Annotated in this window: 58 protein-coding genes (2 of these 58 cut by a window edge); 33 read left to right on the top strand and 25 right to left on the bottom strand. The window is 63.8% G+C overall.

Annotation, left to right across the window (positions count from 1 at the left end; genetic code table 11):
• The 4 genes from IPN92_01330 to IPN92_01315 form a co-directional block, all read left to right on the top strand.
• Positions 1-2,052, top strand: partial view of a DEAD/DEAH box helicase family protein gene (locus IPN92_01330; GenBank protein MBK8636962.1) — the 3' portion only. 735 nt of this gene lie to the left of the window's left edge; only the last 2,052 of its 2,787 coding nucleotides appear in the window; the start codon falls outside the window, past its left edge; its stop codon occupies positions 2,050-2,052.
• A gap of 215 nt (positions 2,053-2,267) precedes the next feature.
• A complete protein-coding gene (locus IPN92_01325) occupies positions 2,268-2,726 on the top strand; it encodes a helix-turn-helix domain-containing protein (protein ID MBK8636961.1) in 459 nt (152 codons plus the stop codon).
• Complete coding sequence (locus IPN92_01320) at positions 2,727-3,296, top strand: PIN domain-containing protein (GenBank protein MBK8636960.1); 570 nt, start codon at positions 2,727-2,729, stop codon at positions 3,294-3,296.
• 98 nt (positions 3,297-3,394) lie between these two features.
• Entirely contained in the window at positions 3,395-3,955 is a 561-nt protein-coding gene (locus IPN92_01315) for a DEAD/DEAH box helicase family protein (protein MBK8636959.1), read from the top strand.
• Positions 3,956-3,957: 2 nt separating this feature from the next.
• Here IPN92_01315 and IPN92_01310 read toward each other — a convergent pair whose 3' ends face one another.
• Positions 3,958-4,338 carry a DUF433 domain-containing protein gene (locus IPN92_01310; GenBank protein MBK8636958.1) on the bottom strand — a complete coding sequence of 127 codons (381 nt, stop codon included), beginning with the start codon at positions 4,336-4,338 and terminating at the stop codon, positions 3,958-3,960.
• 312 nt (positions 4,339-4,650) lie between these two features.
• Here IPN92_01310 and IPN92_01305 point away from each other — a divergent pair, with 312 nt between their 5' ends.
• The 11 genes from IPN92_01305 to hybE all read left to right on the top strand — a co-directional run bounded on the left by IPN92_01305 (position 4,651) and on the right by hybE (position 16,918).
• The gene (locus IPN92_01305) at positions 4,651-4,899 is read left to right on the top strand and encodes a DUF4258 domain-containing protein (protein ID MBK8636957.1); all 249 of its coding nucleotides are present in this window, start codon (positions 4,651-4,653) and stop codon (positions 4,897-4,899) included.
• The gene (locus IPN92_01300; protein ID MBK8636956.1) at positions 4,896-5,084 is read left to right on the top strand and encodes a DUF2283 domain-containing protein; all 189 of its coding nucleotides are present in this window, start codon (positions 4,896-4,898) and stop codon (positions 5,082-5,084) included. Before IPN92_01305 ends, IPN92_01300 begins: the two co-directional genes overlap by 4 nt.
• A 217-nt stretch (positions 5,085-5,301) precedes the next feature.
• The gene (gene aceE / locus IPN92_01295) at positions 5,302-7,959 is read left to right on the top strand and encodes a pyruvate dehydrogenase (acetyl-transferring), homodimeric type (protein MBK8636955.1); all 2,658 of its coding nucleotides are present in this window, start codon (positions 5,302-5,304) and stop codon (positions 7,957-7,959) included.
• 54 nt (positions 7,960-8,013) lie between these two features.
• Positions 8,014-9,456 (top strand): dihydrolipoyllysine-residue acetyltransferase, encoded by a 1,443-nt coding sequence (locus tag IPN92_01290; GenBank protein ID MBK8636954.1) that lies wholly within the window; start codon positions 8,014-8,016, stop codon positions 9,454-9,456.
• A gap of 98 nt (positions 9,457-9,554) precedes the next feature.
• Positions 9,555-10,145, top strand: coding sequence for a DUF98 domain-containing protein (locus IPN92_01285; GenBank protein MBK8636953.1), 591 nt, complete (start codon positions 9,555-9,557; stop codon positions 10,143-10,145).
• Positions 10,146-10,278: 133 nt separating this feature from the next.
• The gene (locus IPN92_01280; protein ID MBK8636952.1) at positions 10,279-10,941 is read left to right on the top strand and encodes a protein-L-isoaspartate O-methyltransferase; all 663 of its coding nucleotides are present in this window, start codon (positions 10,279-10,281) and stop codon (positions 10,939-10,941) included.
• A 191-nt stretch (positions 10,942-11,132) separates the two neighbouring features.
• Positions 11,133-13,904: a molybdopterin-dependent oxidoreductase gene (locus tag IPN92_01275; GenBank protein MBK8636951.1), complete on the top strand. Its 2,772-nt coding sequence runs from the start codon at positions 11,133-11,135 to the stop codon at positions 13,902-13,904.
• 12 nt (positions 13,905-13,916) lie between these two features.
• The gene (locus tag IPN92_01270) at positions 13,917-14,534 is read left to right on the top strand and encodes a 4Fe-4S dicluster domain-containing protein (GenBank protein MBK8636950.1); all 618 of its coding nucleotides are present in this window, start codon (positions 13,917-13,919) and stop codon (positions 14,532-14,534) included.
• A 1-nt stretch (position 14,535) separates the two neighbouring features.
• A complete protein-coding gene (nrfD, locus tag IPN92_01265; GenBank protein MBK8636949.1) occupies positions 14,536-15,495 on the top strand; it encodes a polysulfide reductase NrfD in 960 nt (319 codons plus the stop codon).
• Positions 15,496-15,843: 348 nt separating this feature from the next.
• A complete protein-coding gene (locus IPN92_01260; GenBank protein ID MBK8636948.1) occupies positions 15,844-16,374 on the top strand; it encodes a molecular chaperone TorD family protein in 531 nt (176 codons plus the stop codon).
• Complete coding sequence (gene hybE / locus IPN92_01255; GenBank protein ID MBK8636947.1) at positions 16,301-16,918, top strand: [NiFe]-hydrogenase assembly chaperone HybE; 618 nt, start codon at positions 16,301-16,303, stop codon at positions 16,916-16,918. Before IPN92_01260 ends, hybE begins: the two co-directional genes overlap by 74 nt.
• Positions 16,919-16,969: 51 nt before the next feature.
• Here the strand turns inward: hybE and waaA are convergent, their stop codons facing one another.
• From waaA to hemC, 7 genes are all read right to left on the bottom strand, one after another.
• Positions 16,970-18,259 (bottom strand): lipid IV(A) 3-deoxy-D-manno-octulosonic acid transferase, encoded by a 1,290-nt coding sequence (gene waaA, locus IPN92_01250; GenBank protein ID MBK8636946.1) that lies wholly within the window; start codon positions 18,257-18,259, stop codon positions 16,970-16,972.
• A 122-nt stretch (positions 18,260-18,381) separates the two neighbouring features.
• Positions 18,382-19,155: a polysaccharide deacetylase family protein gene (locus IPN92_01245; protein MBK8636945.1), complete on the bottom strand. Its 774-nt coding sequence runs from the start codon at positions 19,153-19,155 to the stop codon at positions 18,382-18,384.
• 15 nt (positions 19,156-19,170) lie between these two features.
• Positions 19,171-20,265, bottom strand: a complete 1,095-nt coding sequence (locus IPN92_01240) for a glycosyltransferase (protein ID MBK8636944.1) — start codon at positions 20,263-20,265, stop codon at positions 19,171-19,173.
• Entirely contained in the window at positions 20,262-21,443 is a 1,182-nt protein-coding gene (locus IPN92_01235) for a glycosyltransferase family 4 protein (protein MBK8636943.1), read from the bottom strand. The genes IPN92_01240 and IPN92_01235 overlap by 4 nt, the downstream gene beginning before the upstream one ends.
• Positions 21,440-22,555 carry a glycosyltransferase family 9 protein gene (locus IPN92_01230; protein MBK8636942.1) on the bottom strand — a complete coding sequence of 372 codons (1,116 nt, stop codon included), beginning with the start codon at positions 22,553-22,555 and terminating at the stop codon, positions 21,440-21,442. Before IPN92_01230 ends, IPN92_01235 begins: the two co-directional genes overlap by 4 nt.
• 31 nt (positions 22,556-22,586) lie before the next feature.
• Positions 22,587-23,417 (bottom strand): uroporphyrinogen-III synthase, encoded by an 831-nt coding sequence (locus IPN92_01225; GenBank protein MBK8636941.1) that lies wholly within the window; start codon positions 23,415-23,417, stop codon positions 22,587-22,589.
• Entirely contained in the window at positions 23,371-24,297 is a 927-nt protein-coding gene (gene hemC, locus IPN92_01220; GenBank protein ID MBK8636940.1) for a hydroxymethylbilane synthase, read from the bottom strand. The genes IPN92_01225 and hemC overlap by 47 nt, the downstream gene beginning before the upstream one ends.
• A 374-nt stretch (positions 24,298-24,671) precedes the next feature.
• Between hemC and argH the strand changes: the two genes are divergently transcribed.
• The 6 genes from argH to IPN92_01190 all read left to right on the top strand — a co-directional run bounded on the left by argH (position 24,672) and on the right by IPN92_01190 (position 30,063).
• Complete coding sequence (gene argH, locus IPN92_01215; protein MBK8636939.1) at positions 24,672-26,090, top strand: argininosuccinate lyase; 1,419 nt, start codon at positions 24,672-24,674, stop codon at positions 26,088-26,090.
• Positions 26,091-26,234: 144 nt separating this feature from the next.
• Positions 26,235-26,591, top strand: coding sequence for a nucleotide pyrophosphohydrolase (locus IPN92_01210; GenBank protein MBK8636938.1), 357 nt, complete (start codon positions 26,235-26,237; stop codon positions 26,589-26,591).
• A 147-nt stretch (positions 26,592-26,738) separates the two neighbouring features.
• Entirely contained in the window at positions 26,739-27,773 is a 1,035-nt protein-coding gene (locus tag IPN92_01205) for an efflux RND transporter periplasmic adaptor subunit (GenBank protein MBK8636937.1), read from the top strand.
• Positions 27,774-27,822: 49 nt separating this feature from the next.
• Positions 27,823-28,950, top strand: coding sequence for an ABC transporter permease (locus IPN92_01200; GenBank protein MBK8636936.1), 1,128 nt, complete (start codon positions 27,823-27,825; stop codon positions 28,948-28,950).
• Positions 28,951-28,954: 4 nt separating this feature from the next.
• Positions 28,955-29,626, top strand: a complete 672-nt coding sequence (locus tag IPN92_01195) for an ABC transporter ATP-binding protein (GenBank protein MBK8636935.1) — start codon at positions 28,955-28,957, stop codon at positions 29,624-29,626.
• Between the two features lie 23 nt (positions 29,627-29,649).
• Complete coding sequence (locus IPN92_01190) at positions 29,650-30,063, top strand: hypothetical protein (protein MBK8636934.1); 414 nt, start codon at positions 29,650-29,652, stop codon at positions 30,061-30,063.
• Positions 30,064-30,415: 352 nt separating this feature from the next.
• On the opposite strand, the gene rpmG is transcribed toward IPN92_01190, so the two are convergent.
• Together rpmG and rpmB are read right to left on the bottom strand one after the other, a co-directional pair.
• Positions 30,416-30,583, bottom strand: a complete 168-nt coding sequence (rpmG, locus tag IPN92_01185) for a 50S ribosomal protein L33 (protein MBK8636933.1) — start codon at positions 30,581-30,583, stop codon at positions 30,416-30,418.
• A gap of 15 nt (positions 30,584-30,598) precedes the next feature.
• Positions 30,599-30,835, bottom strand: coding sequence for a 50S ribosomal protein L28 (gene rpmB / locus IPN92_01180; GenBank protein MBK8636932.1), 237 nt, complete (start codon positions 30,833-30,835; stop codon positions 30,599-30,601).
• 649 nt (positions 30,836-31,484) lie between these two features.
• On the opposite strand from rpmB, the gene IPN92_01175 reads away from it, so the two are divergent.
• The 4 genes from IPN92_01175 to IPN92_01160 all read left to right on the top strand — a co-directional run bounded on the left by IPN92_01175 (position 31,485) and on the right by IPN92_01160 (position 36,658).
• Positions 31,485-32,240 carry an endonuclease/exonuclease/phosphatase family protein gene (locus IPN92_01175; protein ID MBK8636931.1) on the top strand — a complete coding sequence of 252 codons (756 nt, stop codon included), beginning with the start codon at positions 31,485-31,487 and terminating at the stop codon, positions 32,238-32,240.
• Between the two features lie 67 nt (positions 32,241-32,307).
• The gene (locus IPN92_01170; GenBank protein MBK8636930.1) at positions 32,308-33,999 is read left to right on the top strand and encodes an ABC transporter ATP-binding protein/permease; all 1,692 of its coding nucleotides are present in this window, start codon (positions 32,308-32,310) and stop codon (positions 33,997-33,999) included.
• 10 nt (positions 34,000-34,009) lie between these two features.
• Complete coding sequence (locus IPN92_01165; GenBank protein MBK8636929.1) at positions 34,010-35,119, top strand: glycoside hydrolase family 5 protein; 1,110 nt, start codon at positions 34,010-34,012, stop codon at positions 35,117-35,119.
• A 243-nt stretch (positions 35,120-35,362) separates the two neighbouring features.
• Positions 35,363-36,658 carry a transposase gene (locus tag IPN92_01160; protein MBK8636928.1) on the top strand — a complete coding sequence of 432 codons (1,296 nt, stop codon included), beginning with the start codon at positions 35,363-35,365 and terminating at the stop codon, positions 36,656-36,658.
• A 210-nt stretch (positions 36,659-36,868) separates the two neighbouring features.
• On the opposite strand, the gene IPN92_01155 is transcribed toward IPN92_01160, so the two are convergent.
• The gene (locus IPN92_01155) at positions 36,869-37,168 is read right to left on the bottom strand and encodes a hypothetical protein (GenBank protein ID MBK8636927.1); all 300 of its coding nucleotides are present in this window, start codon (positions 37,166-37,168) and stop codon (positions 36,869-36,871) included.
• A 65-nt stretch (positions 37,169-37,233) separates the two neighbouring features.
• On the opposite strand from IPN92_01155, the gene IPN92_01150 reads away from it, so the two are divergent.
• Complete coding sequence (locus tag IPN92_01150; protein ID MBK8636926.1) at positions 37,234-38,199, top strand: IS5 family transposase; 966 nt, start codon at positions 37,234-37,236, stop codon at positions 38,197-38,199.
• A gap of 141 nt (positions 38,200-38,340) precedes the next feature.
• On the opposite strand, the gene IPN92_01145 is transcribed toward IPN92_01150, so the two are convergent.
• Complete coding sequence (locus IPN92_01145) at positions 38,341-39,267, bottom strand: DUF3883 domain-containing protein (protein MBK8636925.1); 927 nt, start codon at positions 39,265-39,267, stop codon at positions 38,341-38,343.
• 380 nt (positions 39,268-39,647) lie between these two features.
• Positions 39,648-40,322, bottom strand: coding sequence for a DNA repair protein RadC (gene radC / locus IPN92_01140; GenBank protein ID MBK8636924.1), 675 nt, complete (start codon positions 40,320-40,322; stop codon positions 39,648-39,650).
• 182 nt (positions 40,323-40,504) lie between these two features.
• Here radC and coaBC point away from each other — a divergent pair, with 182 nt between their 5' ends.
• From coaBC to argB, 4 genes are all read left to right on the top strand, one after another.
• Entirely contained in the window at positions 40,505-41,701 is a 1,197-nt protein-coding gene (gene coaBC / locus IPN92_01135) for a bifunctional phosphopantothenoylcysteine decarboxylase/phosphopantothenate--cysteine ligase CoaBC (GenBank protein MBK8636923.1), read from the top strand.
• Positions 41,670-42,128, top strand: a complete 459-nt coding sequence (dut, locus tag IPN92_01130) for a dUTP diphosphatase (protein MBK8636922.1) — start codon at positions 41,670-41,672, stop codon at positions 42,126-42,128. The genes coaBC and dut overlap by 32 nt, the downstream gene beginning before the upstream one ends.
• A 20-nt stretch (positions 42,129-42,148) precedes the next feature.
• Positions 42,149-42,571 carry a hypothetical protein gene (locus tag IPN92_01125; protein ID MBK8636921.1) on the top strand — a complete coding sequence of 141 codons (423 nt, stop codon included), beginning with the start codon at positions 42,149-42,151 and terminating at the stop codon, positions 42,569-42,571.
• A 76-nt stretch (positions 42,572-42,647) separates the two neighbouring features.
• Positions 42,648-43,544, top strand: coding sequence for an acetylglutamate kinase (gene argB, locus IPN92_01120; protein ID MBK8636920.1), 897 nt, complete (start codon positions 42,648-42,650; stop codon positions 43,542-43,544).
• An 11-nt stretch (positions 43,545-43,555) separates the two neighbouring features.
• On the opposite strand, the gene IPN92_01115 is transcribed toward argB, so the two are convergent.
• From IPN92_01115 to pyrE, 3 genes are read right to left on the bottom strand one after another with little or no spacing between them, the layout of a single operon-like run.
• Positions 43,556-43,705, bottom strand: a complete 150-nt coding sequence (locus tag IPN92_01115; protein MBK8636919.1) for a hypothetical protein — start codon at positions 43,703-43,705, stop codon at positions 43,556-43,558.
• Positions 43,699-44,577 (bottom strand): DUF4124 domain-containing protein, encoded by an 879-nt coding sequence (locus IPN92_01110; protein MBK8636918.1) that lies wholly within the window; start codon positions 44,575-44,577, stop codon positions 43,699-43,701. The genes IPN92_01115 and IPN92_01110 overlap by 7 nt, the downstream gene beginning before the upstream one ends.
• Positions 44,578-44,597: 20 nt before the next feature.
• Positions 44,598-45,251, bottom strand: a complete 654-nt coding sequence (gene pyrE, locus IPN92_01105; protein ID MBK8636917.1) for an orotate phosphoribosyltransferase — start codon at positions 45,249-45,251, stop codon at positions 44,598-44,600.
• Between the two features lie 92 nt (positions 45,252-45,343).
• On the opposite strand from pyrE, the gene IPN92_01100 reads away from it, so the two are divergent.
• Entirely contained in the window at positions 45,344-46,024 is a 681-nt protein-coding gene (locus IPN92_01100) for a sulfite exporter TauE/SafE family protein (GenBank protein MBK8636916.1), read from the top strand.
• A 42-nt stretch (positions 46,025-46,066) separates the two neighbouring features.
• On the opposite strand, the gene IPN92_01095 is transcribed toward IPN92_01100, so the two are convergent.
• From IPN92_01095 to rph, 8 genes are all read right to left on the bottom strand, one after another.
• Complete coding sequence (locus IPN92_01095) at positions 46,067-46,513, bottom strand: DUF4426 domain-containing protein (protein ID MBK8636915.1); 447 nt, start codon at positions 46,511-46,513, stop codon at positions 46,067-46,069.
• 86 nt (positions 46,514-46,599) lie between these two features.
• Positions 46,600-46,914 (bottom strand): YggU family protein, encoded by a 315-nt coding sequence (locus tag IPN92_01090; protein ID MBK8636914.1) that lies wholly within the window; start codon positions 46,912-46,914, stop codon positions 46,600-46,602.
• 12 nt (positions 46,915-46,926) lie between these two features.
• On the bottom strand, positions 46,927-47,502 hold the full coding sequence (locus tag IPN92_01085; GenBank protein ID MBK8636913.1) for a YggT family protein: 576 nt from the start codon (positions 47,500-47,502) through the stop codon (positions 46,927-46,929).
• Complete coding sequence (locus IPN92_01080) at positions 47,499-48,329, bottom strand: pyrroline-5-carboxylate reductase (protein ID MBK8636912.1); 831 nt, start codon at positions 48,327-48,329, stop codon at positions 47,499-47,501. Before IPN92_01080 ends, IPN92_01085 begins: the two co-directional genes overlap by 4 nt.
• Positions 48,330-48,389: 60 nt before the next feature.
• On the bottom strand, positions 48,390-49,088 hold the full coding sequence (locus IPN92_01075; GenBank protein ID MBK8636911.1) for a YggS family pyridoxal phosphate-dependent enzyme: 699 nt from the start codon (positions 49,086-49,088) through the stop codon (positions 48,390-48,392).
• Between the two features lie 25 nt (positions 49,089-49,113).
• Positions 49,114-49,728 (bottom strand): RdgB/HAM1 family non-canonical purine NTP pyrophosphatase, encoded by a 615-nt coding sequence (gene rdgB / locus IPN92_01070; GenBank protein ID MBK8636910.1) that lies wholly within the window; start codon positions 49,726-49,728, stop codon positions 49,114-49,116.
• Positions 49,729-49,760: 32 nt separating this feature from the next.
• Positions 49,761-50,966 (bottom strand): ammonium transporter, encoded by a 1,206-nt coding sequence (locus tag IPN92_01065; protein ID MBK8636909.1) that lies wholly within the window; start codon positions 50,964-50,966, stop codon positions 49,761-49,763.
• Positions 50,967-51,065: 99 nt separating this feature from the next.
• A complete protein-coding gene (gene rph, locus IPN92_01060) occupies positions 51,066-51,782 on the bottom strand; it encodes a ribonuclease PH (protein ID MBK8636908.1) in 717 nt (238 codons plus the stop codon).
• Between the two features lie 146 nt (positions 51,783-51,928).
• On the opposite strand from rph, the gene IPN92_01055 reads away from it, so the two are divergent.
• The gene (locus IPN92_01055; protein ID MBK8636907.1) at positions 51,929-52,795 is read left to right on the top strand and encodes a YicC family protein; all 867 of its coding nucleotides are present in this window, start codon (positions 51,929-51,931) and stop codon (positions 52,793-52,795) included.
• A 153-nt stretch (positions 52,796-52,948) separates the two neighbouring features.
• The gene (locus tag IPN92_01050; protein MBK8636906.1) at positions 52,949-53,113 is read left to right on the top strand and encodes a DUF3987 domain-containing protein; all 165 of its coding nucleotides are present in this window, start codon (positions 52,949-52,951) and stop codon (positions 53,111-53,113) included.
• A gap of 93 nt (positions 53,114-53,206) precedes the next feature.
• Here IPN92_01050 and IPN92_01045 read toward each other — a convergent pair whose 3' ends face one another.
• Positions 53,207-56,272 carry the 3' portion of a PAS domain S-box protein gene (locus IPN92_01045; protein MBK8636905.1) on the bottom strand. The gene runs 813 nt beyond the window's last position, so only the last 3,066 of its 3,879 coding nucleotides appear in the window; its start codon lies off the right edge, out of view — the gene reads right to left on this strand; the stop codon is at positions 53,207-53,209.

Raw genomic sequence — 56,272 nt, 5'->3', positions numbered from 1 at the left:
AAGGTCAAGAAGACTGAGAACTATAAGCTTGGCGAGGCCCTGCGGGACCACTCCCGGGATCTCCTCCTGCTCTCCGCAACCCCCCACCAGGGCGACCATTTCCGCTTCTTCAAGCTGATCCAACTCCTGGACCCGACCCTGTTTCAGGACCCCCACGAGATGATCGAGCAGCGCCACCGCCTCAACCCGGTGGTGTTCCGCCGTACTAAGGCGGACGCCTGCCGGGCCGACGGCTCGACCCTGTTTGCCCGGCGCTGGGTGCATACCGAAGCCTTTGTGATGTCGGACCTGGAGCGCAGCTTTTACCTGGCGCTCAACGAGTACCTCAGGGACGGTTTCGCCCTGGCGAAGCAGCAGGGCGGCAAGGGCAGGGCGCTGGGCTTCGTCATGACCATCTTCCAGAAGATCGCGGCGTCGAGCTTCGCGGCGGTCCACCGTACCCTGCGCCGGCGGCTCATCGCGCTCACGGTCCAGGAGGGGCTGGTGTGCGACGCCAACCTGGACATCGACGGGCGGGAGTCGGCCTTTCGCGAGGCCCAAGGGCTGATCCGCACCGAGTGGCGGCTGGGGCAGGAGCGCATGGACGATCTGGAGGTGGATCGAATCCTCACCGACCTGAAGCGGCGGCTGTTGAAGAAGATGGACGAGGACCAACTCGCCCTGGCCTCCGACACCTTCAGCGAGGAACTGGACACCGCCGCGGCCGAGGACGGGGCGATGAACGCGGTGGCCTTTGCCCTGCCCGAGGAGCGCAGCCGGATCAAGGCGCTGTTCAACGTCTTCCCCGATGTCACCGAGACCAAGGTCGAGAAGCTGCTGGGCGCACTGGGGGCGCTCTGGCACGAGAATCCGAAGGAGCGGGTCGTGGTCTTCGCGACCTACCTCGGGACCGTGGAGATGCTGGGCGCCGAGATCGAGCGGCGCTATCCGGGTCAGGGCGTGGTGGTGCTGAAGGGCGGTGACCACGGCAGCAAGCTCGCGGCCGAGCGGCGCTTCAAGCGCGCCGACGGTCCCCGGGTGCTAATTGCCACGGCGGCCGGGCGCGAGGGCATCAACCTGCAACACGCTCGGGTGCTTTTCAACTTCGATCTGCCCTGGAACCCGATGGACGTGGAGCAGCGGATCGGCCGCATCCACCGCTATGGCCAGCGGGACACCGCCCAGGTCTACAACCTGGTCCTGGGCGACACCATCGAGGGCCGGATCTACCTCTTGCTCGACGACAAGCTCGCCGACATCGCCAAGGCGCTGGGCAAGGTGGACGAGCGTGGCAATGTGGCGGAGGACCTGCGCGGCCAGATCCTCGGTCAGCTCTCCGAGCGCATCAACTACCAGAGCCTGTATGCCGCAGCCCTTCAAGACCCAGAACTGAAGCGCACCCGCATCGAGCTGGACGCGGCGATGACCAACGCGGCCGAGGCACGCGATGTCGTTTTCGAGCTGTTCCAGGATTTGGATCGGTTCAGTCTGGACGACTATGCGCCCTTGGCTGGAACGGCCGATGCGGTCAAACAGCTTGTCTTGTTCGTCAAGCGAGCCGCGACGGCTGAGGGCTGGGCCTTCGACGAGTTGGGGGATCACCGGTATCGTCTGAAGATTCCTGGTGAAGGCCATGCAACAGTATTTTCGACGGAGCGCGGCGATGCCAACGCGGACGATGGTCTGAGCTTAATGGGCTTGGATCATCGGATTATCTCCAAACTACTGGATAAGTATCGCTCTCTGGCCCCAGAAGATATTGGCTTGGTTGTCCGCTCCCCCACGGATCGTGCCGGCGCTCTCGCCCTATGGGCAATCGACTGGATCGGTGCCAAGAGACAAACTCACCGCGCAATCCTGCGGTTGGCCGTGGATACCGCCCAACAGCGCATCCCCTCTTGGGAACATCGACCGGAAGAGTTGCTGTTCGCCGATCCGATGAAGTCCGAATCGCAACAGGGGATGTTGGAAACAGTTGAGTCCGTAGTCGAGCGCGAGTTGCGCCACCGAGGGTTGACAAAAGACGATCAACCATACTATGGGCGTTTGATTGGCCGGGTAGAATTTACATAGTTTCCAAGGCTTATTACAGGTCCCCCGGTCCCGAATGATGATGCTGGCGTTGGGGCTGGCGGGCAGTGCGCGGGGGCTGGAGGTATGGCGTTTGGATCCCAGGCGATGGGCCTGACCCGTCGGGGAACCTTTCAAGCTCCGTCGATTCGAATATTGCGAATGTCTAGCATATTCCAGGTAGACTTAACCCATCTGTAAAGCAGGGGAGGGGTGCGATGAACGCAACGGCCAGTGTGACGCGGATGGTGCGGTTGCCGACCGAAGAGGAGGTCGGTCTGGCGGCGGGGAGCAGCCGCCTGCTCGCCGCGTGCCTAGGTGCTGGACAACAGGCCCGGCTGCGTTTGATTGATGGCGGTACCGATGTGACGGTGCCGGTCTCGGCGATCCACATGCTGGTGGACATCTTGAACCAGATGGCCCAGGGCAACGCGGTCTCCCTGGTACCAGTGCATGCGGAGCTCACCACCCAACAGGCGGCGGACCTCCTCAACGTCTCGCGACCCTATTTGGTCAAGCAGTTGGAGGCGGGTGAGGTGCCGTTCCACAAGCTCGGCCGCCATCGCCGGGTCCGCTTCACCGACCTCATGGCCTACAAGGAGCGGGTTGACCGCACCGGCCGGGAGGCCGCCGACACCCTGACCGCCGAGGCTCAGGAGCTTGGGCAGGGCTATTAGGTGGCGAACTTCTCGGTCGTATACGATGCCTGCGTGTTCTACCCGGCACCGTTGCGGGATCTCATGGTCCGGCTGGCGCAGACCCGGCGGTTCCGTGCTCGGTGGACCGATCAGATCCATCGGGAGTGGGTCAACGCGCTGATGGGCAGGCAACCAGCCCTTGATCCAAGGCGCATCGAGCGGACCGTCCAACTGATCAATCAGGCGGTTCCTGACTGCCTGGTCACTGGGTACGAGCACCTGATCGAGGAGTTGTGGCTACCCGACCCCGATGATCGGCATGTGCTGGCGGCGGCGATTCGTGCTGGCGCTCAGGCTGTCGTGACCCTCAACCTCAAGGACTTTCCACAGCAGACGCTCGATGGGTTTGAGATCTTCGCCCGGCACCCAGACGACTTCGTGCTCGACCTGGCGGACCTGGAGCCAGGGGTCGTTATCGCGGTGGCTAAGCAGCAGCGCGCCGCGCTGCAACGTCCGCCGTTCCCACCCGAGGCGTTCGTGGACTGCCTGCGCCGGCAGGGTCTGGTGGGCGTTGCCGCGTTTCTGGAAGACGCGATCGACCTGATCTGAAGACTGGAAGCCACTGGCGCAGGGTGTTCCAGTTCCCCTGGATGCCATGATCCTGGAGATTGCGGCGCAGGATCTGCACGAACTGGTAGGCTAGCACGGTGAGGTTCGACCGGGAGCAGATGGAGCCGGGCTCGATCCACTTCATCAACGTGCAGAAGTTGGGGCAGGACAAGCGCCTTACCCGTCAGGCGGACGGGCGCAGCCACGCGATCTGGGCGACTTTCTCGAACACCGCCCGGGCGATCCCGGACCGCTTCTATGTGGTCATCGACGAGGCGCACCGGGGTATGACCGGCGGCAAGCTCGCCAAAGAGGCGCGGACCCTGATCCAGCGCTTTCTGCTGGGCCATGCGGAAACAGGCCTGATTCGGGTCCCCCTGGTCATCGGCCTATCGGCGACGCCCAAGCGCTTCACGGACCTGCTGGAGCAGGCGCCCCACACCCTGCACAAGGTGCCTGTGCCGGTTGCCGATGTGCGGGCCTCGAGGCTGTTGAAGGACCGTATCCCGATCCACAGTCCAAAGGTGGCGGGAGACTCCGAGATGTCCCTGCTGGCGGCCGCGTCGGTCTGGGTGCGCATGGGCCAGGCCTGGGATGCCTATTGCGCGAGGCCAAGGGGCAGGTGGTCGATTGGATGGGCGCGGACGAGGTTGACCTAGAATTAATGCTGTTTGGCCCGCCGTGCGGGCTGGGCCGCTCGGGCGGTGTATCGACCGGTCGAGGATGTCATCACGGCGATGTTGGACGGCGTCCTGCCGCGACCGTGGCCAGGAGGTTTTCGCGGCCCACCGGGTGTGGGATGTCGCCCAAGCGTTGCGGTAGAGGGTCCGCCTTCATCCTTCCTACGGTCCCGAACGAAGGCGAAGACCGCCTCCAAGTCCTGTTGTTGGACGTGTGGATAGCTGTCCAGAATCCGCGCCTCGCTCCAACCGGAGGCTAGCAGATCGAGAACGAACGCCACACCCATGCGGGTGCCACTGATCCGCAGTTTTCCAAAGAGAGTATCGGGATCGGATACGATGCGGCCGTGCCAGTCGGTCATGGTAGCTGTCCGTTCAGCAGAGGATCTGTAATTCAATGCCGGGGTAATCGGCCAGCCCAGCGGGGGGCTGGGGGCCTGTTTCCGGGAGGGGAATCTCTGGGTCAATCATGGCGGCTCGAAGCGTAAGGCTCCTAGGTGGCGGACCTGCACATCAGGTCATTAGGGGGCGCAACGCCGCTGCCCGATGGGGTACCATTCGGTCTCACCGAGGATTTCGCTTAGGACCACCAGAAGCAAACTTGAGCACTACCACGTGGGCGCGGAGCAGATCCCGGCGGCAGAAAACAAGAACAGCCAGGTCGGGGACTGAGAATGGACTATGTGCTAACCGATCATGCGAGAAAGCGCTGCATCAGGCGCAAGATTCCGGTCGAATGGATTGGGCGGGCATTAGATCACCCCGCGCGGATTGAGGACGACGCGGAAGATGAGAGCCTAGTGCACATCCTTTACCCAGTGCCAGAGCGTGCCTTCCGGGTACTGCGCATCATATACAACGAGAAGGTCGATCCCGTTTCCATCGTAACCGCTTACTTCGACAACGAGGTGAAAGACTTATGAAGCTTGAATTCGACCCAGCAGCGGATGCCGCCTACTTCGAGATATCTCCGACCGAGGTGGAAACGACCAAGGAAATCGAGCCGGGGATCATCGCCGACTATGACGGCGATGGGCATCTGGTCGGGATCGAGATCCTGTCCGTGAGCAAACGTGCCCTGTCTCTGCCCTTGGACAAAGCGGCGTAGGTGGTGCCCCAATGCGTAGGACCAATTTTTTCTAACATGCTGTTAATAAAAGCATAAAGTTGCCGCTATCCTACCGATTTGGGCACTACCCCCCTCAATCCTGTTTATTGTTTACTTAAATTTTAAGTATTAAAGAAGGCTTCTGGCGCTATAATCCGCCGAAATTGTTCCCGGTGTCCGCCGCGTGACGGCGTCCGCCCCCGTTACAGGAAGGCCCATGAGCAACAAACCCGACATCGATCCTCAGGAGACCCAGGAGTGGCTGGATGCCCTGGAGGCGGTGCTGGAGAACGAGGGCGTGGAGCGGGCGCATTTCCTGCTCGAAAGCCTGATCGACAAGGCGCGCCGCTCCGGGGCCTATCTGCCCTTCAGCGCCAACACGGCCTATCTCAATACCATCCCCATCACCCGGCAGGAAAAGTTTCCCGGCGACCGGGCCATGGAGCGGCGCATCCGCTCCTTCGTGCGCTGGAACGCCATGGCCATGGTGGTGCAGGCCAACCGCCTCTCCACGGAACTGGGCGGGCACATCTCGACCTTTGCCTCCTCGGCGACCCTGGTGGACGTGGGTTATAACCACTTTTTCCAGGCCCGCTCCAAGGATCATGGTGGTGACCTGGTGTTCTTTCAGGGCCATGCCGCCCCGGGCGTCTATGCGCGCGCCTTTCTGGAGGGCCGCATCAGCGAGGAGCAGCTCTACCACTTCCGCCAGGAGGTGGACGGCAACGGCCTCTCCTCCTATCCCCACCCCTGGCTGATGCCGGACTTCTGGCAATTCCCGACCGTCTCCATGGGGCTCGGTCCCCTCATGGCCATTTACCAGGCGCGTTTCATGCGCTATCTGCATCACCGGGGCCTGGTGAACACCGAGGGCCGCCGGGTCTGGGCCTTCCTGGGCGATGGCGAGATGGACGAGCCCGAGTCCCTGGGCGCCATCTCCCTGGCGGCGCGGGAGCGGCTGGACAACCTGGTGTTCGTGGTCAACTGCAATCTCCAGCGCCTGGACGGTCCGGTGCGCGGCAATGGCAAGATCATCCAGGAGCTGGAGGCGGACTTCCGGGGCGCGGGCTGGAACGTCATCAAGGTGATCTGGGGCAGCTACTGGGACCCCCTCCTGGCCCGCGACAAACAGGGCCTGCTGCTCAAGCGCATGGAGGAGTGCCTGGATGGCGACTATCAGGCCTACAAGGCCAAGGGCGGGGCCTACACCCGCCAGCATTTCTTCGGCAAGTACCCGGAACTGGCGGACATGGTCGCCTCCCTGACGGACGAGGACATCTGGCGCCTGAATCGCGGTGGCCACGATCCCATCAAGGTCTATGCCGCCTACCAGGCCGCGGTCAAGCATAAGGGCCAGCCGACGGTGATCCTGGCCAAGACGGTCAAGGGTTATGGGATGGGGGTGGCCGGGGAGGGCATGAACATCACCCATTCCCAGAAGAAGATGGGCGAGGCGGCCCTCAAGGCCTTCCGTGACCGCTTCAACATCCCGATTCCGGACGACCGGATCGGCGAGGCGCCCTTCTACATGCCCGCCGTGGATAGCCCGGAACTCAAGTACCTGCAGGAGCGGCGCGAGGCCTTGGGCGGCTATCTGCCGGCCCGGATCGAGTCAGCCCCGCGCCTGGAAACGCCGGCCCTGGAGTTCTTCAAGCCCCTGCTGGACGGCTCCGGCGACAAGGAGATGTCCACCACCATGGCCCTGGTGCGCATCCTCTCCCTCATCCTGCGCGACAAGACCCTGGGCAAACGGGTGGTGCCCATCGTCCCGGACGAGGCCCGCACCTTTGGCATGGAGGGCATGTTCCGCCAGCTCGGCATCTACTCCTCCGTCGGTCAGCTCTACGAGCCGGTTGACGCCGATCAGATCATGTCCTATCGGGAAGACCAGCAGGGGCAGATCCTGGAGGAGGGCATCAACGAGGCCGGGGCCATGTCGTCCTGGATCGCCGCCGCCACCGCCTACGCCAACCACGGCGAGGCCATGGTCCCCTTCTATATCTTTTACTCCATGTTCGGCTTCCAGCGCATCGGCGACCTGGCCTGGGCGGCGGGGGACATGCGGGCCCGGGGCTTCCTCATCGGCGCCACCGCCGGGCGTACCACCCTGGCCGGCGAGGGCCTCCAGCATCAGGACGGCCACAGCCCCCTGGTGGCATCGACCATCCCCAACTGCGTGACCTATGACCCCGCCTACGGCTACGAGTTGGCGGTGATCATCCAGGATGGCCTGCGGCGCATGTTCCAGGAGCAGGAGAACCGCTTCTACTACCTGACCGCCATGAACGAGAACTATGTCCAGCCGCCCATGCCCGCGGGCGCCGAGGCGGGCATCCTGCGTGGCCTCTACCGGGTCAGGTCGGCGGCCGACGAGGGCGACTTGCGGGTCCAGTTGCTCGGCTCCGGCGCCATTCTGCGCGAGGTGCTGGCGGCGGCGGACCTGCTGGAGGCGGACTTCGGCGTCCTGGCGGATGTCTGGAGCGTGACCAGCTTCAACGAACTCAAGCGCGACGGGGTCGATGTGGAACGCTGGAACATGCTCCACCCGACCGCGAGCCCCCGGCAATGCTACGTTAGCGAGCAGTTGGCGGGGGCCCCGGGGCCCGTCATCGCCGCTACCGACTATGTCCGGGCTTACGCCGAACAGATCCGGCCTTACCTCGCCCAGCCGTATCAGGTGCTGGGCACCGATGGCTTCGGGCGGAGCGATATGCGCAGCCAACTGCGCCGCTTCTTCGAGGTAAATCGGGGCTATATCGCGGTCGCCGCCCTTAAGGCCCTGGCGGACGAGGGCGAGATCCCCGCCAGTCGGGTCCGGGAGGCCATCGACAAGTACCGCATCGATCCGGAAAAGCCCAATCCGGCGACGGTCTGACGCAAGGGGACCAGGTGAATAAGGCGGGACTGTGCGGCTTGGGGAGAATGCGACGTGCCAACAATTCATGAAGTAACACTGCCCGATATCGGCGACTTCGCCAATGTCGAGATCATCGAGATCCTGGTGGCCCCGGGCGACCGGGTGGAGAAGGAGCAATCCCTGCTCACCCTGGAGAGCGATAAGGCGACCATGGATATCCCCGCCCCCCGGGGTGGCGAGGTACGGGAGATCAAGGTCGCCCTCGGCCAGAAGCTGAACCCGGGCGACCTGATCCTGTTGCTCGAAGTGGGTGAGGAGGCGGGTGGGCCGACGGCGCCCGGTCCGGCTGCCGGAGAGCGACCCGCAGGGCCTGACGCTGAGGCTGCGCCACCCGTCCCGAAACAGGACGCGTCCGGGTTACCCTCTCCCCCCCTCTCCCCAGCCCTCCCCCGCGAGGGGGGAGGGGGGACCGACGGGGAAGCCGCGGACTACCTGGACCAGGACGCGCGTCCCGCGCCAGCGTCACGTGCCCCCGGGGAGGTCGAGCGTCGCCTGGCCCCGGTGCTACCCCGCCCCGAGGAGTTGGCGGCCATTGCCAAGGGCCGCAAGACCCACGCCAGCCCCGGGGTGCGCCGCTTCGCTCGGGAGCTGGGTGTCGATCTGACCTTCGTCAAGGGCTCGGGGCTCAAGGGCCGGGTCCTCAAGGAGGACGTTCAGGGCTACGTCAAGCAGACCCTGACCCAGGGGGCGGCGGCGCCCACCGCCAGCACCCTGCCCTTTGCCCTGCCGCCGGCCCCCGAGGTGGATTTCGCCAGGTTTGGCCCGGTGGAGATCCGGGAGCTTTCCCGGATTCAGAAGCTGAGCGGGCGGCACCTGCATCGGGCCTGGCTCTCGGTGCCCCATGTCACCCAATTCGACGAGGCGGACATCACCGAGCTGGAGGCCTTCCGCAAGGCGCAACAGGCGGCCGCCACGGCCGAGGGTATTAAGCTCACCTTCCTACCCTTTCTGCTCAAGGCCGTCGCCACCGCCCTGAACCGCATGCCTAACTTCAAATCATCCCTGACGCCCGACGGCGAAAGCCTGGTGATTAAGCACTACACCCACATTGGCGTCGCCGTGGAAACCCCCAGGGGCCTGGTGGTCCCGGTCGTTCGCCAGGTGGACAAGAAGGGGATTCAGGATCTGGCCCTGGAGCTGATGGACCTGGGCGCCAAGGCCCGGGATGGCAAACTGCTTCCCGGCGACATGCAGGGCGGTTGCTTCTCCATCTCCAGCCTGGGTGGCATTGGTGGCACCGCCTTCACCCCCATCGTCAATGCCCCCGAGGTCGCCATCCTCGGCGTCTCCCGCGCCAGCCTCAAACCGGTCTGGCAGGGCGCGACCTTCGTCCCCCGCCTCATGCTGCCCCTGTCCCTCTCCTACGACCACCGCGTCATCGACGGCGCCGAGGGGGCGCGCTTCACCCGCCTGCTGGGTGACTTGCTGGGGGATATCCGGCGCCTGCTGTTGTAGGCCCCGAACAGCTTGGTCCAATCGATGGCCGCGCGGGTGGTCACGGGCCTCGCTATAATCCCTGGCCATTGCGACCCTCAGCCAGGCCCATATCCAAGGTGGTCGAGCGTTATTACGATAAATCCGCCCTGTCGGAGGAGGCCAACCGCTTTCGCACCGAGGGCTTTCTACGCGACGGCGCCCTGACCCGGGCCTGCGGTCGGCGTCTGCCCCTGGCCGAGTTGCCCCCCTTCCTGCGCGCCCTGCTGGTTACCGACGGCACCGTCACCAAAATCCTGGAGGCCTATTTCTGGGAGCCGGTGGAGGTGCGCACCCTGGAGCAGGATTTCTGGACGGCGGAACGCCCCCTGGACTGGCTAGGAGTCGGGACCGGGGACAAGATACTGATCCGCCTGGCCCATTTGCAGGGGATCGATAGCGGCAAAACCTATGCCGAGGCCTTTTCGGTCATCCGCGCCGACCTGATCCCCGCGGCCTTCCGCCAGCGCCTCATCGACCGCGAGATCGGGATTGGCGTCCTGATCCGGGACAGTGGCCTGGAGAGTTATCGCGAGGTCATGGAGATCGGCATCGATCATCCGGACCCCGGCGAGGAGCGGGTCTTTCGCACCTACCGCATCATCATCGCCGGGGCGCCGGTCATCCTCATTACCGAAAGCTTTCCGCTGGCGCTCTACGCCGGGGTATGAGGACGGCTTGCCCAGCGGAGCGGAAATCCGTAGTCTTGGCAAGACTTGCCGACGGCAGGCCCGGACACCCACCGGGCGAAGCACCTCTGCCCGTCCGCGCCATTCCGGCCATTCAATCAGATTAGGACTCGCGATGGATACCAGCCTCGACACCGCCCGCTTCAACATGGTCCAGCAACAGATCCGTCCCTGGGACGTCAACGACCACCGGGTGCTGGAAACCCTGGCCGCCATCCCCCGCGAGCGCTTCGTCCCCGCGGCCTATCGCGGTCTGGCCTACGCCGACATCGAGATCCCCCTGGGCGAGGGCCAGGCCATGCTCGCCCCCAAGATCGTCGCCCGCCTACTGCAAGCCCTGTCCATCGCCGCCGATGACCGGATTCTGGAGATCGGCACGGGTAGCGGCTATCTCACCGCCTGCCTGAGCCACCTGGGAGACGCCGTCATCAGCCTGGAGATCGACCCGGACCTTGCCGCCCTGGCGCGCCAGAATCTGGCCGAGGTGGACCCGCGTCACCCGGAGATACGGGAAGGCGACGGCCTCGCCGGCCACATCGATGGCGGACCCTTCGATGTCATCGCCGTCACCGGCTCCCTGCCGGATGCCAGCGCCCTGGAGGGTCTGGAGGCGCAACTCGCCCCCCACGGCCGCCTCTTCGCCATCGTCGGCCTGGAACCGGCCATGCAGGCGACCCTGGTGACCCATGGCCCCGAGGGCTTCAGCCGCCAGGCCCTGTTCGAGACCTCTGTCCCGGCCCTGGCCAAGGCCCCGGAGCCTGAAAAGTTCGTTTTTTAGCCTTTTCCAGCGGGGATGAGCGGTTCCATTGACATTTATCAAGGCATTTTCGTAACAGACCAGTAACATTCGAACCAGGATGGGGCTCGGCTCCATCACCTCGCTCGATGCCGTACCAGGGCGACCCACCATAAAAAAAGAACCCGGTCGCCGTATATCCCGGGCAGCATCCCCCAGAGGAGTTTCCCGTCATGGCCTGGAGCCTACCGCGTCTTTCTCGTCGTGCCTTTCTGAAATCCACCGGTTACGGAACCGCTGGTTTTGGCCTGCTTTCTCCCCTCTCGACCCTGGTGAGCCAGGCGCTCGCCTCGGATGATGAGGTGAAGGAGGAAGTGAGCTATAGCATCTGTAATTTTTGCTCATCGCTCTGCAACCTGCGCGTCACGACCCATACCAAGGGCGGCGACAAACGCATTGTCAAGCTGGACGGCAATCCCAACTCCACCCTCAATCGCGGCAAGATCTGCGCCCGGGGCCAGGCGGGACTGCGCCAGACCTACGATACCGACCGCATCAAGACCCCGCTCATCCGGGTCGAGGGCAGCCAGCGCGGGGAGTACAAATTCCGCCAGGCGAGTTGGGAAGAGGCCTGGGACTACATCGCCAAAAAGCAGGCCGCCGCCCAGATCCAACCCTGGGAGTGGACCATGGTGGGTGGCTGGACTTCCTGCGTCTTCTACATGAACTGGGCCGTGCCCTTCGCCATGGCCAACCAGGTGCCTAACATCGTCGCCTCGCCCATGCAGCACTGCGTTACCACGGGCCACCTGGGTACCGATCTGGTCACGGGCAACTTCAACATCCATGACGAAGTCATGCCCGACTTCGACCACGCCAAGTACATCCTGCTGGTGGGTAACAACGCCTCCATCGGCGCCGTATCCACCTGTCGCATGGTGCGCTTCGCCCAGGGGCGGAAGAATGGGGCCAAGATCGTGGCCCTGGACCCGCGCTGCTCGGAGACCGCGGCCAAGGCGGACGAGTGGATTCAGATCCGCCCCGGTACCGATCTGGCCTTCATGCTGGCGCTGATGCGGATCTTGATGGCGGAGCGGCTCTACGATGCCGAGTTCATCCGGCGTCACACCAACCTGCCCTTTCTGATGACCCAGGACGATAAGGGCGAGTGGCAACTGGTGACGGACGCGGAGGGCCGCCCCCTGGCGGTGGAAGAGGACACCGGCAACCCGCGCACCCTGAAAAAATTCAGCAACCAGAACCACAAGGACCACGAAGGGCGCACCTTCTCCCCCGGTCTCCGGGTCCCCCCGGGCTTCAGCCTGGAGGGTCGGCCGGTCAAGACGGTCTTCCAGGTCCAGCTCGAGGAACTCGCCCCCTATACGGCCGAGTGGGCGGCGGAGATCACGGGGATTAGCGCCGAGACCATCAGCCGTATCGCCCATGAGTTTGGCAACACGCGCCCCGCCATCGTCGATCCAGGCTGGCATGGGGCCCGTTTTGGCAACATCATGATGCTGCGGCGGGTGCAGGCCATGGTGCAGGCCCTCATCGGCGGCATTGACTCGGTGGGCGGCTGGATGAATTCCGGCGAACTCCACCACAAGGCCCACCTGATGTATGAGGCCATGGAGGAGGGCTATGAGATGGGCGCCCCTCTCGCCAACCTCGCGGGCATGGCCTTTGCCAAGATGGTGATCGGGGCCGTATCCCAGGGCGATAATTTTTCCCATGGCAAGCCAGGTTTTGCCTGGGCCTGGAACGCCCAGGAAAAGGCGGCTGGCCGCTTCAACGTGGCCCTGCCGGTGATGACCGATTCAGGACTGCGCGAATCGGTGGAAGGCAAGCTCCAGTTCAAGGGCGAGCCCTACCTGACCCGCGCCTTCATCATCAACGCCGCCAATCCGGTCCGTCATTACTATCCCGACAGCTACTGGAAGGAGACCCTCAGCCACCCGAATGTGGCCCTGGTGGTCATGGTGGAGGTGCTGCCCTCGGATACGGCCCCTTACGCGGACGTCATCCTGCCTAACACCACCTACCTCGAACGGAATGAACCCACCCTCTACGGCAACGGGGTCAACCACGATCTCGCCCTGACCACCCGCTATGCCGCCATCGACCCCCTCTATGACACCGAGGAAACCGCGGACATCCTCCTGAAAATGACCGAGGTCATCAGTGGTAACCGGGACGGCTTTCTCGACTGGGTGGAGAAACTGACCGGGCTCAAGGCCGCACCGGTCAATGAGGCCTACGCGGAACTCCAGAAGACCCAGAAGAAGGGCGCCTTTGCCGCCGCCTGCCGCCGGGTCTCCTTTGCCCAAACGGCGGCGCGCCTCGGGACCACCCCCGAGGCGATCGATGCGGTCCTGCGTGACAAGGGGGTGTATCTGGAGGAGGAGAAGGCAAAAATCCTCGAACACTGGAGCATGCCACGGCGGATGCCGGTACCTACGGACAGCGGCCGGGTGGAGTTCTACAGTGGGCTGATGCGCAGCCTGCGGGATGGGGGCCATACCGAACCGAACTTCAGTGTCCTGGCGACCTGGATCCCGCCGGAGTACCGGGATGGCGAGCCCGCGACGATCGCCCTCGCGGCGGATGAATTTTTCTTCGCCTACGGCAAGACCCCCACCGTCTCCCACGGCTCCACCAACAGCAACAACCCGGTGCTGGCGGGCATCAATCAGTTCAAGAAGGATATTTACAAAGGCGTCTGGATACATCCCGAGCGGGCGGCCAAGCTGGACATCCACAACGGCGATCCCATCCGGCTCACCAACGCCAAATCGGGGCAGGTAACCGGCGGACATGCCCACGTCACGCGCCTGGTGCATCCCGATACCCTCTTTATTTACTCCTCCTTCGGGGTCGAAAACAAGGCGCTCTCCCGAACCCACGGGGATGGCACGGCTACCAACAAACTGATCCCCTACCAGGTCGAGCCGGTGGTGGCGGGTTTCCGCTCCCAGGAGTTCACGATCCGGGTAGCCAAGGTTTAAGGAGGATAGACAATGACTCACTATGCCATGGTCATCGACCTCAACACCTGCGTGGGCTGTAATGCCTGCATGGCCGCCTGCGCCCTGGAGAACCAGACCCCCGTCTGGGACGATCACAAGTGGCGCACCTATGTCCACGACAAGGAGATCGGGGTGGGAAGCAACGTCCACCGGCGCTTTTTCCCGCGCCTCTGTAACCACTGTGACAATCCGCCCTGTATGAGCGTCTGCCCCACCGGGGCCACCTACAAAAAGGTTAACGGCATCGTCATGGTGGACCAGGATCGATGCATGGGCTGCGGCGCCTGCGCCATGGCCTGCCCCTACCATGCCCGCGTCGCCATCACCTACGCGGACGTGGCCCTGGGTGAGGAGTTTTATGGCTCGGACTACCGGCGCTCCAGCCCTAGCATGGATAAATGCTCCTTCTGCGACCATCGGGTGGAAAAGGGGCTCAAGCCGGCCTGCGTGGAGACCTGCGTCGGCTCGGCCCGCCTGTTCGGCAATCTGGACGACCCCCAGGACCCCGTGGCGCAAATGGTGGCCAGTGGGGTAGCCAGGCCCCTGATGCCCCACATCGGCACCCGCCCTAACGTGTTTTACATTGATGACCTCAAGCGGAGGGGCTGAGATGGACGTCACCATGAGTTATGAGACGCAGAACCTTTGGACCTGGTGGCTGGCCGTCTATCTTTATACCGGCGGCTTGGGCGCCGCGACCCTGGCGGTTACCTTCCTCACCGATATGTACCTCAAGCCCCACCGCAATCTGGTGATATGGGGCGCGGGCGCGGGTGTCGTCCTGCTGGCCATCGGCTCCTTGATGCTGTTCGGCCACCTGTTACACCACCTGGCGGCGATCCACATACTTAATCCGCTGGTTTTTCTCAATAAACCCGACGCATGGATCGCCTGGGGCACCCAGTTCATCATCTGGATGATGGTTTGGGGGGTGCTCTATGCCCTGCCCTATGCCCGCGAAACGCCCTTCCTTACCCGTCTGCCGCTGGTCGGCAAGGTGCTGGAATGGGGTCTGGTGATCAAGATCTGTGGAGCGGTGGCCCGCTTCCGCAAATTCGTCGGCTGGCTGGCGGTGATCAACGGCGTGGGGGTAACGGTTTATACCGGCCTGCTGCTGCAGTCCTTCCCCGCCGTGGCCCTATGGGCCAATCCGGGCGTGCCGCTGCTCTTTACGGTGTCGGCCTTCTCGACCGCCATGGCCTTCCTGCTCCTGATCATGTACACCGTCATCAAGGACGCGGAGGACACTCGCATCCGGCTACTCTACGAGCGCATCGATCTGGTGCTGATCTCCACCGAGCTGGTGATCCTCTTCTCCTTTTACTTCTACCTCAAACGCGGGTCGGAGTCGGCCATGCGCTCCTGGGAGCTGCTTTTTACCGACCTGGGGTGGCTGATTGGCTTTATCGGCTTTGGCCTGATCGTGCCTTTCTTTCTGGAACTCTGGGGGGTGGTCAAGGGCTGGACGAGCCATGTGCCGATCATCACCGCCTCGGTTTTGGTGCTGATGGGCGGCTACCTGTTGCGGCACTACTTCATGTACGCAGGGATCTATGCTTATCCCTGGTAGGGGGCGGGAACTGGGTCAGGAGGCCAATAGGATGCCATCAAGCCACCGACCGCCGTCGCGGGCGGCCGATGGCCTGGATCTTGGTAAGGATAGGTGGCGAAGGATGCGGGCTATCATTCGCCACGCTTACGCGGCACTAGCCGATCCGCAAGCTTGAGGACCACGCCGGCACCGCCGAGATACAGCGCAAACACAAACAGCAGGCCGGCTCCGGAACTGGCAAAACCAAGCAAATTTTCCATGGGATTCTCCCAAAGTTCTCCGTGGGTGATTGAGTGAGGTGAGCTCCATTAGTTTAGTATCTTCTTAAATACCTATCAAGCTTCTTTTCGATGGAAAGACCCGACCATGACCACCGACCGCTATCGTGATCCACGGCAGCTTTATATCCTCTCCGCCCTGCTGGCGTTCCCGGAGGACGACGCCCTCGACGCCCTGCGCGACCTGCTGCCGGTGGCTCCCTGGTTGTCGCCCGCCATTGAGGATCTGGCGCCCAGAACCCTGGAACAGTGGCAGGGCGAGCACACCCGTCTCTTCCTGAGCGGTTACCCCAAGACCCCTTGCCCCCCCTTCGAATCGGCCTATCGGCAGGGCCAGATGGGCGGGACCGCCGCCTCGGACCTGGATGCCCTCTACCACCGGGCGGGCCTGGGGGCCCGGTTGGCGCCCGCCGATTACCTGGGTACCTTACTCGAATGCCTGGCCCTGCTTGAGGAGCGGGGCGATGCGGAGGAGATTCTCGGGGAGTTATGGGGCGCGCATCTGCAACGCTGGCTTCCCCGCTTTGCCCGGGATCTCCAGATCCATGGCGAGTTTGAACTCTACCGCCTCCTGGGGGCACGGCTGGAAGGGCTCTGTGGGGAGGAGGAACTTGCCTGACAAGCCATGGGTACTTTGCCCGCCGGAGCTTGCGGAGGACGACGCCCTCTCCGCGGCGGTGCTGGGGGTTCACCAGGCCATTCTGCGTGACCAGCTCCAGGGCGATCCTAGCCTGAATCCCGACCTCGACATTCAGCAGCGGGCCCTGCGCCGGGTCGAAGACTGGCGAGTCCTGCTGCTCCTCACCCCCTGGATGCTCGCGCGCCTGCTCTTTCCCGACCGCTCCCCGTCCCTCGCCCTGCCGGGTGGCTGGTCGGCGCCGGAACGGGCGAACGCCCCCTACCAGGTGCTGGGTCCGCGTATTCTCTTCTCGCTCCTCGGCCAGTCCCAGCAAGCCCATCTGAGCTACCACCGGGATCTGGGCCACTTTCTTCTGCAGCCCCTTTGCCTCGACATGGAGACCTACCCGAACGCCGAGGCCGTTTTCGAGGCCTGGGGCCAGGTCATTCGTACCCGTGATGAAAATATGGAGAAGGCCCGGCGGGACTGCCCCTTGCAGAAAGAGGTGTCCCGGCGGGAGTTGTTCGCCCGGTTCAGGGTCTGAAGCGATCGCGACTCCGCTACCGCTTCGGCGGTTCGGATCTCGCGCGCCTCCTCACACGCCAGGGCTTGAAACGGAAAGCGCCGGGTCCAGGGTCTCCACCAGCGCGATGAGGCGTTGGAGGGCCCCGCGATTGCGCGCTACCACCCGCCGGCCATGCTCGCCCAGGCGCGCCCGCGCCGCGGCGTCACCGAGCCAGTCGATCATAAGGCCGGCCAGGGCATCGGCATCCGTCACCTGCACCGCCGCGCCTTCCCGAACCAGGAGTTCCGTGATCTGGGCGAAGTTGAAGGCATGAGGGCCGATGGCCACGGGTACCCCCGCCGCCGCCGCCTCCAGCAGATTGTGCCCGCCCACCGGCACCAGGCTCCCACCGATAAAGGCCGCGTCCGCCGCCGCGATCAGGACCGGCAACTCGCCCATGGTGTCCCCCAGGAATACCGCATCGTCCGGTCCACAACCCAGGCCCGTGGAGCGGCGCACCGGGGTCATGCCCAGGCGCCCAGCCAGGGCGGCCACCCGGTCAAAGCGCTCCGGGTGACGGGGCACCAGGACCAGCAGGGCCCGGGGCCATCGCGCCAGAATCCGGCGATGCGCCTTCAGCAGGGGCTCTTCCTCGCCCTCGTGGGTGCTGGCCGCGACCCAGACCGGTCGCTCGGTGCCCCAGAAGCGGCGCATGAACTCGGCGCTATCCTCCAGACTCGCGGGCTGGCGCAGGTCGAATTTGATGCTGCCCGTGACCTTTACCCGTTCCGCCGGCACGCCCAGCTCGATGAAGCGCTGGGCGTCGGCGCTGGTCTGGGCCGCGACCAGGGAGAGGCGCGAGAAGGTCTCACGGGCGAAGCGGCCCAGGCGCCCATAGCCCCGGGCGGAGCGGGCGGAGAGGCGACCATTGCCCAGGATCACCGGGATACCGCGCCGCTGGCAGACGCGCAGCATGTTGGGCCAGATCTCGGTCTCCATGACCAAGACCTGGTGGGGCCCGACCCGATCCAGGAAGCGATCGAGAATGGCGGGTAAGTCAAAGGGGACATAGACATGACGGACCCGATCCTCGAAGAGGGCGCGCAGCCGCTCGGACCCCGTCGGCGTGGTGGTGGTGACCATGACCCCCAGATCGGGGTGCTCATCGAGGAAATATTTGATGAGCGGGGCGGCGGCCTGGGTTTCCCCCACCGAAACGGCATGAATCCAGAGCCCGGCCGCCAGGGGCTGATCACCATAGAAGCCGAGCCGCTCCCGCCAGCGGTAGCGATAGGCCGGGGCACGCCAGCTCCGCCACAGGAGCCGCAGCAGGGCGAAGGGCAGGGCCAGATAGAGCAGCAGGCTGTAGAGCTGGTTCAAGGGCGACACCCCTTAATTTGTTAGGTGCAAGCGGAGGGACGGCAGTCTAGCACAGGGGCCCGACGGGGATTTTCGCGGGCGCGGCGCGGCGCGGCGGTGGCGGGAATGGGGTGGGGTGGGGGTCAGAGACCGGGGTCCTGGCCGAGGCGGTCGCGCCAGGCGCTCAGTTCCGCCGTGGGGGCCTGCTTGAAACCCAGCTTCCAGGCAAAGCCCAGCAGGCTGTCGCCAAAGGAGATGGCCTTGCGGGGCAGGACCAGGGGGTGATCCGCCGTCGTGGCCGCGCCCCGCAGGCAGGTGGTGGCGCTGACATAGCCCGCCTCCCGGGCGGCCTGCACCGTGTCCCGGTTGAAGCTGCCAAAGGGATAGCAGAGGTGACGCACCGGCGACCCCAGCAGATCCTCCAGGTCCGCCTTGCTCCGGGTCAGCTCCTGGCGCTGGCTCTGGGGGTCCAGCTCGGCCAGGCGGGCGTGATGGACGGTATGGGAGCCAATGGTCATGCCAGCGGCCTGGATCTCCCGCAGCCGGCCCGCATCCATGAGGCGCGGCCGGGCGCGGCCGGGCTCCTGGCCATACCACTGGATGGGTTGGCCAAGCCAGCCACTGATGGCATAGACGGTGGCGGTGAAGTCATAACGGGCAAGGATCGGCAGGGCCTGGTCCGCGAAGTTATCGTAGCCATCGTCGAAGGTCAGCACCAGGGACCGGGCCGCCAGGGGCCGCTCGCCCCGAAGACCGGCCAGGGCGCCCTCCAGGTCCAGCACCTGGTAGCCCAGGGCATGCAGGAACCCCATCTGCCGGGCGAAGCGCCGCTGGTCGCAATAATTGGCCCGATGCGCCCGCATGGGCGCAAAGTCACCCACCTGGTGGTACATGAGGATGGAAATGCGGGGCGACATATCCGCAAGCCCCGCTCAGGACCCGGCACCCAGGAGCTGGCGATAGAGATCCCGATATTGCGCCATGATGGGACCCCGCGCGAACTCCGCCCGGACCCGGGCCTGACCCGCCTGGGCCAGGTCCTGCCGCAGCCTGTCATCCCCCAGCACCATCCTGATCCCCTCGGCCAAGGCCCGGGCATCCCCGCAGGGCAGGCACCAGGCATCCTCGCCGTGGCGGGCAATCTCCCGGGCGCCGCGAAACAGGCTGGTCACCAGCGGCCGGGACCAGGTCCAGGCCTCCAGGATGACATTGCCCAGGGTCTCCTCCTCCAGGGAGGGAAAGACCACCAGGTCCGCCATCTGAAAAAAAGGGCCAGGCTCCTGTTGCCAGCCGGCCCAGTGGATGCGGTCGCCGATGCCCGCCGCCTCGGCCTGACGGCGCAAGGCCGGGCCCAGGGGACCATCGCCGAGCAGCACCAGGCGCACCGGACGCCCGGCGATGGTCCGGGGCAGTCGGGCCAGGGCCTCGATCAGATAGGTCAGGCCCTTGACGGGGACAAAGCGCCCGGCGCTGACCAGCACCCAGGCCTCCTCGGGTAGGCCCAGTCGCTCCTGCAGGGCCGCCAGGCGCTCCGGTACGACGGGTTGGGCCGGTTCGACGAAGTTATAGATGTGATGCACCCGCCCCGCCGGTAGGCCCTGCTGGACCAGCCAGTCGCAGAGCCCCCGGGTGTTGCCGATCCAGGCCTGGGCCTGGCGATAGGGATGCAGGGCATAGTAGCCCCCCAGCCGGGCGACATGTACCGGGCCCCGACCCGGTCGTGGTGGGGGCTTGAGATGGGTCAGACGGGTGGCGCGCCCCATGTAGGTCTGGACGATATCCGGCTGGACGCGGGCGATGAGGCGGCTCACCGCGTACCGGGAGATGGGGTCCCAAACGGTTCGCAGCGGCAGGCGATGGCGGGGCAAGGGTCCCAGGTCCAGATCCTCGAGGGCGCCGCCGGCGCGGACCGCCAGTTCCGCCCTGGCCCCCGTCTCCGCCAGGGCACGGGCGAAACGCGCGAACCAGCGCTCGGCCCCGCCCAGGCCCTTGCTGCCAATGATTTGCAGGCTCAGGGGCTCCGTCACGGGCCCGCCTCGCTCGCAGGAGCCGAGCCCCCGCGGCTACCTCCCGTCGCTGCCACCCCCCGGCGACCCTCCGTCGGCCCGCCCCCCCCGCGGCGACGCTCCGCCAGCAACTCCCGATACACCGCCAGATTGCCTTCCACCATGGCCTGAATGGAAAACTCGGCGCTCATCAGGATGCGCCCGCCCCGCCCGAGACGGCGGGCCAGGTCGGGATCCCGCAGCAGCCGGGTGATGGCCTGACCCAGGGCCGCCACATCGCCGGGAGGCACCAGCAGGCCGTTGACACCCTCCCGGACCGCCTCGGGGATGCCCCCCGCCCGGCTGGCGATGATAGGCACCCCGGCGCTGGAGGCCTGGAGCAGGGAGACCCCCAGCCCCTCACGGGTGGCGGGATGGACCAGCAGGTCCAGGCCCGCCAGTAATTCGGGCAAGTCATCGCGAAAACCGCAGAGGGTGACCTGGTTCCCCAACCCCGCCTGGGCGATGCGCCTCTCCAGGTTCGCCGCCTCGGGACCCTGGCCGAAAAACAGCACCCGCAGCTCCGGGAACTCAGCCACCAAGGGGGGCAGGGCCTCGATCAGCAACTGATGGCCCTTGCGGGGGATGAGTTGGGCGACGACCCCGATCAAGGGACTTTCGGGGGGCACGCCGAGCCGCTCCCGTAGGATCTCGCGATCGCGCGGCCCCGCGAAGGCGTGACAATCCACCGCGCTGCGCACCACCCGCAGCTTGTCCGGCGGCAGCCCCGCCGCCAGCAGGACCTCGCCGATGCCCTCGGAGATGGCAATCACCCGGTCATGGAGCCGGTATTTGAGTTTCACCCGCCAGGGGGGTTCCGGGTTATCGACGCGGCGGGAGTGGACCACGGGCACCCCCGCCAGGCGCCCGCCGACGCCGCCCATGACATCGGCACCGATCCGGCTATGCAGGTGCAGAATATCCGTCTTGAACTGGAGGGTCCGAAAGTAGATGCGCGGAATCAGGCTCAGGTCCAGATCGCCGCCCATGGGCATGGCAAACACCTCGGCATGGCCCGCCGCCGCCTTCGCCAGCGGGCTGCCCGCCCGGCAGATAAGGCCATTGGTCACCCCCCGCTGGGTCAGGCCCTCCAGCAGATAGAGGACCTGCCGGGCCCCCCCATAGAGATGGCGGCCCCCTTCGACGTGCAGCACCCTCATGGGGACCCCTCAAGCAGGTCCCGCGCCGCCGCCAGCACCTCGGCAATCGTGATATCCCGCATACAATCGAAGGCGCCTTGACAGGTCGGCCGGCGCTTGCAGGGAGAGCAGGGCCGATGGTGATAGAGCACCCGGGCATTGTCGCGGCCCGTCTTCCGGTAGGGGCAGGTTGAGCCGAACAGCAGCAGGCTGGGCCGGCCAAAGGCGATGCCCATGTGGCTCAGCCCTGTATCCACGCCAATGAGCAGGCGACTGGCCTCGATCAGGGCGGCGGCCTGGAGCAGGCTGGTCGCCCCCGCCAGGTTGATCAACCCCGGACCATGCTCCCGTGGGGGCAGGGCCCCCTCGGCGACCTCCGCCCCGTCCGCCACCACCCGTTCCGCCGCCGCCAGGCGCTGGATACGTGCTCCTGCCTCGGTATCGCCGGGGCCTCCCAGCAGTAGCACCCGCCAGCCAAAAGCCCGATGCAGCTCCACCGCCAGCCGGGCCCAGCGATCCTCGAACCAGTGCTTCTGGGGGCGGGTGGTGAAGGGGCAGCAGACGACATAGCCGTCCGCCAACCCCTCCCGCGCGATCAGGGCCCGGGCCCAGGCCCGGTCCTCGGCCCCGGGGACCAGGGTCATGGCAAAGTCCGCCAGCGGCAGATCCAGTTGCTCCGCCAGAAAGCGGTACTCGGAACCGATCTCCTCCGGATCGCCCCCCCGGGGGACGACGCGGGTCATCAGCCACTGGCTGCCCTCGCGGGAACCCAGGCCGATGCGCACCCGGGCACCGGTCAGCCCAGCGGGCAGGCCACTCTTCAGCAGCCCCTGCAGGTCGATGACCCAATCAAACCCCGGCCGGCGCAACTCGGCGCGCAGAGCGCGGACCCCCCGCCACAGCTCCCCCCAGCGCCGAGCGCGCCACAGGGCCCGCCACTCGGCGCGGGACCAGAGGATGACCTGATTCAAATCGGGATGATGCCGTAGCAGGGGCGCCCCCTCGGCCTGGACCAGCCAGGCGATATGGGCCTGGGGATAGGCCCGCCGCAAAGCGGCGATCAGCGGCGAGGCCATGACAATATCGCCAATGGCGCTAAGGCGGATCAGGAGGATGCGCGACGGCGGGGTCATGAAATCGCCAGCTTGAGGGGCGTACGGGGTTTCAAACCCCGTCCGGCGCCAAGGCCGCCAAGCGGCACAGGGCCTGGACCAAGGCCGAATCATCGGCTCGCTCGGCCAGTTCGACCCGCGCAAAGCCCAGGCGCAGGGCCTCCTGGCGGGTGCGCTCACTGACCACCGCCAGGGGCGTGGCCAGGAGGCGGTCCCGGCCCGCAGCGCCCAGCATCCGCAGCAGGTTATCGAGAATCTCGCCACTGGTGGCGGTGACGAACTGGACTTCCCGCTCCCAGCCCGCCAGGATGGTGGCGGGCTGGACCTCGGGCAAGGCGCGACGATAGACCTCGGCATAGGCCACCTCGGCGCCCCGCGCCCGCAGGGTCTCGCCCAAGAGGGGCCGCCCCCCCTCGCCGCGCACAATGAGCGCCCGCAGGCCGGCGAGTTCCTGGAGTGCTGGCAGGGCGAGGAGGGACTCGCTGTCGTAACGGCCCGCCGGCACCAGATCCGGGGCCCGGCCCGCCGCGGTCAGGGCCGCAGCGGTGGCCTGTCCCACCGCCGCCAGGCGCGGCCGGGTTGGCAGAACCCCACCGGGCAAGAGGGGCAAGGCATAGTCCACGGCATTACGGCTGGCGAAGAACAGCAGGTCCGCCGGCGCGGCCAGGAGGCCCCGGGCGCGCTCCGGATCACCCGCGGCCTCGATTTCGATGGTCGGGAAGGCGATGGCTCGGCCACCAGCGGCGACAATCAGATCACACAAACCCGCGGCCTGGGCCCGGGGCCGGGTCACCAGGACGCCCCGCCCGGCCAGATCGCAGGGGCGGCTCTTCACTTCACGCCTCCGCCAGGGCCTGGAGGATGGCCTGGGCACCCTGGGCATTCAGCGCCTCCGCCACCTGGATCCCCAGTTCCTCCGCCTGGGCGCGGGGCGCCTTCTGCTCGGCCACCAGCAGGCAGGTCCCATCCGGGGTCCCCACCAGGCCGCGCAGCCAGAGTTCGTCGCCCTTGGCGAGGGCGTGACCCGCGATCGGGACCTGGCAGCCACCATGGAGACGGCGATTCATGGCGCGCTCGGCCGCCACCCGCGTGGCCGTCTCCGGGTGATGCAGGGGCGCCAGCAGGGCCAGGACCCGGGCATCGTCGATTCGGCATTCGATACCGACGGCCCCCTGACCGATGGCCGGCAGGCTCTCGTCGATACTCAGCCGGGAGCGGATGCGCGCCTCGAAGCCCAGGCGCATCAGGCCCGCGGCAGCCAGGAGGATGGCGTCGAATTCACCCCCGTCGAGCTTGGCCAGGCGGCTGTTAACGTTGCCGCGCAAAGGTTGGATATTCAGGTCGGGCCTCCGGGCGGTGAGTTGGCACTGACGGCGCAGGCTGGATGTGCCGACACGCGCCCCCTGGGGCAGATCCGCCAGCCGCTCGAAGCGGTTGGAGACGAAGGCATCGCGGGGGTCCTCGCGCTCCAGGATGACCGGCAGAAAGAGGCCCTCGGGCAATTCCACCGGTACGTCCTTAGTGGAATGGACGGCGATATCCGCCGAACCATCCATGAGACCCTGCTCCAATTCCTTGACAAAGAGCCCCTTGCCACCAATTTTGGCCAGCGGGGCGTCGAGAATTTTATCGCCCCGGGTCGTCATGCCCATGATCTCCACCTGAAGACCGGGATGAGCGCGGCGCAGGGCAGCGGAGACATGCTCGGCCTGCCACAAGGCCAGGGGGGATTTACGGGTGGCGATGCGGATTATCTCGGCCATCTTCTCGATTCCAGCGGAAAAACGCCATCCTAAGCCGCCATGGCGAGCCTGGCAAATTTTGGGGTGTGGCGATTTTGTGGAATGCCCAGAGCCCTCACGCTTCGGCAAATGGCGGGTAGGGTCGGGTGATGGCTGAGGGCTGGCGGGGGACGCCGTGAATACATCCCTGTAGGCTTGGCGACAGCATCCCTGCTGTCGACACCCCCGCCAACCCTCAGCCACCACCCGACCCGGGACACCTTGACCGCCTGCACAGCCCGATAAGCCAAATTGCCGCCGTTGGGCAAGGCGGTTGGGTTTAGAATCCGTTAGAGTCATGGGCCCTCGGGCCCGGCAACCCTCAGTACCTTGCTACCCTGGAACCGCCCGCAGCGATGAATCATCACCCCGCCAACGAACCGCCTGCCAGCTTCAAGCCCTGGGCTGGGCGCTTTAACGAACCTACCGACGCCTTTGTCGAGGCCTTCACCGCCTCCGTCGATTTCGACCGCCGGCTCTACGCTTATGACATTCAGGGCTCCATCGCCCACGCCACCATGCTGGCGCGCCAGGGCATCCTGAGCGAGGTTGAGCGGGACGCCATCGTCGCCGGCCTGGAGCGGGTGAAGGCGCGCATTGAGGCGGGTGACTTTGCCTGGTCCATCCCCCTGGAAGACGTCCACATGAATGTGGAATCCGCCCTCACCGCCGACATCGGCGAGGCCGGGAAAAAGCTCCATACCGGCCGCTCGCGCAACGACCAGGTGGCGACGGACGTGCGCCTCTGGCTGCGCGCCGAAATCGATGTCCTGGGCCCGGCCATCGCCCGCCTCCAGGCCGCCTTGCTGGACCTGGCCGAGCGCGAGGTGGAGACCATCATGCCGGGCTTTACCCACCTTCAGGTGGCCCAGCCCATCAGCTTTGGCCACCACATGCTGGCCTGGTTCGAAATGCTGGAACGGGATCGGGAGCGCCTGGCGGACTGCCGCCGCCGCCTCAATGTCCTGCCCCTGGGGGCCGCCGCCCTGGCCGGCACCACCTATCCCATCGACCGCCACCTGACCGCCGCCCTGCTCGGCTTCGACCGCCCAGCGGAAAACTCCCTGGACGCCGTCTCCGACCGGGACTTCGCCATCGAATTCACCGCCGCCGCCAGCATCCTCATGATGCACCTGTCGCGCTTCTCCGAGGAGCTGATCCTCTGGTCCTCCGCCCAATTCGGCTTCGTGGATCTCTCGGATTCCTTTTGCACCGGCTCCTCCATCATGCCGCAGAAGAAGAACCCGGACGTCCCCGAGCTGGTACGCGGCAAGACAGGGCGCATCTTCGGTCACCTCATGGCCCTGCTGACCCTGATGAAGGGCCAGCCCCTGGCCTACAACAAGGACAACCAGGAGGACAAGGAACCCCTCTTCGACACGGTGGACAATCTCAAGGGCTGCCTCAAGGTCTTTGCCGACATGATGGCGCGCCTGACCTGCAACCGGGAGCGGATGCGCGCGGCGGCCCGCCAGGGCTTCGCCACCGCCACCGACCTGGCGGACTATCTGGTACGGCGTGGTATTCCCTTCCGCGACGCCCACGAAATCGTCGGCAAGGCCGTGGCCCTGGGGGTGCGGGAGGGGCGGGACCTCTCCGAACTCAGCCTGGCGGAGCTTCAGTCCTTCTCGCCCCTGATCGGCGCGGAGGTGTTCGACTGCCTGACCCTGGAAGGCTCCCTGGCCGCCCGCGACCACATCGGCGGCACGGCGCCGAGGCAGGTGCGGGCCGCCCTGGTCCGCGCCCAGGCGCGGCTGAGGGAGGCTGGCTTGTAGATGCCGGGACCCAGGCCATGTCGAAGCCTGCGCCTCGCCTTGGATGGGGCACCCGTCCGGGCCTCGGCCTGGCCAGGGGGGCAAGCCAGCGCGAGGCCCCACCTTTCGCCCTCTTTGCCACGGATCAAGCCGGAACTCCTCGCCATGGCTGACAGTCTCGACGAACTCAACCGCCGCCTGCTCGCCTTCGCCCGCGCCCGGGACTGGGAGCAATTCCACTCGCCCAAAAACCTGGCCATGGCCCTGGCGGGTGAGTGCGGCGAGTTGCTGGAACACTTTCAGTGGTTGAACGAGGCTCAGAGCGCCCAACTGGCCGAGGACAAGAAATTCGCCGTTGGCCAGGAAATGGCCGATATCCTCATCTATCTCATTCGCCTGGCGGAGCGCCTGGACCTGGATCTGATCGCCGCCGCCGAGGCCAAGATCACCCATAACGAGCAGCGCTATCCCATCGCCAGGGTCCGGGGCGACGCCCGCCGGGCGGATGAATACCCGGACTGATGGCCAGTGCCAAGCGCCAACGGTGCTGCGGGAAATCCGTTATTTATTCATAAGACGATGTTGCAGGTAACGCGTCATCAGTGCCTGAAGGCGGCGGTCTGGATTAATCGGCACCTCTTTAATCACAGTCATCGAGGGAATCGCTTCATGTACCGCCATTTTTCCCTACCGCCACGGTCGGCCATCCTGCTTCTGGTAACCGCGAGCTTGATCCTGGCCGAAGGGGTCAGGGGGGCGCCCACCGACATGCCGGTCCCCATTCCACGCACGGCAATCGCCGCCCTGGGGCGGGTAGAACCCATCTCGGAGGAGATCCGGATCGCGGCGGCCATGACCGGGCGGCTGGCGGATGTGCCGCTGGAGGAGGGCGATCCGGTCAAAAAAGGCGAGGTGGTGGCGACCCTGGAAAACGCGGATCACCTGGCGCGGGTGCGCGCCGCCGAGGCTAATGTCGCCATCGCCAAGGCGGGGCTCGACCGGGTGATCAATGGCGCCCGCCCCGCGGAGCGCGCGGAGGCGGCCGCGGCGGTACGGGAGGCCGAGGCCCTGCTGGTGCGGGCCGAACGGGAGTTAAACCGCCAGCAAGGACTGGCGGAGAAGCGGTTGGGTAGTGGCCAGGACCTGGACAACGCCACCAGCGAGCAGGAGGTCGGCCGCGCTCGCCTGACCCGCGCCCGGGAACATCTGGCGGTGGTGGACGCCCCGGCGCGGGAGGATGAGCGCGCCAAGGCGGAGGCCGAGGTGTTACTCGCCGAGGCGCGGCTGGCGGAATTCCAGGCCATCTATCAAAAATCCTTCGTGCGCAGCCCCATCGATGGCGTGGTGCTGCGTCGCATCCGCCGCGCCGGGGAACAGGTGACCGAGTTGGGCGATACGCCGATCCTGGCCGTGGGCGACATCTCCCGCCTGCGGGTGCGCGCCGAGATCGATGAGGCGGATATCAACCTGGTGCGCCTTGGCCAGCAGGCCCGTATCGAGGCTGATGCCTATGGTGACCGCCACTTCAAGGGCCAGGTCGCGCGCCTGGGTAATCTCATGGGGCGCAAGCGGGTGCTCTCGGAGGACCCAGGAGAGCGCCAGGATACCCGGGTCCTCGAGGTCCTGATCGATCTGGAGGCGGATGCCCAGCTCCCGGCGGGTCTGCGGGTGGACGTCTTCATCGCCATCGGGGAGCCGGGGTAGAGGCATTATGCAACCCCATCCACCCCGATCCGCCCCCTGGGGGAGCCGCATGGCCTGGCTGCTCGCCTGGCGCAACCTGGCTCATGATCGCTCCCGGTTCGTCGTCACCCTGGTCGGCATCATCTTCGCCGTCGTCCTGATCGCCATGCAGCTCGGCCTCTTCCTGGGCTTCTCCGACGCCACCACTGTCATCGTCCGCCATACCCACGCGGATTTCTGGATCGTCGCCCGGGGCGCCCAAAACTTCGAGATCTCCCTGCCCATGAAGGACCGCGAGCTCTACCTGGCCCGCTCCGTGCCTGGCGTGGCCGAGGCGGAGCGGCTCCTGGTGCAATTCGTCCCCTGGAAGAAACCCGGCGGCGGGGACGAGAGCATCATCATCGTAGGCTTCGATCTCAATTCGGGCCTGGCCGGACCCTGGAATCTGGTGGCGGGGCGGCTGGAGGACCTGCGCCAGCCCGACGCGGTCATGGTGGATCGGGTGTACATGGAAAAACTGGGCATTGCCAGCACCGGAACCGAACTGGAGATCAATGGCCGGCGGGCGCGGGTAGTGGGTCTCACCCAAGGCATCCGCTCCTTCACCACCTCCCCCTGGGTGTTCGCCTCCTTCCGCACCGCCCAGGGCTTCTCGCGGCTCGCCGAGGACGAGTCCAACTACGTCATCGGGACCTTCGCGCCCGGGGCGGACCCGGTCGCGGTTCGCACTGCCCTGGCCCAGGCCCTGCCACGCAGCGATGTCTATCTGAGCGACGATTTCGCCGCCCGCACCCGCGATTACTGGATGTTTACCACCGGCGCCGGGGCCTCGGTACTGGTCTCCGCCCTGCTGGGACTCCTGGTAGGCTCCGTCATCGTGGCCCAGGTGCTGTACGCCACCACGGTGGACCATCTGACCGAATTCGGCACCCTCAGCGCCATGGGGGCCCCGCGGGACTTCATCTATAAGGTCATTCTGGGTCAGGCGGCCATCAGCGCCACCCTGGGCCATATCCCGGGGATCATCCTCGCCCTGCTCCTGGCCGAGGCCAGTTCCCTGTCCGCCGCTGTGGTCCTGGTCCCCTGGGAGCTGGCTATCGGCCTTTATGGGGTCACCCTGGTCATGTGCATGCTGGCGTCCCTCATCTCCATCCGCAAGGCCATGGGCATAGACCCGGCCATGGTTTTCCAGCGGTGACTACATGACCGATCATGTCCCCGCCCTGGAGGTGATTGGGCTGTCCGTCGTCTATGGCAGCGGGCCAACAGCCGTGCATGCCGTCAATGGAGTCGATCTGGCGGTGCATCCGGGTGAGATCCTGGCCCTCATGGGCCCCTCCGGGAGCGGCAAAACCACCCTGCTGATGGTCATGGGTTGCCTGCTGCACGCCAGTGACGGCACGGTGCGGGTCGAGGGCCGGGATATCGGTACCCTCAACACTGCGGAGCTGGCGCGGCTGCGGCTGGCGCGCATGGGCTTTATCTTCCAAAGCTACAATCTGTTTCCTGCCCTCACCGCCCTGGAGAATGTCCAGTTGGCCCTGGAACTGAAGGGTCGGGATCTGGCGGAGGGGGTGGAGCTTCTGGAGCGGGTAGGCCTGGGGGAACGGCTTCGCAACTACCCCAAGCAACTCTCGGGTGGCGAGAAACAGCGGGTTGCCATCGCCCGCGCCTTAGCGGGTCATCCCGCTATCCTGCTGGCGGACGAGCCCACCGCCGCCCTGGACTCCACCAATGGCCGCGCCGTGGTCAAGCTGCTGGGCGACCTGGCCCACGACCTGGGGCGCGCGGCGGTGATCGTCACTCATGATCCGCGGGTGGGCGAGCTTTCGGACCGGGTCATCCATTTCGAGGATGGGCGGATTGTGGGCTGAACCCGCGCCAGCTAGGTATCAACATGAACAAGTCACCCCTGCTCCTCCTGCTGGCAATCACCCTGCTGTCCTCGGGTTGCGCCCACGTCCGCAAGGAAAAAAAGACCCAGGGCCTGACGGCCGCCACCTATGCCTATGGCAATGCCTTGCGGTGGGGCTACTACGACACGGCCTGGGGCTATCTGGACCCCGTCACCCGCTCTAGGCTGCCGCTGGACTCACTCCAGCTCAAGGCGATTCGCCTGACGGCCTACGAAGTCATCCAGCCGCCCCTCCTCGTCGCCGAGGATCAGGATCAGGCCGAACAGTGGGTCCAGATCGATTATGTCCGCCAGGACACCCAGGTGGTGCACAGCCTCACGGATCATCAGGTTTGGCGCTACGACGAGGCTAGCGCAGGCTGGCGTCTGACCTCCGATCCTCCGCGTTTTCCCTAAAAACGGCCAGGAATAGCTCGGGAGCTGGTCCACAGAGGGCCCCAATCATCTTCAAAGAGATTAAGAAATATAAGAATAAAGATGATGATGAAGCCTGTGGATAACACCTATCGACGGAAAAAGCCTTTTCAGCAAGACGAGTTAAGGCGTTTTTGACCCCTGGGACAAGGTCGCCTGATACTGTTGAAGCCCTGTGGATAAAAACGCCGCCGCCGCGACGGATTTTTTTATCACCACTTATCCACAAGCTTGATACCAGGTTGCCACTCGCTGATCCGAGAGGTGCGCGTTTTTCGAGGGCAAAAAAAACCCGCTATCAGCGGGTTTTCGCATCAAGGGCGACGGAAGTCGGCTACTTGATCTTACCTTCCTTGTAGAGGACGTGCTGGCGCACGACCGGGTCGAATTTCTTGATTTCCATCTTGCCGGGCATGTTGCGCTTGTTCTTGGTGGTCGTATAGAAATGACCGGTGCCGGCGCTGGAAATCAGGCGGATCTTGTCACGTGCTGCCTTGGCCATGGATATTTACCTCGCTCAGACCTTGTCACCGCGATCGCGCATCTCGGCGATCACTGCATCGATACCTTTCTTGTCGATCAAGCGCATCGCACTGGTGGACAGGCGCAGGCGCACCCAGCGGTTCTCGCTCTCTACCCAATAACGATGGAAGTGCAGGTTCGGCAGGAACCGACGCTTGGTCTTATTGTGAGCGTGGGAGACGTTGCAACCAGAAAGCGGGCGCTTACCGGTTACTTGGCAGACTTTGGACATGACGCTTCCCTTAGAGGTTGGCCAGGGGTCGGGCCTTCATGAGCCAGACCGAGAATGAAAGACGGGCAAAAATACCCGAATCGCCGCCCCAGCGCAAGTGCTTGGGCGCCTCTGAGGTAATTTGGAACTGAGAGCGGCGGCTAATCCCTTGCATCTAACCAGGCATTATCCAGGCTTCCCCTCTGGATGAGCCGTGGATAAGCCTGTTGAAAACTGGGGATAAAAACAGGCATGGAAACGGTATCAATCTTATCCACAGGCCTTCAACACCCTCAGGGCGACTTGTCCCGAAGGTTGAAACGGTCCCAAGTAACTGGGATAAAGGGGATTTATGGATGGCTTCGAGTTACCCACAGGCTTCATCATCATCTTAATGAGTTCCATTTTTTATAACTGTAGATGAGCGCTAGGCCTGACAGGGCTTAGAGGAAACTGGCTTTAGGGCTTCAGGTCCAGACTTGGGCTGGTATTATCAGTCCGACTGGGACTGGGGGTCATAGACCGCGCGCTTCGATTCCCCGCCCCCCTGGCAGAGCCCCCCCCGACCCGCTATGCTCGATTGTCTGAACATTAAACTTTACAGTGAGCCTTAGGACACCTCCCGCCCATTCAGGCACTTATTAGATTAAGGCGATTAAGGGGCTCGCGTATGATTAAGGTAATGACTTTTAATATTCGCATGGGCTTGGCTAATGACGGCATAAATCATTGGCGGCATCGAAAATCCTTAGCTTTAGCACGAATCAATGCCTTTGCACCAGACTTACTGGGCCTACAGGAGTGCTGTGATGACGAGGCACAGGCAGGATTCTTGAAACAGCATTTACCGCGTTATGAATTTTATGGCGTACAACGTGGCGGCAATAGTGGCGCAGCCATGGAAATGGCTCCAGCCTTGATTAAAAAATCCAGTTTTAACGTGTTGGAGCAAGGTTGTTTTTGGCTGAGTGAAACACCTGAGAAAATAGGTAGTCTGAATTGGGACTCGGCGTTTCCCCGTACCTGTCTGTGGTTTCGTTTGTGGCATCGTAAAAAGGATAGAGAGTTAATTTTTTTAAACACGCATTTTGATTATCAACCGATTGCCATGATTGAATCCGCTAAGGTGTTGCGCGCTTGGCTTGGAAAATATGCCGATATGCCGTTGATTGTTACAGGGGATTTCAATGCCAATAAACAGTCTGATCCCTATCGTATTTTAACAAACATCTTATTGGATGCTCGCCCAAATCATGATAATACGTTTCATGACTATGGCAAGATTAACACAGATTGCCCGATTGATTGGATATTGGTGTCCACGCATTTTGAAATAAAATATAGTCGAATAGACTGTTATCATGAAAATGATGTCTATCCATCGGATCATTATCCTTTGCTTGCAACATTGGATTGGAAATCCTGATTTTCCATGCGCTTATTGACCAGGTAAAATAAAGCGCTTAAAAAATAATAATGCAGAGAATATTTCCATGCGTCACTCTCAAGGTTTTTTTCTGGATTTCGTTCATTTTGCGGGGCCTTTCTGGCATTCCGAAAATAAAAAAACCATCCGTCGTTCAACGGCGATACTGATAGGACTTACCATTTTACAAATTGTCATGGCGGTTCTGGTTAATAAATGGAATGCAGCATTATTTGATGCGATAGAGCAGCATTCGATGTCCGGCTTAACCAAGCAGATCATGTTACTTTTGGTGATTCTAGTTGCCAATATTGTGATTACGGTGGCGCATTTATCCGTTAAACGAGGATTAATGATTGACTGGCGTACCTGGTTGACCGAAAAAGTCACGGACCGTTGGATGAATGATGGTCGGCATTATCTGGTATCACATATACCGGGTGAGCATGATAATCCAGATGGGCGGATTGCCGAGGATTGTCGTATTGCCACGGAATCAGCGATTTCATTGGGACATTCGATATTTTATTCGTTTTTATCACTGGTTAGTTTCACGCAGATTCTTTGGTCTTTGTCGGGTGTAGTTACCGTTGATTTTATTTTCACGTTTAATCTGCACGGTCATTTAGTATGGATTGCTATCATCTATGCGGGGTTAGCCTCCTGGTTAGGCTGGTTAGTGGGTATCCCTTTAACTAAAGCCACCAATGCCAATCAAACCGCGGAAGCCAATTTTCGTTCTGGTTTAATCGATGCTCGGGAAAACAGCCAGGCCATTGCCCTAATTGAAGCGGAAGGTTTCGAAAGGAATCGTTTTAGAGGATTATTTGAGCAAATCCGAGAAGTATGGTCACAACAAACTGGCGCGTGGCAATACATTTTAGCGTTCAGCACGGGTTATGGTTTGTTGTCCATGGCATTTCCCGTACTTATAGCATCACCCCGGTATATTTCAGGTGCGATTACCCTGGGTGCATTGATGCAGTCCGCGCAAGCCTTTCAGGAAATGGCATCGGCTTTATCGTGGCCCGTGAATAATTTAGCATCTATTGCCTTGTGGCGGGCTTCGGTTGAACGGGTCTTGAATTTAATCAAGGCTCTGGATGCGGTGGACGAAGAAATCGCCAAACCAGGAAATCAATGGATAGTGGTTGAAAAAACCGATAATCCAGTATTGGCGTTTCGAGATTTAACCATTTCAAAATTAAATGGTCCCGTGCTTGCCAGTGGCATTAATATGGAAATTCGGCAGGGCGATCATGTTTTAATCACAGGCAATACTTTCACGGGGGAAAAATTATTTCGGGCCATTGCGCAACTGCGTCCCTGGGGAACGGGAAAAATTGAATTACCAAAAGATGATCGTTTGTTTTTCATGCCGCCACGTCCTCATCTACCAGCAAATTTTACGTTGCGTGAAGCGGTTTGTTATCCAAAAACAGGATCTTGTTTTACCGACAAGGAATTAAAACAAACGCTAGAAATTGTTGGATTAGATCATTTGATTGAACAACTGGATAACGTGGATATCTGGACGCGCAGTTTGTCGCGTGAAGAACAACAACGCCTGGGCATGGTGCGATTGTTATTAAACAAACCGCATTGGATATTACTACAAGAGGCTTTTGATTCCCTGGACGCCGACAGTGAGGAAAAAATGTTACGTCTGATTTTTCAATATTTACCCAATGCTACCTTGTTAAGCATCACTAACTTAAAAAACGCACCGATGTTCCACGAAAAATTTTTAGAACTCTAGGGAGAATGACATGTCGCATCCAAAAAAACTACGCGGCGTAAACTTAGGTGGTTGGTTGGTTCTGGAAAAATGGATTACCCCGAGTTTATTCGAAGGGCTCGCGGCGAGAGACGAAACCAGTTTTTGCGTGGAATTGGGCATGGAAGTCGCGACAAACCGCCTGCATCGGCATTGGGATACCTTTATCACCAAGGATGATTTTCGGTGGCTGGCCAGTGTCGGCATTAATGCCGTGCGTTTACCCATTGGACACTGGCTGTTTGGAAAAAATTATCCTTATCACCGTGTTTATGGTGTCAGCCGATATCATTTTGTGGAAGGCGGTCTGGCGATCGTTGATAAAGTAATGCAATGGGCGGAGGAATTTGAACTAGCCGTGGTGCTGGATTTACATGCCGCCCCTGGATGTCAAAACGGCTTTGATAATGGCGGCATCATGGATGTTTGCGAATGGCATACCCAGCCTGAATACATCGACCACTCTTTAAATATCATGGAATGGTTAGCCGAGCGTTATCTAAAGGCGCCAGCCCTGCATGGTATAGAAGTATTAAACGAACCTCGTTGGGACGTAGATACGGAAATTTTAAAAGAATATTACCTCGCCGCCTACCATCGCATTCGTAAATACTGTTCGCCGGAAAAAGTGGCCGTGGTGTTTCATGATGGTTTCCGCTCGCATCAACATTATTCAGGCTTCATGGAGCCGCCTGAATTTGAGAATGTCATTTTTGACATTCATCGTTATCAATGTTTTACCCGCGATGACATAGACCTGGATATTTATGGTCACATACAAAAAAGCGCGGTTGAATGGAAAATTGAAGCCGACAGCCTCATAAACGAATTAATGCTGCCCGTGTATTGTTGTGAATGGAGTTTAGGCATGAATTTAAAAGTCGTATCGCTCTGGGCGGAAGGTCCTTTTAATCATGCCTTGGAAAACATGGATGAATATCAAATGTCATTGGCCTATCGTGGTTTTGCCGCCGCGCAAATACTGACTTTTGAAAAATACCTGGGGTGGTTTTTTTGGAATTACAAAACCGAAACCACGGCTGCATGGTGTTTTAAAGAATGCGTAGAACGTGGTTGGATTCCAAAGGGTGTTGGCGCATAAAGAATACAACGGTGTCCGCTTGATCCGCCCAGGGTATCATCGACATGACTCGCCACAGCCCTCTGGGCAGCCTGACAGTCCGCCGACGGAGAATTTTACGTTTTTTCGCCCCGGCGAAAGGGGCGAATGAGCGGCCTGCTGGAGGCGCCATTTTTTTCACCGTTCGGCCAAAAAAGACTTGACAACCAGCGTGGAATAGGATCGCGTTTTATGTTGTAAAACAGCAACATACGGGAACCTGCCATGTTCAATCGTCTTAAGACCCTGATGCACCGCCTCACCGATAATACCGTCCTGGCCGATCTGCTTGATCCCGTCTCACGGGCCCTGGCGCGGGTGCGCCAGGCGGCCGTGGGCCGCACCCTGACGATGCCGGATTTCATCGCCTTGGGGGTGCTCCGGCAACTGCAGGGGATGCCGACCCGGCGCGAGCAGGTGCAGACCTTGCTGCATCTGGACCCGGAGACCGCCGCCAGGGGGCCTTTGGCGCGCTCCACCGGGTCCGATGCGCTGGCGTCGCCGACCCGGGAGGCGGTGTTGCGGGAGATGGTGCCCGTCTTGGTCAAGACGGCACAGCCGGTGCTCCCGGATCGCCTGGCGGGCATTCCGGGTCTGGGGGAGCGGCCGGTGCGGGCTATCGATGGCACCTACCAGGCGGAAAGCGCCCATTACCGGCGGTGCATGCCCCGCCAGGGCGGCGAGGATAATCCCAAGGGCCATGCCTTGCTGACCTTTTATAACCTGCGCCTGGGGGTGCCCGAAGCCGTGCGGGTCGACACCCGCAGCCGCCACGAAACGCGGATCTGGCGCGACTATGATCAGGACGCCCAGGCCCTGACGCGTGAGCGCCGCGGCGTGTGGCTGGTGGATCGGGCCTTTATCGATGCCCCCTGCTGGGATGCCAAGCAACGGGCCTTGCAGATCACCCTGATCACGCGCATGAAAAGCAACCTGAGCGTGGATGCGACCGAGGGCCTACCCATCGCCGATGACCCGGTTAATGCCGGGGTGACCCGGGATCTGCGCATCACCCTGACGAGTTCACGGGCGACCTGGCGCCTCATCACTTACCGTGCGCGCCGCGGTGGGGAGTTGCAATTCCTCACTAACGACTTCAGCCTGCTACCGGGCGTGGTGGCCTTCCTCTACTCCCGCCGCTGGGAGGAAGAAAAGTGCTTCGATACCTGGAAAAATGACTTCGCCCAGGCCAAGGCCTGGGGTAAGGGCCGGGTGGCTATCGCCAATCAGGCGCAGCTGGCTATCATCACCAGCCTGCTGGTGGCCATCCGCCTCCACACCCGCCTGGGCGCTGCGGGGGCCCAGGATGAGAAGGCCTGGGCCAAACAGGAAAAGCGGCAGAAGGCTAAGCTGGAAGACCCGGATGGTACCGATCGCCCGGACTGGACGGTCCCCCTGTTCCGCGATACCGCCCAGGTGAGCCGACAGGTCCTGCGGTTCTTCAAACTCTGTTTCCTCAAAACCGCCTCGCCAGGGCGCTATGAACGCGAGCTAGGGCCTATGCTGAAGGCCTACCTATGACTTTAACCGGACACCGTTGTAAAGAATACTAAGGGAGTTTTTCAGGATTTCAGGTTTTCAGTTCCCTTGCCTGGGTGAAAACCTGCTTACCTGACCAAGACCAGGGTGAGGAGGATGAGGATGGCGGTGGGGCCGGTGGTAAGGCGGGCAAGGGATCTCTATCTACGGACCGCCCGCGTCCGACGCTAGACGGCTGGGCGACCGCCACTTTCACCGGGGCTCTGGGCGCTGATGGCCGGGGCCGAGGATAAAGGTCCCGGCAGCGATGAGGGCGGCAATGGCTTCCCGGCAAGGTTGGGCATTACCGTCTTGATAGCCGCCATCCGGAACCTGCCGGGCGACGATCAAGCTGAGACCCCGGGCCGCCGCCAAGGCAAAGCCGGGATTATTAGCGGATTTGCCCCGGAAGAGAGTCCGCAGGGTCTTACCGGTGATGGTGTGATAACTCTGGGTCTGGATGGCGGTGATGATGGCATCGAGGGCGACACATTCCTTGGGGCGTTGGTGCATAAATCCGCCGATGTCTGCTAGTGTACCGCCCCTGTTCATCCGTTCACCTACGAGTTCGTCCTACGATGTCGTCTACTGAACCTGTGAGTCAAGCACCGACCGGTCAGAAAGCCCGCTACCGGGTCACCAACTGGCCGGACTACGATCGAGCCCTGGTGGCACGCGGGGACATCACGTTCTGGTTTGATCCGGAGGCTCTCCAGCAGTCGTGGTTGGCGGCCCCGACCGGGAAGCGAGGGGCGCCGGTGTTGTATTCGGATTGGTCGATCCAGACGCTGTTGGTGCTCAAGCAGGTCTTTCATCTGCCCTATCGCACCGTGGAAGGATTTGGGCGCTCGCTGATGGGGCTGATGGGTTTGGATCTGCCGGTACCGGATCACACGCACCTGTCGCGTCGCGTGCGCGCGCTAACGGTGCCGATTGAGCGTTGCGAACGCTCGGGTCCGGTCCATGTCGTGGCCGATTCGACGGGGCTGAACGTGTTTGGCGAGGGAGAATGGCAGGTGCGCCAACACGGGGCCGGTAAACGGCGTACCTGGCTGAAGGTGCATCTGGCGGTTGATGCCGACATCCGGGATGTCATCGGTGTGGAGGTGACGACCACTGCCTGGACGGATGGGGAAATGTTTGGCGGTCTGATCGAGCAAGTGGCGGGGACGATCGAACAGATCGATGCCGATGGCGCCTACGACACACGCGAAGCCTATGGCATCGCCGCGCAGCGCGAAGCGCGTTTGGTCGTTCCGCCGCGCGACAACGCCATTGCTTGGGAGCCGACACATCCCCGTACGCACGCCCTGGCCGATATTGCGCAGAAGGGGGAGGCGCAATGGAAACGCGACACGGGGTATCACCGGCGCAGTCTGGCGGAAAATGCCATGTATCGCCTCAAACAACTCTTCGGCGACCACCTCGCCTCACGTCAGTTCGATGCCCAGGTCAATGAGGTGCATGCGCGGATTGCCGCCATGAATCGGATGACCTACCTGGGGATGCCGGAGTCGGTTCGGGTAGAGATCACTGCGTCCTGAAAAAATGGGGATAGGGGGATCTCCGCCTGGCTAGTTTTTATGCAGCAACGCCTGCCAATGCTTAGGACGCATATTACATAACAGGCTGATAAAAAAGGATTCAGCTAGCCGCTGTCCTACCAATTGGGGCACTACCAGCCCTCACCGTGCCGTAGCTTCCCAGGCAAATGATTCAAGATCGAATGCCTTCTTCACTTCTTTGTAGGTGAAAAGAACCAATTTTGGCTTGATAAGTGCTTGAGTTACGACTATCAGTCGCCACTGCGGTGTTGGCATGTAGCGATACTCTCCGCGCGTCATGTAAAAGTGCATGGCCTGACCGCTCGTGCCTTTTACCTCAACGTGGAGTTCATCACCAGTCTTTCGATGACGTGCCAGCAGATCGTACCCGCAATTGTGTTTTTGGCGATCAGTCACCTTGTTTTCTTTGGACAGGTATCGCTTCGCAGCATCGATCGCTGCAAGTTCCACCTTCTTTCTGTGCTCTGGGTCAGGAAAAGCAATCATTGGCGGGGCACAATCTGTATCCGAAGGTGGATTGCTGACCAATTCCTCGGCCAATGTAGCAAGCTCTTGCCGCCAATATTCGTTTTTGCCGTTGCCGCGAACGTAGAGAACTGGTGATCTCTTGAAGTGGTTCCCCGATATTGTCTGTGTCCGACTTCCTACCGGAATTAGGTGCGCCATACCCGCGCTGATGCAATAGCCAAATTTTGCGCCGTTAACATCTGTTTCAAAGTCTGCCTCAGTGTCGTACTCTGGTCTGTCTTTGTATTCAGAATGAAGCGTCGCATCTTCGTACCAACCTACGACCGTAAGTGGACCATTGCCGTTTCGTGCCGATACGAAAAGTAATAGCCAACCATCTGGATTCTTTGGCTGAGGCGCGCGCTTTTTCGGGCCAATTGGTGGAAGATAGCCATAGAAGCGTCCGTCCGCAGCTTTTTGGAAATTGAAGCGTTCATGCGCCTCATCAAACTCAGTGATGTGCGCATATCGCCCTAGAACCTGCTCTCCTTGATACTCGTCAGACCAGCCGGTTTTCACAAGTGCAATTCGTGTGTGCATGTTGGTTCTCAGTAAGTGGCGTCGGGCGCGGAGATTTCGATTTGTGAGGGCTAATATACAATGGACGGCGCAGCTGTCCTTCTCCAAGGTATCTACATGTAGATACCCGAGTATAGTGCTCAGGTTAAGGGGGTTCAGGTACTGCCACTCGGGATTCCACACCCAAGGCTACCACATCGGGGTAGCGAAGCTCCCATAGCTTTTGCCTCGGTCTCCCAGCCCCCTTACAGCTCCTGCACCCGCCCCGTGTCCCCGGCTCCTTTTAGTGTCGCTAGCCGCTCCTCGTAGAGCCGACTGCTATAGCCTACAGATTCTTAATAGGATTCCAGAACACCATCTGCTCCTTGTAGAAGCTATTGATACCCAACAACTGCTCACCCTCACAGCAATCCCCGCTCGGCAAAAGAAATCCCCTGCCCATCGCCGACGATAATGTGATCCAGGACGCGGATATCCATCAGGGCCAGGGCATCCTTGAGGCGCTGGGTAATGCGCAGGTCGGCCTGGCTGGGTTCGGTGACGCCGGAAGGGTGGTTGTGGGCGAAGATGACGGCGGCGGCGCCGAGTTCGAGGGCGCGGCGCACCACCTCGCGGGGGTGGACGCTGGCGCCATCGATGGTGCCATTGAAGAGTTCCTCGTATCTCAGGACCTGGTGGCGGTTATCGAGGAAGAGGCAGGCGAAGACTTCGTGGGGATAGTGGTAGAGCTTGCTTTTGATGAAGGCGCGGGTGGCCTCCGGGCTGGTCAGGGGGTCGCCCCGGTTCATCTCGGCGGCCAGGTAACGGCGGCTCATCTCCAGCACCGCCTGGAGCTGGACATACTTGGCCGGGCCGAGGCCCTTGTTTTTACAGAGGCGTTTCTGATCGGCGGAGAAGAGGCCACGCAAGCCGTCGAGATCCGCCAGCAGGTCGCGGGCCAGGTCAATGGCGCTCTTGCCGGGTATGCCGGTGCGGAGGAAGATCGCCAAGAGTTCCGCGTCGGTCAAGGCCCCGGCGCCACGCGCCAGCAGCTTTTCACGCGGGCGCTCGTCCTTCGGTAATTCCAGAATTTTCATGCGGCTCTTCCCCTGATGGCTTTTGCGGGAATCTACGCGTACCGGTAGGCGGCCGCAAGCAATGCTGGAGATGGGCCTGGGGCCGACTTAGGGTCTGGTGGCGGGAATGCAGTACAATTTCGCTTTCTCCTCTCTCGTTCAGGTCCCTCCCAGGTCGCGTGAATCCACTGGCTTTCAGGCATGTGCTGCTCGGGGTAAGCGGCGGCATCGCGGCTTACAAGGCGGCGGAGTTGACGCGTCGCCTGCGCGCCGAGGGTGCCGAGGTGCGGGTGGTCATGACCCGGGCCGCCCAGGCCTTTGTTGGACCTCTGACTTTTCAGGCCCTTTCCGGTAATGCCGTCCGCCTGGATCTCCTGGATCCGACCGCCGAGGCGGGCATGGATCATATCGAACTGGCGCGCTGGGCCGATCTGGTTCTGGTGGCTCCGGCCACCGCCGATCTCATGGCGCGCCTGGCGGCGGGCCTGGCGGATGATCTGCTCACCACCCTGGCCCTGGCCACCCAGGCACCACTGGTTCTGGCCCCGGCCATGAATCAGCAGATGTGGCGGCACCCGGCGACCCAGGCCAATGCCCGACTCCTGGCCGAACGCGGCGTCCGGATCCTCGGACCTGCCGCGGGGGCTCAGGCCTGCGGCGAGGTGGGGCCGGGCCGCATGCTGGAGCCGGGGGAATTGGTCGCGGCGCTGATGGGACCCCAGCAGGCCAGCCCCCTCGCGGGTTGCCGCGTCCTGGTGACCGCCGGGCCGACGCGGGAGGCCCTGGACCCGGTGCGCTATGTCGGCAACCGCAGCTCCGGGCGCATGGGCTATGCCCTGGCCCAGGCCCTGGCGGCGCGGGGTGCCCAGGTGGTGCTGGTCAGCGGCCCCACCGCTCTGGCGGCCCCGGTCGGTCTGGAGCGGGTCCAGGTCGAATCGGCCCTGGAGATGCAGGCGGCGGTGATGGCGCGTATAGCGGATCAGGACATCTTCGTCGCGGCGGCGGCGGTGGCCGACTACCGGGTGGCGGACCCGGCTCCGCAAAAAATCAAAAAGGGCCAGCAGGAATTGACCCTGCGCCTGGTGCGCAATCCGGATATTCTCTCCGAGGTTGCGGCTCGTCCGGACCCCCCCTTTACGGTCGGCTTCGCGGCCGAGACCGAGCGGGTGGAGGAACAGGCCCGGGCCAAGCTCCAGGCCAAGGGTCTGGACATGATCGCCGCCAATCAGGTTGGCGGGGCCACGGGCGGCTTCGAGCGCGAGGATAATGCCCTCACCGTCATCCGGCGGGACGGGCGCCTGGACCACTTACCCTTGATGCCCAAGGCCCACCTGGCCGAGGCGCTGACGGATCTGATCGCGGAGGCTTATGCGGCACACGTTGCAACTCAAGGTGCTTGACCCCCGGCTGGGCTGGGACTTTCCACTACCGGAATACGCGACCCCGGGTTCCGCGGGTCTGGACCTGCGGGCCATGCTGGAACAACCCCTGGACCTGGCGCCGGGGGCAACCGAGTTGCTGCCCACCGGCCTGGCGATCCATATCGGCGAGCGGGGGGTCGCGGCCATGATTCTGCCGCGTTCCGGGCTGGGTCATAAGCATGGCATTGTCCTTGGCAATCTGGTGGGGCTCATCGACTCGGACTATCAGGGCGAGCTGCTGGTGTCCTGCTGGAACCGGGGCCAGGAGGCCTTTCATATCGCCGTGGGCGAGCGTATCGCGCAACTGGTGCTGGTGCCCGTGCTACAGGCGGACTTTGAGCTGGTGGATTCCTTCACCACCTCCGAGCGCGGCACCGGCGGTTTTGGACACACGGGCAGCGACTGATACAGGTTGGAGAGCGGGTCATGGGTCAGGGTCGGGTGCTGAAGAATAATGGCGCGGCCGGTGAGCCAGGCGCGAAGGGCGCCTCGGGTTTCCATCAATTCTGGCTCTCCTATCTTTTCGCCCTGGCCCCCCTGATCCTGGTGGCTTACCTGATCGGCCTCTATGTCTGGGTCGAACGGGAGAATGGTTTCGCCGCCATGCAGGCCCGCAACTACATCTATTGTCGCCTGGCGGAGGCCCAACCCCTGATGGACGCCATCCGGCCCCTGCTCATCGGCCTGGCGGCGGTACGCCTGCGGGCCCAGGCGGAGCAGCACTCTGCCGCGAGCCCTCCCGCCGCGTCGTCGTCGGCGGGGTGCGCGCCGGTGGATCCGGATCCGGATCTGGAACTGGGTGCCATCCTGCCGGTGTTAGCCGAGGGGCCCGCGCCGCCGATCCCTTGAGCCCACTCCCCGTTGCGGCGCCGGGTGGCGCCACAGCGCTGTCCTCATCTTTATCGACCCTTTTCCAGGAATCCCCATGACTATCGTCCTTGAGCGCGCCCGCAATATCGCCCATGTCCTGGTCGAGGCCTTGCCCTATATCCAGCGTTTCCAGGGCAAGACCATCGTCATCAAGTATGGTGGCAACGCCATGGTCGAGCAGACCCTCAAGGAAGGCTTCGCGCGGGACGTGGTCCTCATGAAGCTGGTGGGCATCAATCCGGTCATCGTCCACGGTGGCGGACCCCAGATCGGCGATCTGCTCAAGCGATTGGGTATCACCAGCGAATTTATTCAGGGCATGCGGGTGACCGATACGGAGACCATGGACGTGGTCGAGATGGTCCTCGGGGGCCAGGTGAACAAGGAAATCGTTAATCTTATCAATCGTCACGGCGGGCGGGCGGTGGGTCTGACCGGTAAGGATGGCGATCTGATCCGGGCCCGTAAAATGTTCCTGCGGCGCGATGCCCCCGAGCTCAAGGAGCCGGAGATCATCGATATCGGCCATGTTGGCGAGGTGGAGAGCATCGACGTCCGGGTGGTGGATATGCTCGTCAAGGGCGACTTCATCCCGGTCATAGCCCCTATTGGCGTGGGCAAGGATGGCCGCTCCTATAACATCAACGCCGACCTGGTGGCCGGCAAGGTGGCGGAGTTTCTCAAGGCCGAGAAGTTGATGCTGCTGACCAACACGCCGGGCCTGCTGGATTCCGCTGGCCAACTGGTTGTGGACCTGGAGGTGAGCCGCCTCGACGAGATGGTGCGCACCGGCGTCATCCATGGAGGCATGTTGCCCAAGATCCAGTGCGCCGTGGACGCGGTGCAGGCGGGGGTGCGCACGGCCCATATCCTCGACGGCCGGGTCGAACACGCCCTGCTGCTGGATCTCTTCACCAATGAAGGTGTTGGCACCCTTATTCGGCGCCGCTGACCGGCGGATGCCTATTTAATCAAGGCCTCCCCGAAACCCTGGATCGCGTGCAGCAGATCCGGCCGCAGGCAATGCGGGGTACCCAGGGCGGCGGCCTCGCAGCGCAATTCCAGGAAGAGGGTGGCGGCGGGCCCCTTGTCGTCGGGTACCCGGGTCAGCACCAGATCGGCCTCGCGTCCTGGGGCGGCGGGGTGCTGATGGTGATGGGTTCGGACGGGCGGTCAAGGCGTAGGGCCGCGATGAAGAGGTCTTCCGAATCCCCGACCTGGATCTCCAGTTTCCGGCGGCCGGCCAGATAATCGAGGGCCTGGTTCCACAAGGGGTCGCAGGCGGCCTTGGTGCGACAGGGGACGGTGCTGTAGCGATCGACGTGGCGTTTTTTGGTACTCAGGGCCGAGGAGCGGCCGGAGACGCTGAATTGGCGATAGCGGCCGAGATCCCGGTCGAGACGGGCCTGGATGGCGGCCTTCTGTGCCTCGCGAGCGGTGATGCTGGCCAGGGCGCGCTGGATCGACCGCTCGGTCTTGCGGGAGCTGATGGTGAATTCCTCGGGCACGGGCTTGCCGGTGCGCTCGATATTGCCGGCAGAGGTGCGCAGGCCCGCGAGCCAGGCCTCCTGGCGGCGGATGTTGTTATAGGTGACCTGGATCATGGTCTCAATGGCGGCGATCTGATTGGCGTTGGCGCCAATCAATTCATTTTCCGAGGGAAAGGTATGGAGCAGGCCGCGATCCGCCGTCCTTTGCTGGTCGAGGATGCGTTCCTGCCCGGCGCGCAGGCGCGCCAGCTTCTCATCGGCCCTGATCTGTTCCGGAGTCCGGGCCGGGGGTACGGTGTGGATGGGGATGCCATCCTTGCGCAGTTCCGTGTGGCCCTGGCGCACCGAGGCGGGAGGAATTACGTCCGCGTAGTGGACATATCCCTCCTCGTCGATCCAGCGATAGAGGGCCGCCTGGACGGGCGGAACCAGGCAACCCACCAGTAAAAGGATGAGGATGAGGATCAGGGCGCGCGGGACGCGGGCGGGGATCACGTCGGCCAGCTTCTGGCTCCTCAGACGCCGTAGCGGGACCGGTAGTCGCGCACCGCCGCCAGGGTGGCGGGGGTAATGGATGCCCCCGCTGGCGATTCCTCCAAAAAGGCCACCAGGTCCGCCAGGGTGGCGATGCTGACGACGGGAATGCCAAAGTGCTCGCGCACCTCCTGGACGGCGGAGCTCTGGTGCTGGCCGCGTTCCTGGCGGTCCAGGGCGATGAGGACACCGGCGGGCCGGGCGCCCTGGGCCTGGATGATGTCGATGGACTCGCGCACCGAGGTCCCGGCGGTGATGACGTCGTCGATGATGAGCACCTGGCCCCGCAGGGGGTGACCGACGATGATGCCGCCCTCGCCGTGGTCCTTGGACTCCTTGCGATTGAAGGCATAGGGCAGGTCGCGGCCATACTGGGCCGCCAGGGCGATGGCGGTGGCGGCCGCCAGGGGTATGCCTTTATAGGCCGGGCCATAGAGGAGATCGCAAGCAAGCCCCGAGGCCTGCAGGGCGGCGGCGTAGAAGCCCCCGAGCTGAGCCAGAGCCGAGCCGGTGTTGAAGAGGCCGGCGTTGAAAAAGTAAGGGCTCTGGCGTCCGGATTTGAGGGTAAAGTCACCAAATTTGAGTACCCCCAGGTCGAGGGCGAAGCGAAGGAAATCGCGCTGGTAATCCTGCATCTCTCTTCTTCCGGACGTTGGGGCTGGCGGGGCTATGATACACATTTGCCCGGGTCGGTTGCGATGGGGCGCGGCAGAGGAGGAGCAGTTTAATGCTGAGCGGTCTGGAACAAATCCTGGCGGCCTTTCTGGTGGGCCTGCTGGGGGGCGTGCATTGCGTCGGCATGTGCGGCGGTATTGTCGGCACCCTGACCCTGGGGCTGCCCGTCGGGGTGCGCTCCAGTGCCCCGCGCCTTTTTCCCTATCAATTAACCTACAATCTTGGCCGCATCGCTGGCTATGGGGTAGCCGGGGCCTTGATGGGCGGGATTGGCCAGGCGGCCATCGCCGTCCTGCCGCTGCAGCGCGCCCTCTATCTGCTGGCGGCGATCTTTATGATCCTGCTGGGGCTCTTCCTGGCGGGTTGGTGGCCAGGCTTGGCGCGGCTCGAAGGGCTGGGGTCGGGGCTGTGGCGGCGGGTCGAGCCCCTGGGGCGCCGGCTCCTGCCGATTCGCTCCCTGGGCCAGGCCCTGGGAGTCGGCTTCGTCTGGGCCTGGATCCCCTGCGGACTGGTTTATAGCGTTCTGATCTGGGCCCTGTCCGCTGGGAGCGCCGCCCAAGGCGGCCTGTTAATGCTGGCCTTTGGCCTCGGCACAATGCCCACCCTGCTGAGCCTGGGCATGCTCGCCGGGGCGGCGGCACGCTTCTCGGAACAGGTGTGGTTGCGGCGCCTGGCCGGCGGCCTGGTGTTGGGATTCGGGCTTCATGCCCTCTGGCAGTTGTTCCTGATTTGAAGCTCCAGCCGGCAGGGAAGGAAGGGCCTCATCCCCCGGCGGTCATTCCGTAAAGAAGTCCTGATCCATGCGGATACGCACGGCCTTGTCGTTGCCTTGGGGCTTGACCTCGATGGCGAAGTCGATGGTCTGGCCGTTTTGGACGGGAAACTCGCCAATGTAGTAGATGGCGCTGCCCTCGCGGATCTCGCGCATCACCAGGGGGGATTTCTGGCCAGTAAGCAGCAGGATTTCGGCCTGCAGTTGCGCCGGGACCGGGGTGCCGGTGGTATCCGGGACCTCCTTGATCACACTGACATTGAGCAGGCCGCGGAATTTGCTGCGCTGCAGACCATAGGCCTTGGCGATCTCCGGCGTCAGGGTGTCCGCGGAGAAGGCGTTGTGGTGAATGGTGAAACCATCCGCGGTGGTGCTGTTTTCGGCGCTGGCCCAGGAGGGCAAGGCCAGGGCGGCGGCACATAACAGGCCAAGAATGGAAGTACGTTTCATGGTGATTCCTCTGCAACAAAGTTCTTGCGACCCGACTAGCCCCTCTATTTGGTAGCAGGGCGGCGGGTTTGAAAGGGTAATGGCCCCTATTCCCGTCGGTGCGGCGGCATAAAGTCGGGAAGCCGCCCGGGTGCCTGGATACGCACTCGCTTGAGCCGGGCCTGTTCGCCACTGACCAGCGTCACCCGGGACGGGGGAACGGCGAACAGCTTGGCCAGGAAGCGACGCAGATGGGCGTTGGCCTTACCTTCCACGGGCGGTGCCGTGAGGCGGATCTTGAGGTGATCGCCGGCGACTTCACCGATGGCATCGGCGCTGGCCCGGGGCTGGACCCGCAGGCTCAGCAGCAGATCCTCGCCCTCCCAGCGATGCCAGGAGGGGGTGTCCGCCGGTGCCGTCACCCCCCCTGTCACCTAGAAGGGGCTGCCGGTGAGCAGCTTCAGGGGCGGTATCAGTAACATCTGCAGCAGGACCAGGCCAATGGTGACGGCGATGGGCGAGAGGTCCAGGCCGCCGATGGTCGGCAGGCGCTGCTGCACCGGCGCCATGATGGGGTCCGTCAGCCTGTCGATGAGGATGGCTATGGGATTAGCGGAACCCGGATTGACCCAACTCAGGACGACACGAATGATGATGGCGTAGATGAAGACGTCGATCGTCAGTTCCACCAGGGCCGGGATGGACCAGATGACGGCGCCGATCGAGGCCAGCCCCAGGCCCGCCAGGATACCCACCAGAAAGAGCACGGCGGTCTGGACCAGCCAGGCCAGGACCAGGGAGGAAATATCCATCCCCCGGAAGCCGGGGATGAAGCGGCGCAGGGGCATGAGTACCGGGCTGGTCACCTTGACCACGAACTGGGAAATCGGGTTGTAGAAGTCCGCCTTGGTCAGTTGCAGCAGAAAGCGGAGCATGGCCACGAAGGCATAGAGCCCACCCAGGGTCTGGATGAGAAATATCAGGGGGTTGGTGAGATAGTTGCCAGTCATGGATGTGTTGCCAGCAGAGTGGAGAGTTCCTGGGAGCGGGCTTGGGCGGCGCGCACGGCCCGGGCAACCAGGTTAGAAAAATCACCTTCCATCAGCACCTTGAGGGCGCATTCGGTGGTGCCGCCGGGCGAGGTCACGCGTTCGCGCAACTCCCTGGGATCGAGACTGCTTTCCATGGCCATCCGGGCGGCGCCCAGGGCGGTCTGGATGGTCAGGAGCCGGGCGCTCTCGGCGTCCAGGCCCAACTCCACGGCCACCTTCTCCAGTTCCTCCATGAGCAGGAAAAAATAGGCCGGGCCGCTGCCGGAGACGGCGGTGACCGCATCCAGCAGGTCCTCTTCATCCACCCAGCGGGTGAGGCCCCCGGCCCGCATGATGGTCTCGGCACGGTTGCGTTGCCCTGGGCTGACCTCGGGGCTGGCGTGCAGGACGATGGCGCCGGCCTGAATCATGGCCGGGGTATTGGGCATGGTGCGCACCAGGGGGCGTGGCCCCCCCAGCCAGGCCTGGATGCTGGCCTCGCGGATGCCCGCCATCACCGAGATATAGAGGGGGACCTTGGTGGTGACGGCCAGACCCAGGTCGGAGCAGACGGCATGGGCCATCTGGGGCTTGACGCACAGCAGCACCACGTCCGCCGCGCCCTGCGCCGTCGCGTTGTCCTGGGTAACCCGCACCCCATAGTGGCGCGTAAGCTGCTCCCGTTTGTCCGCGTCGGGCTCGCTGACGATGAGATTGGCCGGGTCGTAGCCATCGCTGACCAATCCGGCGATCAGGCTGCCCGCCATGTTGCCGCCCCCGATGAAGGCGATTGTCTCTCGTGTCATGTCACTTCAATTCCTGAGTTGGGACCTGGACGAGGATTCTAGACCAAGTTTCGCCTTGGGTTAGGTTCTTGCCCCAAAAATGGCCGTGCCGATGCGCACCAGGGTCGCCCCCTCCGCGATTGCGGCCTCCAGGTCATCGGACATCCCCATGGAAAGCTCCGGGAGGGGGCAGTCCGGGCTGGCCAGACGATCCCGCAACTGGCGCAGTGCGAGAAAGGGCTGACGCTGCGCGGCTTCGCCCACCGCCGGGGCAGGCATGCCCATCAGGCCGACCACTTCCAGACCCGGCAGTTTACGGCAGGCGGCGAGCAAGGCGGCGGCTTCCTCCGGAGGGACACCATTCTTGGTCGCCTCGCCGCTCAGGTTGATCTGCAGGCAGGTCTTGAGCGGCGGCAGCCCGGGCGGGCGCTGGCGGGATAGCCGTTCGGCGTGGTGGGCATCGTCCAGGCCATGAACCCAACGGAAATGCTCGGCGATCTGGCGGGTCTTGTTGGCCTGGATCTCGCCAATGAAATGCCACTCCAGGGGCAGATCCGCCAGGTCCGCCATCTTGGCGAGGGCCTCCTGGAGGTAGTTTTCACCGAAGGCCCGCTGACCGGCGGCCTGGGCCGCGCGGATCGCCCCGGCGTTTTGCCGCTTGCTGACCGCCAGGAGGACGACGCTGCCGGGTTCGCGACCAAAACGGCTCTCGGCGGCTTTGATCTGGTGTTGCACCGCGGCCAGGCGGGCGGCGAGGGAAGGGTCGGCGGCAAGGGGCATGCTCGGCTCCGGGGAGGAGGGTGGCTCAGCCCTCGGTCTTGAGGTAGCGCACCAGCTTGGCCAGGGCCTGGCCGCGATGGCTGAGGCGGTTCTTGGTGACGGGGTCCAGTTCGGCGGAACTGCAACCCTCGGTGGGGACAAAAAAGATGGGGTCGTAACCGAAGCCGTTCTCGCCGCAAGGCGCCTCCAGGATGAGGCCCTCCCAGGTGCCCTGACAGATCACCGGGGTCGGGTCCTCGGCGTGGCGCAGATAGACCATGAGGCACTGGAAGCGGGCGGTGCGCTCCTCCGTCGGCACCCCCTTCATGGCTTCGAGCAACTGGTTGAGGTTGTCCAGGTCCGAGGCCCCGCGTCCCGCGAAACGGGCGGAATAGATGCCCGGAGCTCCCTTCAGGGCATCGACCTCGATACCGGAGTCGTCGGCGATGGCCGCCAGCCCGCTATGGGCGGCGGCGTTGCGCGCCTTGAGAATGGCATTCTCGACGAAGCTCAGACCCGTCTCCTCCGCCTCGGCCACCCCCAGTTCTTCCTGGGGGATGACATGGATGTCCTCGGCGGCGAGCAGGGCGTTGATCTCGCGCACCTTGCCCGCGTTGTTGCTGGCCAGGACGATGGACTCCCCATGGTGGGTCTTGAGCATTGCGGGCTTCTCCGGCTGAATTTGAATCTAGGTCAAACCTCGCCGCGATTGTAATCCGGTTGCGCCGTGATTTTATGGATACTGAGATCGGCGCCCAGGTACTCGTCCTCCTCACTCAGCCGCAGGCCCATCATCGCCTTGATGCCGCCATAGATGAGGAAACCGCCGCCGAAGGCGATCACCACCCCAGCCAGGCTGCCCGCCAGTTGGCTGCCGAAAGTCACGCCGCCGCCCCCGCCCAGGGCCTGGAGCCCGAAGATACCGGCAGCGATGCCACCCCAGAGCCCACAGAGCCCGTGCAGGGGCCAGACGCCCAGCACGTCGTCGATGCGCCAGCGATTCTGGGTCAGGGTAAAGGCATAGACAAAGAGCCCGCCGGCCACGGCCCCGGTCACCAAGGCCCCAATGGGGTGCATCAGGTCCGAGCCGGCGCACACCGCCACCAGACCGGCCAGTGGACCGTTGTGCAGGAAGCCCGGGTCATTCCTGCCGGCGACCAGGGCCGCCAGGATGCCGCCGACCATGGCCATCAGGGAGTTCACGGCAACCAGTCCGCTGACCGCCTCCACCGTCTGGGCGGACATGACGTTGAAGCCGAACCAGCCCACGGTGAGGGTCCAGGCACCGATCGACAGGAAGGGGATGGAGGAGGGCGGGTGGCCGGTCATACCGCCATCGGAGCGATAACGCCCTTGCCGGGGTCCCAGCAGCAAAACGGCGGCGAGACCGATCCAGCCGCCCACGGCATGCACCACGATGGAGCCGGCGAAGTCATGAAATGGTGCACCGAAGAGTTGCTCGATCAGCGACTGCATCCCCAGGTTGCCATTCCAGACCAGGCCCTCGAAGAAGGGATAGAGGAGCCCGACGATCAGCAGGGAGGCGAGCAACTGGGGGTTAAAGCGGGCACGCTCGGCGATACCGCCCGAGACGATGGCCGGGATCGCGGCGGCAAAGGTTAGGAGAAAGAAGAACTTGACCAGGGCGTAGCCATGCTGGTCCTGAAGCGTCGCCGCGTCCGAGAAGAAATTGACCCCGTAGGCGATCCAGTAGCCGACGAAGAAATAGGCGATGGTCGAGACGGCAAAGTCGCTCATGATCTTCGCCAGGGCATTGACCTGATTCTTGGCCCGGACCGTCCCTAACTCCAGAAAGGCAAAGCCCGCGTGCATGGCGAGCACCATGACGGCGCCGATCAGGATGAAAAGGACGTCCCCGCCGGTCTTCACTGTCTCCATGGAAAGCTACCTCGGTGCAAAGTGGTGTCGTGCAAAATGAGTGCGAGGTTATTGCAGGAATCGTGCCGGCGAGGATGGGTCCGGGCGGGAGCCCGGCGGTCAGGCCAGGTGGGCGTCGCGCTGGGCGTCGAGGATGTCCCGGATACCGCCCTCGGCCAGGTCCAGCAGGGCATTCATCTCGGCCCGGGAAAAGGTCGCCCCCTCCGCCGTGCCCTGGACCTCGATGAAGCGGCCTTCACCATCCATGACCACGTTCATATCGGTGTGGGCGGTGCAATCCTCGGCATAATCCAGGTCGAGGACGGGCAGGCCTTGATAGATGCCGACGGAGACGGCGCCAATCTGGGCGGTCAGGGGATTGCGCGCGAGCTTGCCGGCGTCCATGAGCTTTTGCACCGCATCGCGCAGGGCCACCCAGGCGCCGCTGATGGCGGCGGTGCGGGTACCGCCGTCGGCCTGCAGCACGTCGCAGTCGAGGGTCAGGGTGAGCTCGCCCAGGGCCTTGAGGTCCACCGCCGCGCGCAGGGAGCGCCCAATCAGACGCTGGATCTCCAGGGTGCGTCCCCCCTGCTTGCCCCGGGCCGCCTCGCGTTGCATACGCTCGTTGGTGGAGCGCGGCAGCATGCCGTACTCCGCGGTGATCCAGCCGCTGCCCTTGCCCTTGAGAAAGGGCGGCACCCGCTCCTCGAGACTGGCGGTGCACAGCACCCGGGTGTCGCCGAACTCGGCCAGGACCGAGCCCTCGGCATGACGGGTAAAACCCCGGGTAAAGCGCAGGACGCGCATCTGATCGGGGCGGCGCAGGGAAGGACGCATGGCGGTTGCTCGGTAACGGGTCAGAAGGGAAAGGCCCGCATCTTCGATGGTGGGGCGGTGCAGGTCAAATGCCTGGCTCGGGGGTATCATGGGGCCTAAGCCTTTATCCATCGTCTGACAGCCACGCCGGGGAGCCGCACGCCGCCATGTCCAAGAGTATGACCGCCTTTGCCCGCGAGACCCACGCCGGGGAGCAGGGAGAGCTGACCTGGGAGCTGCGCTCCGTGAATCACCGCTTCCTTGAAACCTTCGTGCGTCTGCCCGAGGACCTGCGCACCCTGGAGACGGGGGTGCGCGAGCGGATTTCCGCCCGCCTGGACCGGGGCAAGGTGGATTGCAGTCTGCGCTTCGCCCCCTCGGCCGCGGCCATCGGCGAACTGCGCATCAACCATCGCTATCTGGAGTTGTTGCTGGCGGCGGGCGCGGAAGTCGCGGAGCGGCTCGGCCGGCCCCCGGCGGCCGAGGCCTTTGATCTGCTGCGCTGGCCCGGAGTCCTGGCGGAACAGCGGCCGGATCTCGGGCCGGTGCAGGCCCAGGCCCTGACCTTGCTCGACCAGACTCTGGAGGTCCTGGTGGCTACCCGCGCCCGCGAAGGCGAGCGCTTGGCCACTCTGGTCCGCGACCGCTGTGAGCGCCTGCTGGATTGCGTCGTCAGCGTCCGGGAGCGCATGCCCCAGGTCATGGAAGAGGTCCGCCGCCGCATCCTCGACCGCCTTGAGGAGGTCCGCGCCGAACTCGACCCCAATCGCCTGGAACAGGAACTCGCCCTCCTCGCCCAGCGTCTCGACGTGGACGAGGAGATGGACCGGCTCAAGGCCCATGTCCAGGAAGTGCGCGCCGTGGTCGCCACCGACAAACCCGTCGGCCGCCGCCTCGACTTCCTGATGCAGGAGCTCAACCGCGAGGCTAATACCCTGGGCTCCAAATCCTCCGATCTGGTCGTCACCCGGTTAGCCGTGGACATGAAGGTCCTGATCGAGCAGATGCGCGAGCAGATCCAAAATCTGGAGTGAATATTAGTCTGGTGCAAGCCTTCCCTATCCTTGGTCGCCAACATTCCCCCTAAAGGGACCCAAACCGCGGCAGGTGAACTAAACCCCAAAACTTTCCCAGCCGCCCGACCTCCGGGCGGTCGCGACCATCGCGACATTCTCGCCACCCTGGCCTTGGTCACCCAAGCCCTCGCGGACGTCCGCTGCGCCTCGCAGCTTACCGGCCCCAGTTCACTCTTCATGCTCACCATTGCGGAATCTGGCGAGCGCAAGTCTGCAACCGATGACCGCTTCCTGGGGCCAATCAGACAGTGGGAGCAGGAGCAGCGCGAGACCTAAATCCCCTTAGCCAAAGAGTACCGGGCCGCCCAGGAAGGCTGGGAAGCCGAGAAAGGCCCGGTCCGGGCAGGCCGCTGGCCGCCACCCAGGGCCTCAGCCTTTTGGGGCGCTCGGGTCGCTGAACAGGTCGAACAGGGCCCTTGGGTCCAGGGGCTTGACCAGGTGGCCGTCGAAACCGGCCTCCCGGGTGCGGCGCTGGTCGTCCTCCTGGCCCCAGCCGGTCAGGGCGACGATGGTCATGTCGCGGCCCCAGGGGTGTTCCCGGATGCGCCGGCAGGTGGCATAGCCGTCCAGCTTGGGCATGCCGATGTCCAGCAGCACCAGGTCCGGCCGGTAGCGCCCCGCCACCTCGATCGCCTCCAGGCCATCGCGGGCGATCTCCACCTGGTAGCCCGTGGCGCGCAGCAGCAGGGCCAGGGACTCGACCACGTCCCGGTGGTCGTCCACCACCAGGACACGCCGCGCGGCCGCCGGCTGTACCGCCGCGGCCGGGGTGGGGGCGGGCTGTGCCGCCGAACCCCCGTGCAGGGTGGGCAGCCGCACCACGAGTTGGGTCCCCTTGCCGGGGCCCTCGCTGCGGGCCTCGATGCTGCCGCCGTGCATCTCCACCAGGCCGCGGGCCAGGGACAGGCCGATGCCGAGCCCGCCCTGGGCCCGTTCGCCGGTCGGGCCCAGTTGGGCGAACATCTCGAACAGGCGCACCAGGTCTTCCGGCGGCACGCCAATGCCCGTGTCGGCCACGGTCACCACCACCTCCGGGCCGTCCATTTCGGCGCTCACCCGAATCTGCCCGCCCGGGTTGGTGTATTTGCAGGCGTTGTGGATCAGGTTCAGGAACACCTGGGCCAGGCGCATCGGGTCCGCGTCCAGGTACACCGGCGCGGGCGGCAGGGCCACGCTGAGGTCATGCCCGGCGCACTCCACATGGGGGCGCGACGCCTCCAGGGCCTGCTCCAGGACCTCCGCCAGGGCCACCCGCTCGCGGCGCAACTGCAAGCGCCCGCGGGTGATGCGGCTCACATCCAGCAGGTCGTCCACCAGCCGCACCAGGTGGCGCAACTGCCGGTCGATCATGCCCTGGACCGCCTCCAAGGTCGGATCGTCCGGGACCTTGAGCTTGAGGATCTCCACCGCGCTGCGGATCGGCGCCAGCGGGTTGCGCAACTCGTGGGCCAGGGTGGCGAGGAACTCGTCCTTGCGCCTGTCGGCCTCGCGCAGGGCCTCCTCGGAGTGCTTGAGCCCGGTGATGTCGTGGGCCACCATGACCGCGCCCATCTGTTCCCCGTCCACCTCCAGGGCGGAATTGGCGCACATCACCGTGACCGGCGTGCCGTCCTTGCGGAAGAACACCGCCTCATGGTCGCGCACCGTCTCCCCCAGGCCGTAGATGCGGCAATTGGGGCAGTCCGCGAAGGGGTAAGGACGGCCGTCCGGGTGGTGGTGGTGGATGCAGTCGTGCAGCACCCGGCCCATCAGCTCGTCCCTGGCGAAGCCGAACAGCCGCTCGACCTCGACGTTGGCGAAGGTGGTGCGCCCCTCCCCGTCGGTGACGAAGATGGCCCCGGCCGCGCAGGTGGTGATGGCATGGGTGAGGTTCAGTTGCAGGCGCAGCCGTTCCTCGGCCGCCTTGAGCTCGGTGATGTCCTGGGTGGTGCCGAAGCCGCCCAGCAGATTGCCGTCGGGGTCGCACTCCAGGGCGGCACGCTCCCGCACCCAGGTCACCCGCCCATCGACGAGCAGGCGGTGCTCGACGTCATAGGGCTCCCCACTCAGGCCGGCCTGCCACTTGCGGTCTACATAGGCGCGGTCGTCCGGGTGGATGGTGGCGAGGAAGGTCTCGTAGGTCAGGGGCGTACCCTGGGGGATGCCGAAGATGCGATGGTTCTCCGCCGACCAGGTCAGCTCGTTGCGGCGCACGTCCAGGCGCCAACTGCCGATGCGCCCTACGGCCTGGGCGCGGTTGAGGTCCGCCTGGCTGTCGCGCAGGGCCTCCTCGGCCAGTTTGCGGTCGGTGATGTCCTCACCGGACATAATGATGCCGCCGATGGCCCCGGCCTCGTCCGTCCAGGGTTGCACCGCCCAGCGCAGCCAGTGGCGACTGCCGTCGGCCTGGGTCCAGAGGTCATCGTCGTTCTTGAGGAAGGCCCCCCCCATGGCCTCGCGGTGGACGCGCTTCCACGCCTCGGGCAGGTCGGGGTTGATGTCGTAGTGGTTCACGCCCACCAGATCGGTCCGGCCGCGGCCGTAGTCGGCGACCCAGCGGCGGCTGGCGGCGATGTAGTCCATGCGCCGATCGAACATGGCGATAGACACCGGGGCCTGCTCGATCAGGGCGCGCAGTTGCTCCTGGCTCTTGCGCAGGGCCTCCAGGGTCTGGCGCCGTTCGGTGATGTCGAGGCTGAGCCCGCTGATGCGTACCGCTCGCCCGGTCTCATCGCGGAGGGCCCGACCGCGCACCGCCAGCCATCGGGTGCCGCGCTGCGGGTGCTCGATGCGGTATTCCAGATTGAGGTCCCCCCCGGCAGCACCGGCCTGCCACCAGGCGGCACTCACCCAACCGATATCCTCGGGGTGGACCGCCTGCAGCCATTGGGCCAGGTCCTCGGTGCCCGGCGTCACGCCCCAGATGGCATAACATTCCGCCGCGCAGGAGGCCCGCCCGGTGGCCAGGTCCCAGTCCCAGTACCCGGCCTGGGCCGCCTCCAGGGCCAGCTCCAGGCGCTCCCGGCCGTCGCGCAGCTCGGCCTCGGCGGCCAGACGCGCCGTGATGTCGCGCAGGATGACGGTGAAGACCGTATCGCCGGCGACCTCGATCTGGGAGATGGACGCCTCGCAGGGGAATTCCTCTCCGTCGGCGCGCAGCCCCCACAGGGTCCCCAGGGTCCCCAGGGCACCCATGCGCCGCGGGGTGGTGGCGGACTGGGCGAAGTGCCGCACATGGCCCGCGTGGACCTCGCGGAAACGCTCGGGGATCAGCGCCGCCAGGGGCTGGCCCAGGGCCTGCGGGGCGCCGAGCCGGAATATCCCCTCGGCGGCGGCGTTGAACACGCGGATACGTTGCTCCGCGTCCACCGCGATGATGGCGTCCATGGCCGAGCCGACGATCCCGGCCAGGCGTTGCTCGCTGGCGTACAGGGCGTGCTCGGCCTGCCTGTGCGC

The sequence above is a fragment of the Chromatiaceae bacterium genome, from assembly GCA_016714645.1.
Classification (GTDB): domain Bacteria; phylum Pseudomonadota; class Gammaproteobacteria; order Chromatiales; family Chromatiaceae; genus M0108.
This window is presented reverse-complemented; position numbering and strand designations above follow the sequence as displayed.

Coding starts and splice junctions, on each gene's coding strand:
- IPN92_01325 (MBK8636961.1), top strand. CDS start 2,268: ATGAACGCAACGGCCAGTGTGACGCGGATGGTGCGGTTGCCGACCGAA.
- IPN92_01310 (MBK8636958.1), bottom strand. CDS start 4,338: ATGACCGACTGGCACGGCCGCATCGTATCCGATCCCGATACTCTCTTT.
- IPN92_01305 (MBK8636957.1), top strand. CDS start 4,651: ATGGACTATGTGCTAACCGATCATGCGAGAAAGCGCTGCATCAGGCGC.
- IPN92_01300 (MBK8636956.1), top strand. CDS start 4,896: ATGAAGCTTGAATTCGACCCAGCAGCGGATGCCGCCTACTTCGAGATA.
- aceE (MBK8636955.1), top strand. CDS start 5,302: ATGAGCAACAAACCCGACATCGATCCTCAGGAGACCCAGGAGTGGCTG.
- IPN92_01280 (MBK8636952.1), top strand. CDS start 10,279: ATGGATACCAGCCTCGACACCGCCCGCTTCAACATGGTCCAGCAACAG.
- IPN92_01275 (MBK8636951.1), top strand. CDS start 11,133: ATGGCCTGGAGCCTACCGCGTCTTTCTCGTCGTGCCTTTCTGAAATCC.
- IPN92_01270 (MBK8636950.1), top strand. CDS start 13,917: ATGACTCACTATGCCATGGTCATCGACCTCAACACCTGCGTGGGCTGT.
- nrfD (MBK8636949.1), top strand. CDS start 14,536: ATGGACGTCACCATGAGTTATGAGACGCAGAACCTTTGGACCTGGTGG.
- IPN92_01260 (MBK8636948.1), top strand. CDS start 15,844: ATGACCACCGACCGCTATCGTGATCCACGGCAGCTTTATATCCTCTCC.
- hybE (MBK8636947.1), top strand. CDS start 16,301: ATGGCGAGTTTGAACTCTACCGCCTCCTGGGGGCACGGCTGGAAGGGC.
- IPN92_01245 (MBK8636945.1), bottom strand. CDS start 19,155: ATGTCGCCCCGCATTTCCATCCTCATGTACCACCAGGTGGGTGACTTT.
- IPN92_01235 (MBK8636943.1), bottom strand. CDS start 21,443: ATGAGGGTGCTGCACGTCGAAGGGGGCCGCCATCTCTATGGGGGGGCC.
- IPN92_01230 (MBK8636942.1), bottom strand. CDS start 22,555: ATGACCCCGCCGTCGCGCATCCTCCTGATCCGCCTTAGCGCCATTGGC.
- IPN92_01225 (MBK8636941.1), bottom strand. CDS start 23,417: ATGCCCAGGGTGCCCAGGCCATCCTCCAGGCCCTGGCGGAGGCGTGAA.
- hemC (MBK8636940.1), bottom strand. CDS start 24,297: ATGGCCGAGATAATCCGCATCGCCACCCGTAAATCCCCCCTGGCCTTG.
- argH (MBK8636939.1), top strand. CDS start 24,672: ATGAATCATCACCCCGCCAACGAACCGCCTGCCAGCTTCAAGCCCTGG.
- IPN92_01210 (MBK8636938.1), top strand. CDS start 26,235: ATGGCTGACAGTCTCGACGAACTCAACCGCCGCCTGCTCGCCTTCGCC.
- IPN92_01205 (MBK8636937.1), top strand. CDS start 26,739: ATGTACCGCCATTTTTCCCTACCGCCACGGTCGGCCATCCTGCTTCTG.
- IPN92_01200 (MBK8636936.1), top strand. CDS start 27,823: ATGGCCTGGCTGCTCGCCTGGCGCAACCTGGCTCATGATCGCTCCCGG.
- IPN92_01195 (MBK8636935.1), top strand. CDS start 28,955: ATGACCGATCATGTCCCCGCCCTGGAGGTGATTGGGCTGTCCGTCGTC.
- IPN92_01190 (MBK8636934.1), top strand. CDS start 29,650: ATGAACAAGTCACCCCTGCTCCTCCTGCTGGCAATCACCCTGCTGTCC.
- rpmG (MBK8636933.1), bottom strand. CDS start 30,583: ATGGCCAAGGCAGCACGTGACAAGATCCGCCTGATTTCCAGCGCCGGC.
- rpmB (MBK8636932.1), bottom strand. CDS start 30,835: ATGTCCAAAGTCTGCCAAGTAACCGGTAAGCGCCCGCTTTCTGGTTGC.
- IPN92_01175 (MBK8636931.1), top strand. CDS start 31,485: ATGATTAAGGTAATGACTTTTAATATTCGCATGGGCTTGGCTAATGAC.
- IPN92_01170 (MBK8636930.1), top strand. CDS start 32,308: ATGCGTCACTCTCAAGGTTTTTTTCTGGATTTCGTTCATTTTGCGGGG.
- IPN92_01165 (MBK8636929.1), top strand. CDS start 34,010: ATGTCGCATCCAAAAAAACTACGCGGCGTAAACTTAGGTGGTTGGTTG.
- IPN92_01160 (MBK8636928.1), top strand. CDS start 35,363: ATGTTCAATCGTCTTAAGACCCTGATGCACCGCCTCACCGATAATACC.
- IPN92_01155 (MBK8636927.1), bottom strand. CDS start 37,168: ATGCACCAACGCCCCAAGGAATGTGTCGCCCTCGATGCCATCATCACC.
- IPN92_01150 (MBK8636926.1), top strand. CDS start 37,234: ATGTCGTCTACTGAACCTGTGAGTCAAGCACCGACCGGTCAGAAAGCC.
- IPN92_01145 (MBK8636925.1), bottom strand. CDS start 39,267: ATGCACACACGAATTGCACTTGTGAAAACCGGCTGGTCTGACGAGTAT.
- radC (MBK8636924.1), bottom strand. CDS start 40,322: ATGAAAATTCTGGAATTACCGAAGGACGAGCGCCCGCGTGAAAAGCTG.
- dut (MBK8636922.1), top strand. CDS start 41,670: ATGCGGCACACGTTGCAACTCAAGGTGCTTGACCCCCGGCTGGGCTGG.
- IPN92_01125 (MBK8636921.1), top strand. CDS start 42,149: ATGGGTCAGGGTCGGGTGCTGAAGAATAATGGCGCGGCCGGTGAGCCA.
- argB (MBK8636920.1), top strand. CDS start 42,648: ATGACTATCGTCCTTGAGCGCGCCCGCAATATCGCCCATGTCCTGGTC.
- pyrE (MBK8636917.1), bottom strand. CDS start 45,251: ATGCAGGATTACCAGCGCGATTTCCTTCGCTTCGCCCTCGACCTGGGG.
- IPN92_01100 (MBK8636916.1), top strand. CDS start 45,344: ATGCTGAGCGGTCTGGAACAAATCCTGGCGGCCTTTCTGGTGGGCCTG.
- IPN92_01095 (MBK8636915.1), bottom strand. CDS start 46,513: ATGAAACGTACTTCCATTCTTGGCCTGTTATGTGCCGCCGCCCTGGCC.
- IPN92_01085 (MBK8636913.1), bottom strand. CDS start 47,502: ATGACTGGCAACTATCTCACCAACCCCCTGATATTTCTCATCCAGACC.
- IPN92_01080 (MBK8636912.1), bottom strand. CDS start 48,329: ATGACACGAGAGACAATCGCCTTCATCGGGGGCGGCAACATGGCGGGC.
- IPN92_01075 (MBK8636911.1), bottom strand. CDS start 49,088: ATGCCCCTTGCCGCCGACCCTTCCCTCGCCGCCCGCCTGGCCGCGGTG.
- rdgB (MBK8636910.1), bottom strand. CDS start 49,728: ATGCTCAAGACCCACCATGGGGAGTCCATCGTCCTGGCCAGCAACAAC.
- IPN92_01065 (MBK8636909.1), bottom strand. CDS start 50,966: ATGGAGACAGTGAAGACCGGCGGGGACGTCCTTTTCATCCTGATCGGC.
- rph (MBK8636908.1), bottom strand. CDS start 51,782: ATGCGTCCTTCCCTGCGCCGCCCCGATCAGATGCGCGTCCTGCGCTTT.
- IPN92_01055 (MBK8636907.1), top strand. CDS start 51,929: ATGTCCAAGAGTATGACCGCCTTTGCCCGCGAGACCCACGCCGGGGAG.